The 56,677-nt window shown below is 63.1% G+C and carries 52 protein-coding genes and 1 tRNA gene (2 of these 53 running past the window's edge); 35 read left to right on the forward strand and 18 right to left on the reverse strand.

Annotation, left to right across the window (positions count from 1 at the left end; genetic code table 11):
• Positions 1–354: the end of a glycosyltransferase family 4 protein gene (locus X907_RS02425; RefSeq protein ID WP_127569262.1), read on the forward strand. It extends 723 nt beyond the left edge of the window; the window shows 354 of its 1,077 coding nt (coding positions 724–1,077); the start codon falls outside the window, past its left edge; its stop codon occupies positions 352–354.
• 121 nt (positions 355–475) lie between these two features.
• Here the strand turns inward: X907_RS02425 and ribD (X907_RS02430) are convergent, their stop codons facing one another.
• Positions 476–1,063, reverse strand: a complete 588-nt coding sequence (gene ribD / locus X907_RS02430) for a bifunctional diaminohydroxyphosphoribosylaminopyrimidine deaminase/5-amino-6-(5-phosphoribosylamino)uracil reductase RibD (RefSeq protein WP_233352491.1) — start codon at positions 1,061–1,063, stop codon at positions 476–478.
• Positions 1,048–1,773, reverse strand: coding sequence for a 2,3-diphosphoglycerate-dependent phosphoglycerate mutase (gpmA, locus tag X907_RS02435; protein ID WP_127565469.1), 726 nt, complete (start codon positions 1,771–1,773; stop codon positions 1,048–1,050). The genes ribD (X907_RS02430) and gpmA (X907_RS02435) overlap by 16 nt, the downstream gene beginning before the upstream one ends.
• A 258-nt stretch (positions 1,774–2,031) precedes the next feature.
• Between gpmA (X907_RS02435) and X907_RS02440 the strand changes: the two genes are divergently transcribed.
• The 6 genes from X907_RS02440 (at position 2,032) to X907_RS02465 (ending at position 8,262) form a co-directional block, all read left to right on the forward strand.
• Positions 2,032–2,259, forward strand: coding sequence for a hypothetical protein (locus X907_RS02440; RefSeq protein WP_127565470.1), 228 nt, complete (start codon positions 2,032–2,034; stop codon positions 2,257–2,259).
• A gap of 114 nt (positions 2,260–2,373) precedes the next feature.
• On the forward strand, positions 2,374–3,372 hold the full coding sequence (locus X907_RS02445) for a KpsF/GutQ family sugar-phosphate isomerase (protein WP_127565471.1): 999 nt from the start codon (positions 2,374–2,376) through the stop codon (positions 3,370–3,372).
• 50 nt (positions 3,373–3,422) lie between these two features.
• A complete protein-coding gene (locus tag X907_RS02450; protein ID WP_127565472.1) occupies positions 3,423–4,949 on the forward strand; it encodes a phosphomannomutase/phosphoglucomutase in 1,527 nt (508 codons plus the stop codon).
• 23 nt (positions 4,950–4,972) lie between these two features.
• Entirely contained in the window at positions 4,973–6,019 is a 1,047-nt protein-coding gene (rfbB, locus tag X907_RS02455) for a dTDP-glucose 4,6-dehydratase (RefSeq protein ID WP_127565473.1), read from the forward strand.
• 79 nt (positions 6,020–6,098) lie between these two features.
• Entirely contained in the window at positions 6,099–6,980 is an 882-nt protein-coding gene (gene rfbA / locus X907_RS02460; protein WP_179951438.1) for a glucose-1-phosphate thymidylyltransferase RfbA, read from the forward strand.
• Positions 6,981–7,113: 133 nt separating this feature from the next.
• Complete coding sequence (locus tag X907_RS02465) at positions 7,114–8,262, forward strand: DegT/DnrJ/EryC1/StrS family aminotransferase (protein ID WP_127565475.1); 1,149 nt, start codon at positions 7,114–7,116, stop codon at positions 8,260–8,262.
• Positions 8,263–8,295: 33 nt separating this feature from the next.
• On the opposite strand, the gene X907_RS02470 is transcribed toward X907_RS02465, so the two are convergent.
• On the reverse strand, positions 8,296–10,470 hold the full coding sequence (locus X907_RS02470) for an LPS-assembly protein LptD (RefSeq protein ID WP_127565476.1): 2,175 nt from the start codon (positions 10,468–10,470) through the stop codon (positions 8,296–8,298).
• 225 nt (positions 10,471–10,695) lie between these two features.
• Here X907_RS02470 and glmS (X907_RS02475) point away from each other — a divergent pair, with 225 nt between their 5' ends.
• Together glmS (X907_RS02475) and galU (X907_RS02480) are read left to right on the forward strand one after the other, a co-directional pair.
• The gene (gene glmS / locus X907_RS02475; protein WP_127565477.1) at positions 10,696–12,516 is read left to right on the forward strand and encodes a glutamine--fructose-6-phosphate transaminase (isomerizing); all 1,821 of its coding nucleotides are present in this window, start codon (positions 10,696–10,698) and stop codon (positions 12,514–12,516) included.
• Positions 12,517–12,538: 22 nt separating this feature from the next.
• Positions 12,539–13,417 carry a UTP--glucose-1-phosphate uridylyltransferase GalU gene (gene galU, locus X907_RS02480; protein WP_127565478.1) on the forward strand — a complete coding sequence of 293 codons (879 nt, stop codon included), beginning with the start codon at positions 12,539–12,541 and terminating at the stop codon, positions 13,415–13,417.
• A gap of 137 nt (positions 13,418–13,554) precedes the next feature.
• Here the strand turns inward: galU (X907_RS02480) and X907_RS02485 are convergent, their stop codons facing one another.
• Together X907_RS02485 and X907_RS02490 are read right to left on the reverse strand one after the other, a co-directional pair.
• Complete coding sequence (locus tag X907_RS02485; RefSeq protein WP_127565479.1) at positions 13,555–16,095, reverse strand: S8 family peptidase; 2,541 nt, start codon at positions 16,093–16,095, stop codon at positions 13,555–13,557.
• 58 nt (positions 16,096–16,153) lie between these two features.
• On the reverse strand, positions 16,154–16,996 hold the full coding sequence (locus tag X907_RS02490; protein ID WP_373870265.1) for an AAA family ATPase: 843 nt from the start codon (positions 16,994–16,996) through the stop codon (positions 16,154–16,156).
• A gap of 607 nt (positions 16,997–17,603) precedes the next feature.
• On the opposite strand from X907_RS02490, the gene X907_RS02495 reads away from it, so the two are divergent.
• The 10 genes from X907_RS02495 to X907_RS02540 all read left to right on the forward strand — a co-directional run bounded on the left by X907_RS02495 (position 17,604) and on the right by X907_RS02540 (position 26,212).
• Positions 17,604–18,407 carry a helix-turn-helix domain-containing protein gene (locus X907_RS02495; protein ID WP_127565481.1) on the forward strand — a complete coding sequence of 268 codons (804 nt, stop codon included), beginning with the start codon at positions 17,604–17,606 and terminating at the stop codon, positions 18,405–18,407.
• Positions 18,407–18,742 (forward strand): HNH endonuclease signature motif containing protein, encoded by a 336-nt coding sequence (locus tag X907_RS02500; protein ID WP_127565482.1) that lies wholly within the window; start codon positions 18,407–18,409, stop codon positions 18,740–18,742. Before X907_RS02495 ends, X907_RS02500 begins: the two co-directional genes overlap by 1 nt.
• Before the next feature lie 57 nt (positions 18,743–18,799).
• A complete protein-coding gene (locus X907_RS02505) occupies positions 18,800–19,162 on the forward strand; it encodes a hypothetical protein (RefSeq protein WP_127565483.1) in 363 nt (120 codons plus the stop codon).
• A 10-nt stretch (positions 19,163–19,172) separates the two neighbouring features.
• Positions 19,173–20,846, forward strand: a complete 1,674-nt coding sequence (locus X907_RS02510) for a terminase large subunit (protein WP_127565484.1) — start codon at positions 19,173–19,175, stop codon at positions 20,844–20,846.
• A gap of 62 nt (positions 20,847–20,908) precedes the next feature.
• Positions 20,909–21,550 carry a hypothetical protein gene (locus X907_RS02515; protein ID WP_127565485.1) on the forward strand — a complete coding sequence of 214 codons (642 nt, stop codon included), beginning with the start codon at positions 20,909–20,911 and terminating at the stop codon, positions 21,548–21,550.
• Between the two features lie 175 nt (positions 21,551–21,725).
• Positions 21,726–23,018 carry a phage major capsid protein gene (locus X907_RS02520; protein WP_127565486.1) on the forward strand — a complete coding sequence of 431 codons (1,293 nt, stop codon included), beginning with the start codon at positions 21,726–21,728 and terminating at the stop codon, positions 23,016–23,018.
• A 3-nt stretch (positions 23,019–23,021) separates the two neighbouring features.
• Positions 23,022–23,642 (forward strand): HK97 family phage prohead protease, encoded by a 621-nt coding sequence (locus X907_RS02525; protein WP_233352492.1) that lies wholly within the window; start codon positions 23,022–23,024, stop codon positions 23,640–23,642.
• On the forward strand, positions 23,639–24,898 hold the full coding sequence (locus X907_RS02530; protein WP_127565487.1) for a phage portal protein: 1,260 nt from the start codon (positions 23,639–23,641) through the stop codon (positions 24,896–24,898). Before X907_RS02525 ends, X907_RS02530 begins: the two co-directional genes overlap by 4 nt.
• Positions 24,899–24,933: 35 nt before the next feature.
• Positions 24,934–25,098 carry a hypothetical protein gene (locus X907_RS02535; RefSeq protein ID WP_170175428.1) on the forward strand — a complete coding sequence of 55 codons (165 nt, stop codon included), beginning with the start codon at positions 24,934–24,936 and terminating at the stop codon, positions 25,096–25,098.
• 112 nt (positions 25,099–25,210) lie between these two features.
• Positions 25,211–26,212, forward strand: coding sequence for a tyrosine-type recombinase/integrase (locus X907_RS02540; protein WP_127565489.1), 1,002 nt, complete (start codon positions 25,211–25,213; stop codon positions 26,210–26,212).
• A 7-nt stretch (positions 26,213–26,219) separates the two neighbouring features.
• Here the strand turns inward: X907_RS02540 and X907_RS02545 are convergent.
• Positions 26,220–26,296, reverse strand: a tRNA-Ile gene (locus X907_RS02545).
• Between the two features lie 240 nt (positions 26,297–26,536).
• Here X907_RS02545 and X907_RS02550 point away from each other — a divergent pair.
• Complete coding sequence (locus tag X907_RS02550; RefSeq protein WP_127565490.1) at positions 26,537–27,313, forward strand: SIMPL domain-containing protein; 777 nt, start codon at positions 26,537–26,539, stop codon at positions 27,311–27,313.
• 9 nt (positions 27,314–27,322) lie between these two features.
• On the opposite strand, the gene X907_RS02555 is transcribed toward X907_RS02550, so the two are convergent.
• The 3 genes from X907_RS02555 to X907_RS02565 are packed head-to-tail and all read right to left on the reverse strand — an operon-like array spanning position 27,323 to position 29,533.
• Positions 27,323–28,153: a TIGR01459 family HAD-type hydrolase gene (locus tag X907_RS02555; RefSeq protein ID WP_127565491.1), complete on the reverse strand. Its 831-nt coding sequence runs from the start codon at positions 28,151–28,153 to the stop codon at positions 27,323–27,325.
• A complete protein-coding gene (locus X907_RS02560; RefSeq protein ID WP_127565492.1) occupies positions 28,153–28,773 on the reverse strand; it encodes an MlaC/ttg2D family ABC transporter substrate-binding protein in 621 nt (206 codons plus the stop codon). The genes X907_RS02555 and X907_RS02560 overlap by 1 nt, the downstream gene beginning before the upstream one ends.
• A 37-nt stretch (positions 28,774–28,810) precedes the next feature.
• Entirely contained in the window at positions 28,811–29,533 is a 723-nt protein-coding gene (locus tag X907_RS02565; protein ID WP_127565493.1) for an MlaA family lipoprotein, read from the reverse strand.
• A 174-nt stretch (positions 29,534–29,707) separates the two neighbouring features.
• Between X907_RS02565 and metF the strand changes: the two genes are divergently transcribed.
• The gene (gene metF / locus X907_RS02570; protein WP_127565494.1) at positions 29,708–30,598 is read left to right on the forward strand and encodes a methylenetetrahydrofolate reductase [NAD(P)H]; all 891 of its coding nucleotides are present in this window, start codon (positions 29,708–29,710) and stop codon (positions 30,596–30,598) included.
• A 4-nt stretch (positions 30,599–30,602) separates the two neighbouring features.
• The gene (locus X907_RS02575) at positions 30,603–31,187 is read left to right on the forward strand and encodes a homocysteine S-methyltransferase family protein (protein WP_127565495.1); all 585 of its coding nucleotides are present in this window, start codon (positions 30,603–30,605) and stop codon (positions 31,185–31,187) included.
• 32 nt (positions 31,188–31,219) lie between these two features.
• Here the strand turns inward: X907_RS02575 and X907_RS02580 are convergent, their stop codons facing one another.
• Positions 31,220–31,669, reverse strand: a complete 450-nt coding sequence (locus tag X907_RS02580; protein WP_127565496.1) for a TonB family protein — start codon at positions 31,667–31,669, stop codon at positions 31,220–31,222.
• Positions 31,670–31,947: 278 nt separating this feature from the next.
• Between X907_RS02580 and X907_RS02585 the strand changes: the two genes are divergently transcribed.
• Genes X907_RS02585 through X907_RS02595 form a run of 3 tightly spaced genes read left to right on the forward strand, consistent with a single transcriptional unit; the run spans position 31,948 to position 35,029 of the window.
• Positions 31,948–32,919: a homoserine dehydrogenase gene (locus tag X907_RS02585; RefSeq protein ID WP_127565497.1), complete on the forward strand. Its 972-nt coding sequence runs from the start codon at positions 31,948–31,950 to the stop codon at positions 32,917–32,919.
• Positions 32,919–33,875 carry a homoserine O-succinyltransferase MetX gene (gene metX / locus X907_RS02590; RefSeq protein WP_127565498.1) on the forward strand — a complete coding sequence of 319 codons (957 nt, stop codon included), beginning with the start codon at positions 32,919–32,921 and terminating at the stop codon, positions 33,873–33,875. The genes X907_RS02585 and metX overlap by 1 nt, the downstream gene beginning before the upstream one ends.
• The gene (locus tag X907_RS02595; RefSeq protein ID WP_127565499.1) at positions 33,872–35,029 is read left to right on the forward strand and encodes a trans-sulfuration enzyme family protein; all 1,158 of its coding nucleotides are present in this window, start codon (positions 33,872–33,874) and stop codon (positions 35,027–35,029) included. The genes metX and X907_RS02595 overlap by 4 nt, the downstream gene beginning before the upstream one ends.
• On the opposite strand, the gene X907_RS02600 is transcribed toward X907_RS02595, so the two are convergent.
• From X907_RS02600 to putA, 3 genes are all read right to left on the reverse strand, one after another.
• Positions 35,026–35,943 carry a lipid A-modifier LpxR family protein gene (locus X907_RS02600; protein WP_170175430.1) on the reverse strand — a complete coding sequence of 306 codons (918 nt, stop codon included), beginning with the start codon at positions 35,941–35,943 and terminating at the stop codon, positions 35,026–35,028. The two genes, X907_RS02595 and X907_RS02600, sit on opposite strands and share 4 nt — an antisense overlap.
• A 183-nt stretch (positions 35,944–36,126) precedes the next feature.
• Entirely contained in the window at positions 36,127–37,983 is a 1,857-nt protein-coding gene (locus X907_RS02605) for a ribonucleoside-diphosphate reductase subunit alpha (protein ID WP_127569268.1), read from the reverse strand.
• A gap of 311 nt (positions 37,984–38,294) precedes the next feature.
• Positions 38,295–41,441 (reverse strand): bifunctional proline dehydrogenase/L-glutamate gamma-semialdehyde dehydrogenase PutA, encoded by a 3,147-nt coding sequence (putA, locus tag X907_RS02610; protein WP_127565501.1) that lies wholly within the window; start codon positions 41,439–41,441, stop codon positions 38,295–38,297.
• Between the two features lie 192 nt (positions 41,442–41,633).
• On the opposite strand from putA, the gene X907_RS02615 reads away from it, so the two are divergent.
• Positions 41,634–42,710 carry a glycosyltransferase family 4 protein gene (locus X907_RS02615; RefSeq protein ID WP_127569270.1) on the forward strand — a complete coding sequence of 359 codons (1,077 nt, stop codon included), beginning with the start codon at positions 41,634–41,636 and terminating at the stop codon, positions 42,708–42,710.
• A gap of 6 nt (positions 42,711–42,716) precedes the next feature.
• Here X907_RS02615 and X907_RS02620 read toward each other — a convergent pair whose 3' ends face one another.
• The 4 genes from X907_RS02620 to gpmA (X907_RS02635) all read right to left on the reverse strand — a co-directional run bounded on the left by X907_RS02620 (position 42,717) and on the right by gpmA (X907_RS02635) (position 44,782).
• Positions 42,717–43,151, reverse strand: a complete 435-nt coding sequence (locus X907_RS02620) for a hypothetical protein (protein WP_127565502.1) — start codon at positions 43,149–43,151, stop codon at positions 42,717–42,719.
• Complete coding sequence (locus tag X907_RS02625; protein WP_127565503.1) at positions 43,138–43,422, reverse strand: type II toxin-antitoxin system Phd/YefM family antitoxin; 285 nt, start codon at positions 43,420–43,422, stop codon at positions 43,138–43,140. The genes X907_RS02620 and X907_RS02625 overlap by 14 nt, the downstream gene beginning before the upstream one ends.
• A gap of 62 nt (positions 43,423–43,484) precedes the next feature.
• A complete protein-coding gene (gene ribD, locus X907_RS02630) occupies positions 43,485–44,072 on the reverse strand; it encodes a bifunctional diaminohydroxyphosphoribosylaminopyrimidine deaminase/5-amino-6-(5-phosphoribosylamino)uracil reductase RibD (protein WP_233352493.1) in 588 nt (195 codons plus the stop codon).
• Entirely contained in the window at positions 44,057–44,782 is a 726-nt protein-coding gene (gene gpmA, locus X907_RS02635; protein ID WP_127565504.1) for a 2,3-diphosphoglycerate-dependent phosphoglycerate mutase, read from the reverse strand. Before gpmA (X907_RS02635) ends, ribD (X907_RS02630) begins: the two co-directional genes overlap by 16 nt.
• Before the next feature lie 262 nt (positions 44,783–45,044).
• Between gpmA (X907_RS02635) and X907_RS02640 the strand changes: the two genes are divergently transcribed.
• The 6 genes from X907_RS02640 (at position 45,045) to X907_RS02665 (ending at position 51,274) form a co-directional block, all read left to right on the forward strand.
• The gene (locus X907_RS02640) at positions 45,045–45,272 is read left to right on the forward strand and encodes a hypothetical protein (protein WP_127565505.1); all 228 of its coding nucleotides are present in this window, start codon (positions 45,045–45,047) and stop codon (positions 45,270–45,272) included.
• 113 nt (positions 45,273–45,385) lie between these two features.
• Positions 45,386–46,384: a KpsF/GutQ family sugar-phosphate isomerase gene (locus X907_RS02645; protein WP_127565506.1), complete on the forward strand. Its 999-nt coding sequence runs from the start codon at positions 45,386–45,388 to the stop codon at positions 46,382–46,384.
• A 49-nt stretch (positions 46,385–46,433) separates the two neighbouring features.
• Complete coding sequence (locus tag X907_RS02650; protein WP_127565507.1) at positions 46,434–47,960, forward strand: phosphomannomutase/phosphoglucomutase; 1,527 nt, start codon at positions 46,434–46,436, stop codon at positions 47,958–47,960.
• Positions 47,961–47,989: 29 nt separating this feature from the next.
• Positions 47,990–49,036: a dTDP-glucose 4,6-dehydratase gene (gene rfbB / locus X907_RS02655; protein ID WP_127565508.1), complete on the forward strand. Its 1,047-nt coding sequence runs from the start codon at positions 47,990–47,992 to the stop codon at positions 49,034–49,036.
• A gap of 79 nt (positions 49,037–49,115) precedes the next feature.
• Positions 49,116–49,997 carry a glucose-1-phosphate thymidylyltransferase RfbA gene (gene rfbA / locus X907_RS02660; RefSeq protein WP_127565509.1) on the forward strand — a complete coding sequence of 294 codons (882 nt, stop codon included), beginning with the start codon at positions 49,116–49,118 and terminating at the stop codon, positions 49,995–49,997.
• Positions 49,998–50,125: 128 nt separating this feature from the next.
• Entirely contained in the window at positions 50,126–51,274 is a 1,149-nt protein-coding gene (locus X907_RS02665; protein WP_127565510.1) for a DegT/DnrJ/EryC1/StrS family aminotransferase, read from the forward strand.
• Between the two features lie 90 nt (positions 51,275–51,364).
• Here the strand turns inward: X907_RS02665 and X907_RS02670 are convergent, their stop codons facing one another.
• Positions 51,365–53,536: an LPS-assembly protein LptD gene (locus tag X907_RS02670; protein ID WP_127565511.1), complete on the reverse strand. Its 2,172-nt coding sequence runs from the start codon at positions 53,534–53,536 to the stop codon at positions 51,365–51,367.
• Between the two features lie 218 nt (positions 53,537–53,754).
• Here X907_RS02670 and glmS (X907_RS02675) point away from each other — a divergent pair, with 218 nt between their 5' ends.
• The 3 genes from glmS (X907_RS02675) to X907_RS02685 form a co-directional block, all read left to right on the forward strand.
• Positions 53,755–55,575 carry a glutamine--fructose-6-phosphate transaminase (isomerizing) gene (glmS, locus tag X907_RS02675; RefSeq protein ID WP_127565512.1) on the forward strand — a complete coding sequence of 607 codons (1,821 nt, stop codon included), beginning with the start codon at positions 53,755–53,757 and terminating at the stop codon, positions 55,573–55,575.
• Positions 55,576–55,596: 21 nt separating this feature from the next.
• Complete coding sequence (galU, locus tag X907_RS02680; RefSeq protein ID WP_127565513.1) at positions 55,597–56,475, forward strand: UTP--glucose-1-phosphate uridylyltransferase GalU; 879 nt, start codon at positions 55,597–55,599, stop codon at positions 56,473–56,475.
• Positions 56,476–56,607: 132 nt separating this feature from the next.
• A protein-coding gene (locus X907_RS02685) for a nucleotide sugar dehydrogenase (RefSeq protein WP_127565514.1) crosses the window boundary here: on the forward strand, positions 56,608–56,677 show its 5' end (the start). The gene runs 1,097 nt beyond the window's last position; the window shows 70 of its 1,167 coding nt (coding positions 1–70); its start codon is at positions 56,608–56,610; its stop codon lies beyond the right edge, outside the window.

The raw sequence follows: 56,677 nt of genomic DNA on the forward strand, positions 1-56,677 counted from the left end.
GAGCTGGCCCGCCATTTTGCGGACGCCGATGTGTTCGTCTTCCCCAGCTTCACCGACACGTTCGGGCTGGTAATCCTCGAAGCGATGGCTTGCGGCACGCCGGTGGCGGCGTTTGTTGCGCCGGGTCCGCGCGACATCATCCCCGGCTCCAATGCCGGTGTGGTGTCAGACGATCTGCGCGAAGCCTGCCTGCAGGCGCTGGAGCTGAACCGCGAGGATGCGCGCGCCTTCGCCGAGCAGAACTCCTGGCGCGCCTGTACCGAGCAGTTCGTCGCCAATCTCAAACCCCAGCCCCGCCCGGAGCGCAAACGCTTCTGGAAGCGGTTGCGGCGCCTGCGGCGGAACAAGGGTTAGCGTTACCGCGCTGAACCCCCGGACGCGAAGCGATCCGGGGCCTCTCTCAGGACTATCCGGCAGCAGGTCCCGGCTCTCGCAAGCTCGGCCGGGATTTCAGATTTTGCCGGACGCAATATCGCTAACGCGCCACCCTCACCCGCGTCATCCCTTCGCGGCCAAGGCGCTGGATCGCCTGATCCACGCTTTCATCCGGCCCCGGCACCAGATCGGCATCGAAGATATTGGCCCGGCGGTCCTGCAATACTAGCGGCAGGCCGGTGCGCACGCGGGTGAAAAAGCCGGCATTGAGCGTATCGCCTGCCTCCTGCCGGACGCCTTCGATCACTTGAATGCCTGCCTCGCGCAGCATGGCCACGCCGCGTCCCGATACGCGCGGATCAGGATCACCCGACGCGATGAGCACGCGCGCCACGCCTGCCCGGATGAGCGCGTCTGCGCAGGGCGGCGTCTGGCCATAGTGGGAGCAGGGCTCCAGCGTGACATAGACATCGGCGCCGCGCGCGGCCTCTCCCGCACTCTCCAGCGCCTGCGCCTCGGCATGCGGGCGTCCGCCCGGCGCGGTGACGGCAATGGCGATCACCTGGCCATTTTTTGCGATGACGCAGCCGACAGAAGGGTTGGGCGCGGTGCTTCCCAGCCCGGAAAAGGCCAGCGCCAGCGCCGCGTCCATGAAGCGCAGATCGGAAGGGGTCAGCCCTTCGGGCATGGGGGCAGGGCCTCGGCGCGGTCTTCATCGAGATAGTGCGCCTCGACGGGGCGCAGCCCATCCAGCTCGATCAGCAGCGGATTGCCGGTTGGCACCTCCACTTTCAGGATGTCGTCATTGCTGACCTGGAAGAGGATTTTGACCAGCGCGCGCAGCGAATTGCCATGGGCTGAAATGAGCACGCTCTCGCCGCCATTGAGGCGCGGCGCCACCAGCGCACGGAAACACTCATCAACGCGGGAAAGCGTATCTTTCAGGCTTTCGGTGCCGGGCAGGGCAGCCGGGTCGAGATGGGCATAGCGCTCATCGTGCGAGGGATGGCGCGGATCGGACGGATCCAGCGGCGGCGGCGGAATGTCGAAGGAGCGCCGCCAGACCAGCACCTGGTCCTCGCCATGGGCGGCCACGGTCTCGGCCTTGTTCAGCCCGGTCAGCGCCCCGTAATGGCGCTCATTGAGCCGCCAGTCCGGCATCATCGGGATCCACAGCCGGTCCAGCGTATCAAGCCCCAGCTGGGCGGTACGGATGGCGCGGCGCATATAGCTGGTAAAGGCGATGTCGGGGGCGAAGCCCGCCTCTTTCATCAGCGTGCCGCCCCGGCGGGCCTCGGCTTCGCCGCGTTCCGTCAGGTCCACATCCACCCAGCCGGTAAAGCGGTTTTCCAGATTCCACTGGCTCTGGCCGTGGCGGGTGAGGACTAGGCGGGGCATCGCGAACTCCAGCATGCAGACGGTTCCGTATCGGAACCGGGCAATAGCGCGCGCAGCCCCGTTTTACCACTCCCGTAGCGCCGCATCGGCAAAAAAGACACACATCGCGCCCAAACCGGGCGGGTCTTTCCGGCGCGCTCTTTGCATCACCGGGGGGCAGGGGCAGAGTGTCCGGCTAGAAGGAGGCCATCATCGTAAGATGGCGGTTTGTAGGAGGCGCTGGCGAACGGCGTCCGGCAGAGTGCAAGGGGTGTTGGGATGATCCGGCAGGTTGTTACCCCCGCAAACGGGGATGAGGCCGCGCTGCTCGACCGGCTGGTGGCCATCTTCACCGAGGAGCTGGCGGCGCGAACCTCCGAATGCATGTTCTACATGACAGAACCGGGCGGCCAGGCCAGCGCACGCATCATCGAGACAGAGACCCAGGAAACGCTGGACCGTTTCCTCTCCTTCGTCGCCACCCAGATCGGCAATCACGCCTTCTGAACTGGCCAGCACGAAACAGCGCTGCTAAAGCCTCAAGCCAAGTGAAACCCCTCGGCCCGGCGTCTTTGCACCCGGTGCAGGCCGTGGGCTGTGATTGAGGTCGACCCCTTTTCCATGTCTGAACCTGAAAGCCTGAACCGCCCCTCTGCCCGGATAGACACGGCGCGTATCCTTGATGCCATGCGCCGGACCGCGCGTATCGAGCGCGAGGGGCTGGCCGCCCTGGAAGATGCCTTCGATGAGCGCGCTGTTGGCGTGGTCAGCCTGCTGGCCACGCTGAAAGGCCGGCTCATCTGTGCAGGTGTCGGCAAGTCGGGCCATGTCGCGCGCAAGATCGCTGCAACCCTCGCCTCTACCGGCACGCCGGCCCAATATGTCCACCCGGCCGAGGCCAGCCATGGTGATCTGGGCATGATCACGTCCAGCGATGCGGTGCTGGCCCTGTCCAAATCCGGCGAGACACGCGAGCTGGGCGATCTGAGCGCCTATTGCCGCCGCTTCGGCGTGCCGCTGATTGCACTCACGGCGGGCAAGGACAGCACGCTGGCCAAGGCGAGCGATCATCTCCTGCTCATTCCTGATGCGCCCGAAGCCGCCGCGGAGACGCGCGCGCCGACCACCTCCACCACGCTGATGATGGCCTATGGCGATGCGCTCGCCGTGGCGCTGATCGAGGCGCGTGGCTTTACGGCGGCTGATTTTGCCACCTTCCATCCCGGCGGCACGCTGGGCGCAGCCTTCCTCAAGGCAGGTGATCTGATGCATGATGACATGCCGCTGGCCGAAGAAGGCACGCTGATGGCCGACGCGCTGATCGTGATGAGCGCCAAGGGGTTTGGCTGTGTCGGCATTACGCGCGGCGGCAAGCTGACCGGCATCATTACCGACGGTGACTTACGCCGCCATATGAGCCCGGACCTCACTGCTTCGCCGGTCGAGACGATCATGACGGCCAATCCCAAAAGCGTCCGGCCCGGCGATCTTGCTGCCGATGCGCTGCGCCTGATGACGGCGGGAACGCACAAAATCCTGTCCGTGTTTGTCTGTGATGAAACCGGCAAGCCGCTCGGCCTGTTGCACATTCATGATCTATTGCGTGCCGGTCTCAGCTAGGTTGATACGCGCTCACTCCGGACCGGACCTGACCCCCCAAAGAGGCACACATGACCGATAGCCAGCGCCCCGCCGCCGACATCCCGCCCAATAGCTGGGAGTTTGAAACCCGCCCGCTCATCAAGCCGACCGGGTTTCGCGAATACGATGCGCGCTGGTGGTTCGGTCATCCGGGGTCTGACAAGGCACCGGAGCTCAATCTTTACGGTGTGCAGGCGCTGGGACTGGGACTTGGCACGCTGATGCACGAGCTGGGCGTCGCGCCGCATATCGTGACGGGCCATGATTTCCGCAGCTATTCGCTTTCGGTGAAACAGGCGCTGGAAGTGGGCCTGATGCAGGCCGGTGTGACGGTGCATGATATTGGCCTGGCGCTGTCGCCCATGGCCTATTTTGCGCAGTTCGATCTGGATATTCCCGCCGTTGCCATGGTCACGGCCAGCCACAACTCCAATGGCTGGACCGGCGTGAAGATGGGCGTGGAACGTCCGCTGACCTTCGGGCCGGACGAGATGAGCCGGCTGAAAACCATCGTTCTTGAGGGGCTAGGCAAGGCGCGCGCTGGCGGCGGTTATGTGCGCGCCGATGGCGTACGCGAGCGCTATATCGCCGATCTGGTGGGCGGGTTCAAAGCAAAGCGAAAGCTGAAAGTGGTCGCCGCCTGCGGCAATGGCACGGCTGGCGCGTTTGCCCCGCAGGCGCTCGAAGCCATGGGCGTGGAGGTGGTCGCGCTGAACTGCGATCTCGATCACACCTTCCCGAACTACAACCCGAACCCTGAAGACATGAAGATGCTGCACGCGCTGGCCGAGGCGGTGCGCGAGCACAAGGCCGATGTCGGCCTTGCCTTCGATGGTGACGGGGACCGGTGCGGCGTGGTCGATAATGAGGGCGAGGAGATTTTCGCCGACAAGGTTGGCCTGATGCTGGCGCGTGATCTCTCCGCTGAGCACAAGGGCGCCACTTTCGTGGTCGATGTGAAATCGACCGGGCTTTACGCCACCGATCCGGTGCTGAAAGCCAATGGCGCGAAGACCGATTACTTCAAGACCGGCCATTCCTATATCAAGCGCCGCTCCCACAAGCTGGGCGCGCTGGCGGGCTTTGAGAAGTCCGGCCATTTCTTCCTGCAGCCGCCCGTCGGCAAGGGCTATGATTGCGGGCTGACGGCGGCGCGCTGCGTCATCGCCATGCTGGACAATAATCCGGATAGCTCGATGGCCGATCTCAAGCGCGCTCTTCCCGTCAGCTATGGCTCGCCCACCATGTCGCCCGCCTGCGCGGACGAGGTGAAATACGACGTGGTGGAACGGATCATCGCCAGCTTTGAAGACAAGAAGGCGAAGCGTGAAAAGGTCGCGGGCCGCGCAATCGTGGACGTGAACACGGTCAATGGCGTGCGCTTCACCTTTGCCGATGGGGCCTGGGGGCTGATCCGGGCCTCCTCCAACACGCCCAACCTGGTCGTGGTGGTGGAAAGCCTCGCCTCCAAAGAAGATGTCAGCGCGATCTTCGCCGCGATCAAGCAGGAGCTGGCGAAATATCCTGAAGTCGGCGCGTTCGATCAGGAAATCTGAACGCGGGGGAGCCGGGCAGGGCGATGACAATACTGGTCACAGGCGGGGCGGGATTTATCGGCTCGGCGGTTGTCCGCCTGGCGGTGTCGCGCGGCCTGTCCGTGGTCAATCTCGATGCGCTGACCTATGCGGCCTCGCTGGAGAATGTGGCGTCTGTGGCCACCTCCCCGCTCTACGCCTTCGAGCACGCAGACATACGCGACCGGGCTGCATTGGAGCGGATTTTTAACGCCCACCAGCCCGATGCCGTCATGCATCTGGCGGCTGAAAGCCATGTCGACCGCTCCATTGATGGCCCGGCTGACTTCATCGAGACCAATATCAACGGCACGTTCAACCTGCTCGAAGCGGCGCGCAAATACTGGGCGGGCAAGGGCAGGCCGGAAGCTTTCCGCGTCCACCACATCTCCACTGACGAGGTGTATGGCTCCCTGCCCGCCGATCCGTCAGTGAAGTTTACCGAAGAGACGCGCTACGATCCGCGCTCGCCCTATTCAGCCTCCAAGGCGGCGGCCGACCATCTGGTGCGCGCCTGGCATGAGACCTATGGCCTGCCGGTTGTGCTGACCAACTGCTCGAACAATTACGGGCCCTATCATTTTCCCGAAAAACTGATCCCGCTGATGATCATCAAGGCGCTCGCGGGCGAGACCTTGCCGGTCTATGGCGATGGCTCCAATGTGCGCGACTGGCTCTATGTCGAAGACCATGCCGACGCGCTGCTGACCGTGCTGCAGGCGGGCGCTGTGGGCCGCGCCTACAATATCGGGGGCAATAGCGAGCGCACCAATCTGGAGCTGGTGACGGCCCTGTGCGCGGTGCTGGATGAGCTGCGTCCTTCAACGCAGCCCTATGCCAGCCTTATCCGCTTTGTCGAGGACCGGCCCGGCCATGATGCCCGCTACGCGATTGATGCCAGCCGCATAGCCGGCGAGCTGGGCTGGCGCCCCTCTGTGACGCTTGAAGAGGGTCTGCGCCGCACGGTGCAATGGTATCTGGACAATGAGCGCTGGTGGCGGCCTCTGCTGGCGCGCAAGGGCGCAGGCGACAGGCTCGGCACGAAGGTCTGACCCGCGCGGCGCGCATTGACGTCCGGCAGCACGCGCCGGATACAGGGGGCCGGATGGATCGCACTGCGGGAAAATGGCCGTGACAGCACGCAAGGGTATCATTCTGGCAGGCGGGTCGGGCTCGCGGCTTTATCCGGTCACGGCTGTGGTCTCAAAACAGCTCCTGCCGATCTACGACAAGCCGATGATCTATTATCCGCTGTCGGTGCTGATGATGACGGGCGTGCGCGAGATCGCCATCATCACCACGCCGCACGATCAGGCTCTGTTTCAGGCGCTGCTGGGTGATGGCAGTCAGTGGGGCATATCGCTGAGCTATATCGCCCAGCCATCGCCTGACGGGCTGGCACAGGCCTATCTGCTGGCGGAGGATTTTCTGGCCGGTGCGCCATCGGTGATGGTGCTGGGCGACAATATCTTCTTTGGCCAGGGCCTGCGCGAGATGCTGCGTTCGGCGGATGCGCGTCCATCAGGCGGGACGGTGTTCGGATACGAGGTTGCCGACCCTCAACGCTATGGCGTTCTGGCTTTCGATGATGAGGGCCGTGCAACGCACATCGTCGAAAAGCCTGAAACGCCGCCTTCCGAGTTTGCCGTTACCGGGCTCTACTTCCTCGACGGAAACGCCCCGGCGCGCGCCCGCAAGGTCACGCCGTCCGGGCGCGGCGAGCTGGAGATTACCTGCCTGTTGCAGATGTATCTCGATGCAGGCGAGCTGGAGGTGGAAACCATGGGCGCAGGCTATGCGTGGCTGGATACCGGCACGCCCGACAGCTTGCTGGAAGCAGCCGATTTCGTCTCTACGCTGGAACGCCGGCAAGGCTCCAAGATTGCCTGCCCGGAAGAGATCGCATTTCGGCAGGGCTTTATCGCCCGCGAGGATTTGCGCGCGCTCGCCGATGCGATGGGTGGCGGCGCCTATGCGCTATACCTTCGACGGCTCGCTGACAGGGTGAAGTGAGCCTGGCCAGCCCGTGAGGGCTTGCCCGCAGACATCGAAACAGATTGTGATTCCCTCCTCGCGCAGGCCTGCATCATGGTCGCGCCAATCAGAACACCGCCCGATGGCGGCAATCGATCTACAGGACCCAGTCATGCAATTCATTGATCTTCAAGCCCAATACGCCCGTATCGCGGAGAGGGTGGACGCCCGGATCCTGTCGGCCGTGCGCAGCGGGCGGTTTATTCTGGGCCCGGAAGTTCAGGAGCTTGAGGCTGCGCTGGCCCGGTTCAGTGGTTCATCGCGCGCGCTGGGCTGTGCCAATGGCACCGATGCGCTGGTCCTGCCGCTGATGGCGTGGGGGCTGCGCCCCGGTGACGCGGTATTCTGTCCGTCCTTCACCTTTACCGCCACGGCGGAAGTGGTGCCCTGGCTTGGGGCCTCGCCGGTCTTCGTCGATATTGACCCGGCGACCTATAATATGGACCCGGCCCATCTTGAGGCCTCCATCGAGATGGTGAAGGCAAAAGGCGAGCTGAACCCGCGCGCCGTGATTGCAGTCGACCTGTTCGGCCAGCCCGCCAACTATCCGCAGATTGCCGAGATTGCGCAGCGCCATGGCCTGAAACTGATCGCGGACAGCGCGCAGGGCTTTGGCTGCACGCTGGACGGCAAGCATCCCTCCCACTGGAGCGATGTGACGACCACCTCCTTCTTCCCGGCCAAGCCGCTGGGCTGCTATGGCGATGGCGGGGCGGTGCTGACCGATGATGCGGATCTCGCCGAGATCATGGAATCGTTTGCCGTACATGGCAAAGCCATGCCGCGCGACATCGAGAAGCGTGCCTTCGAGCACGATCCCAAATACTTCAATGTCCGCATCGGCATGAATTCGCGCCTGGACACCATCCAGGCGGCGGTGCTGCTGGAAAAGCTGGCGGTATTCCCCGACGAGATCGAGGCGCGTAACCGCATTGCCGGGCGCTACAACACGCATCTGGAAAAGCATGTCGATGCCGTGCCGCAGGTCATCGCAAATGGGGTGTCTGTCTGGGCGCAGTACACGATCGAGCACAGCCGCCGTGACGCGCTGGCGGCCCATCTCAAATCACGCGGCATTCCGACCGCCGTGTACTATCCCATCCCGATCCACCAGCAGGAGCCGTATGCGAAATACCCTGCCGGGCCGGGCGGACTGCCTGTCACGGAAGAGAAGGCAGAAAAGGTGATCTCCCTGCCCATGCATCCCTATCTGGACGAAGCCGCGCAGGACGCGGTCATCACCGCAATCCGCGAGTTCTAGCTGGACACCGGCCCAGTGCGGGCTGGTGGCGGCCTAGCGGTTTCCGATCGAGAACAGCGTCACCTGCAGCATGATTGACCGGCTGGGGCCAAGATTGCCGATGTCGTAATTGGTCTGGTCGTAAATGATCCGCAGATCGGTGCATTCATCGCGATAGATCAGGCTGACATCCTGTTTGCGCGTGACCCCGCGCTCCAGATCGCGCACGGCAGAATAGGCCAGAAACCAGTTATCGGTGACGCGGAAATTACCGCCGAGATTGATCGATTCACGCACCCGCGTGGTGACGGCAGCATCGTCGACAAGCGAGTAGGTGATGTCGCCCCGGACGCGCCAGATCGACACACGCGAGAAGGCATCGATCCGGTTGGCCTGGGTGGTGTCGCCGTCAAAGCGCCCCCTCACACCCAGCTCGAACTGATTGCCGAAATTGACATCGAGCTGGGCCACCCAGTCCGACTGTTCTTCATCAAGGCCAGACCCGGGACCGAAGCTGGCATCGCCATCCAGACGGAAACTGCGGCCGACAAACAGCTCGGTGTCGGGCAGGTAGCGCGTCTTCGACTGGAAGCTGGCTGTCAGGCCGGCATTGAGGTGCGTACCCTCTTCCCAGGCGTCATAGCCATTGGCCCGGTTGCGGGCGAACAGGTTGGAGACATCAAGCTCCAGATTGAGGCTGTCCTCGCCCGGCGCGAGTTCGTCGTCGCCCAGCGCCGTCGATGAGGCCAGCTGGATGCGCGGCGCCAGAATCGTGTCGCCCAGATCGCCCGGACGCAGGAAGGGCCATGACACGTCCACACCGGCATTCGCCATGGTGCGCGTAAACTCGCGCGTTTCCAGCGTCACGCCGCTCGCATTGGTGCGTGTGAAGCGGTAGGCGTCGCCGCGTGCGCCGGCATAGGGAGAAACGCGGATGCCGCCGGGCAGGGTGAAATTGCGCGACCAGTCGATTTCGCCCGTCGCCCGCGCGTAATCATTGCCTACATCGCGCGTCAGATAGATGCCCGATGCCCTGGCATTGGCAAATCCCGCCCAGCCGGGAAGCGGCAGCCGGTATTCGGCCTCCACGATGGGGGCAATGATGGGCAGGGTTTCATCGTCGATATTGTCTGCCAGCGACTGGAAACCCATGACGGTGGCATTGGCAAAATACTGCCGTGTCCGGCCGCGAACATTGATCTCGGTCGGCAGGAGGCGGGCATTGAGCCTTGCAAAATCGGAATCCCGGTCAGCATCGCCTCTCAGCCCGTAGCGCTCCATGTAAAGCGGGTCGGATGTCAGCTGGACATTGAAGCGCCAGACCCAGCCCGGCGCGATATTGAATGCGCCAGACCCGGCAATATGGCCGCGAAGTTCGGAATCGCCGAACCCGCCATCGCGGTCGAACTCCTGCTCATAGGTGGCGCTGCCGCGCACCCGGATCGCACCTGACCAGAAACGCTGGCGGTATTCATAACGGACAACCGGATTGTATTCGGTCATCACCATCGGCGTGACGACCAGATCGCGATGTGGCGACATCACGTGATAATAGGGCTGCTGGTAGACAAAGCCGAGCCGGTTGGAGAGGTCCACCGTCGGAATGAGGAAGCCGGAACGGCGCGGCGCAGACGGGTCCGCATGGGCAAAGACGGGCGAGTAGAAAATCGGCACCCCGAACGCCTCCAGCCGGACGTCGCGGTAATAGATCATCTCTGATTCAGGGTCTTGGACCACCTCGCGGGCGCGGAAACGCCAAGTCGGCGGGCGGCGGCTGTCCTCACAGAGGTCGCAGGCGGTATAGTAAGCCCGGTGGAGGGTCACGCCGCCGTCTGACCGGCGGACGGCGTAGGCCGATGCAGCCCGGCCATTATTGTCCATCAGCATGGCAAAGCCGGTGGCCATCGCCTCCGACCATTCATTGGTCAGCTCGATCTCTTCGGCGGTCTGGGCAGGCATATCCCCGTCATGCAGGCGCACATTGCCGCGCGCGATCACGCGGTCTTCGTCGGTGCGGTATTCCACTTCGTCGGCGAACAGCATCCGGTCGCCTGACTGGACGCTGACCTCTCCGCGCGCGGTGATGACATTGCCTTCGCGGTTCTGTTCGATCTCGATGGCGTCAAGATAGATCGGGCGCTCGCCTTCCTGCGCGGTGGCAGCGTTTGCGAACATCAGTCCGGTGAGCAGGGCCGCTGCCGCACACATGGTCCTGAACGGCAGTTTCATGCCCTCAATGCTCCACAAATGTCCCCTAGCATGAATCTGAACTCCTAACCCATCGGGTCCGGGGCGTCCATGGCCCGTGACGTGCGCAAAACGCCTGGGCGCTCTTCATTTCACAAAACGTCATCAAGCGTGATTGCGCCCTGCCTTGCCTAACGCTGTGCGGCCTGCCACTAAGCAGGCTGAAATCAGGGGCGAAGTGTCTGCGGCAAATCCGGGAGTTGCTGAATGTGCGGCATTGTAGGTGTGGTCGGTCACGGCGAGGCGGAAGGCTTCATTATCGAAGGTCTTCGCAGGCTTGAATATCGTGGCTATGATTCCGCCGGGATAGGCGTGATAGACAAGGGCGGGGCGCTGCATCGCCTGCGCGCCACCGGCAAGGTGCAGGCCCTTGCCGACAAGATTCCCCCCGCACTTGGCGGCAGCACCGCCATCGGCCATACGCGCTGGGCCACCCATGGCGCGGCCAGCGATGACAATGCGCACCCCCACCAGGCCGGCCGCGTACTGGTCGTACACAATGGCATTATCGAGAACTTCAAGACACTGCGCGAGGAACTCGCCGCGCAGGGACGCAGCTTCACCAGCCAGACCGATACCGAAGTGGTGGCCCATCTGATCGATCGCGAAATGCAGGCGGGCAGCGATCCTGTTGCCGCCCTCAAAACGGTATTGCCGCGCCTTGAAGGCGCGTTCGCGCTGGGCGTGATGGTCGAGGGCGAAACCGGCTTCATCATGGGCGCACGCAAGGGCGCGCCGCTGATTGCCGGTCTTGGCGGCACGGAAGGCTATCTGGGATCGGACCCGCTGGCGCTGTCCGGCCATGCCAGCCAGATCATGTTTCTCGACGATGGCGACATGGCGGTGATCCGCCCCGGCGCAATCGAGGTGTTCGACGGACAGGGCGCTGGCGTGACCCGCAAGCTGGTGCCCGCCGAAACCAGCCATGTGCTGGCCGAAAAGGGCAATCACCGACACTTCATGGAAAAGGAAATCCATGAGCAGCCCGAAGTGATCGGCCGCACGGTGTCCCACTACGCCGACGCGTTTGAAAACAGCGTACACGAGATCGCCGGCCTCGATTTCCGCTCTGCCAGCCGCCTCATAATCGTCGGCTGCGGCACGGCGGCCTATGCCGGCGAAATCTCGCGCTACTGGTTCGGCTCGCTCGCGCGTCTGGCCGTCGAGGTCGATATCGCCTCGGAGTTCCGTTATCGCGACCCGGTCTTCCTGCCGGGCGACATCGCGCTGTTCATTTCGCAGTCGGGTGAAACCGCCGACACGCTCGAAGCCATGCGTCTGGCGGCGGCGGCGGGTGTGCAGACGCTGGCGCTGGTCAACACCCCCCATTCGACGATTGCGCGCGAGGCTTCCCTCGTCGTGCCGACGCTGGCAGGCCCCGAAATTGGCGTGGCCTCGACCAAGGCCTTTACCAGCCAGCTTTCCGCGCTGGCGTGCCTGGCCGTGCTGGCCGGGCGCCATCGCGGCCATCTGGACCGCGCGCAGGAGGCCGGCCATGTGGTGAGCCTTCTGGCCTCGCCGGGCCTGATGGTCAAAGCGCTGGAGCGCGAAGGCGAGATCGAGGCGCTGGCCCAGGAAATCGCCAGCCACCCGACCGTGCTCTATCTGGGCCGCAACCAGAATTTCCCGCTGGCCCTTGAGGCCGCGCTGAAGCTGAAGGAAATCAGCTATATCCACGCCGAGGGCTATGCCGCTGGCGAGCTTAAACACGGCCCCATCGCCCTGATCGAGGAAGGCCTGCCGGTCATCGTCATCGCGCCGCACGATGCGCTGTTCGACAAGACGCGCTCCTCCATCCAGCAGGTGGCCAGCCGCGGCGCGCACGTCATTGCGATCACGGACCCGGAAGGCGCACGCGCGCTGGAAGGCGAGGCCGCCAGCATCATCACGCTTCCCAAGGGCAGCCAGCTGACCAATCCGCTCTTGTTCGCCAGTGCGGTGCAGTTGCTCGCCTATCATGTCGCCGTCTACAAGGGGACCGATGTGGACCAGCCGCGAAACCTCGCCAAGTCCGTCACCGTCGAATAAGCCTCCCCACGGAGTATCGAGCATGTCGAAAAAGCCGGTCCGCAAGGCCGTCCTTCCCGTTGCCGGTCTTGGCACGCGCGTCCTTCCCGCCACCAAGGTGATGCCCAAGGAAATGCTGCCCGTCTTTGACCGGCCGGCCATTCACTATGTCGTCGATGAGGCGCGCGCGGCAGGCATCGAACACTTTGTTTTCGTCACCGGGCGCAACAAGGCCTCGATCGAGGATTATTTCGACACCGCCTACGAGCTGGAAATGACGCTGGAGGCCAAGGGCAAGACGAAGCTGCTTGAAGAGCTGCGCGCCGACCTGCCCGCGCCCGGCGCTTGCAGCTTTGTGCGCCAGCAGGCCCCGCTGGGGCTGGGCCATGCGGTCTGGTGCGCGCGCGATATTGTGGGTGATGAGCCCTTTGCCGTCCTTCTGCCCGACATGCTCATGCGGTCGGACGTGCCCTTCCTCGCCGCCATGACCAAGGCGTATGAGACGATTGGCGGCAATATCATCGCGGTTGAGGAAGTGCCGATGAGCAAGGTGAGCTCTTACGGCATTATCGATCCCGGTGAGCGCAAGGGCGAACTGATCGAGATGAAGGGCATGGTGGAAAAGCCTGCCGAGAAGGATGCCCCCTCCAATCTGATGATCTCGGGGCGCTACATCCTGCAGCCGGAAATCTTTGACGCGCTGGAAGAGCAAAAGCCCGGCGCGGGCGGCGAGATCCAGCTGACCGACGCCATGCTGCGGCTGATGGAATCGAGCCCCTTCCACGCCTTGCGTTTTGAGGGTGAGACGCTCGATACCGGGTCCAAGACCGGATACTTACGCGCCGCCGTCACCTACGGCCTTGGCGATCCCGAACATGGCGACGAGGTGCGCCGCATCCTGGAAGCGCTGCTGAAAGGGTAGGGGCGGGCAGAACCGCATGGTGAGCCAGCCATGCTCCGTATCGGCCCTTATTTCTGCAATGGAAACAGGCCTCTAGGAGCGTAAACAATTTACAAATCCTCGCCTAGCACGTGAAGGGTGAGCACCACAGTCAATATTTACGGCGTAACGGAAGACGCGATCTTGGCCGTCACTAAACTGGTGATCTCTGAGTGCATATCAACGGGACAGCCGGGGGCAGAGATGGAAATCACCAGCGCATATCGCCCGCTGTCGTTGAACCGCTTTTGCCCTGGGTGGGTCTTCCACCAACCGGTTACGGGATATACACCGATAGCGTCATGCAACGCGAGGTCAATCGCCCGCCCGCGCCACAGGTCGCAATGCAGAGACCCAGCCTGAACTGCATTCGAGCCGAGGAGCCAGTAGTCGCCTTCCTGTTGCGGACCCGGCGCGTCCCTCTCTTGCTGGCCGGAAACCCGGCGTTTGAACTGGTCCTTTGTGTCGGACCGCTTCTTCATTGCGAAGCGGAGGCCAAAGGAGCGGTAGGTTTCCGGTCGGGTTGCCGCGCGACCGGACAAGTTCGGCTCAACGAAATACGAAAGCGTCACTTTCATAGTGACTACTTCGTTTTCGATCGCTTCGAGCGCAGCCTTGGGCCAAGGTAAATCATAAAAGTGCATCTCGTTGAATACGGTGCCGCCATTCTCACCCTGAACAAAAGGTTGGATTGACGCCTGTGCGATCAACGTCACGTCATTGCTGGCCGAATTTATTGCACGTTGAAGATCGGGTACCCCATAGCCGACTTCTCGTAGGATTGCTTGCTTTTCAGCCTTCGAGCCGGTTTTCCAATGCTGGCCCCTACCGATCAGACGCTTGCGGATTGGCCCGGGCCAGTTTGCGGAATCAACTGCCAATGCCCTCTGTGTCTCTGGCCAAAGCTCAGGCAGTGCGGCTTGCAGCGTGCCAATGAAATGCCCCGCCATTCCCGCCGCTGCGCTTGTGGCCCAGAACGGAACCAGCGGTTCTTCCAAAACGTCAGAACCGGGCGCAAGGAGCGCAACTGAGGGCCCCCAACTACAGTACCCAGAGGGGTCAGCAAGCATATTGCCCGCCTCGAATAGCACTTCGGGCTTGATCGGGGTGAGGTCTGAAGATAGCCCCTGCGACCCTAAGCTAAATGGACTGCGGTGGTTAGCAGGCACCACAGGCTTCAAGTCGGCTGGGGTTTCAGGTGGGGTTTCTTTGCCAGTAAAACCGCCAATCGTAAGCGCGTTCCAGCTTTGCGAAGGGTCTTCGATCGGGTGCGAGAGCTGAACGTCGGCGATGTTCCCACCGCACATGTTGCCTGTTGCGACCACCATTAGGCGTTTAGGTCTTTCTGCCGCTGGAACCCCATCCGCTTGATCACCAGGCATTGCCCCCGAAGTGATCTGATCCAGTGCCCCGCTCCAACTGGATGGCCGCTCTGGCGGAAAATCACACGCGGAATTGGCAAGGCAGAACGCCCGACGCACGTTTGGCCTTTCTGTCTCCACCAGCGCGACGGCGCCCTCAGTCACGACTCCGTAGCTGGGAGGTTTAGTTCTAGGAAAGCCATTTGGCGGCAGTAGCTTCATAGACTCTACGGCATGGGTGAGTTCCACCTGCCGTGCGTCAGCCATTAGAGGTGCAAGATCGCCATAAAGCGCAATCCCGGCAAGCGGAGTGCCGTGCCCGCCGTGGGGATGGTGGTCATCTATGCCCCATGCCGCATCATAGGCCCAAGCGCCGTGCAGGGCGGGTGCAATAAGCGGATGTTGTGCAGCAACACCGGTATCTAGCGCACAAACTGCATTTGCGTCCTTCGGGGGCGGCACAACACGCCCGGCAAGCTCTGCGGCCCAGTCTTGCTGCCCCAAGCCCTTCGCGCCTCGGTCGAGAAATGGTTCAATCGTATCCGTTGCTATCCTGATTTCTGCAACGGCGCCCGGGATCCGCTCGACAAATCCGACAATTCTTTGAGCTGAGGCGTGGACATAAAGTACCGTTGTATCTGGGAAAACGAGTCGGTCTTGATGAACATCTAGCTCGGCTAGCCGTGCTGCCGCCGCGACCCCTTCTGCGATCTTGCCGTCATGGCGAACCCAAAGCTCCCACCAGAGGAGTTCTGGGGACGCGAAATCCAGTTTGCCGACAAATAGGGCATGGGCCTCGGCTGCACGGATGGTTTCCACCCGCTCGAATTTCTCCACGTCTGCCGGGGGCTGATTGCCCCGTGGCTGCCCATAGGAACGAATGCGGCCTTGCAGAAACGTCCGGGCATCGTCCGGCACAAAGAGGAGGGCGCTTTCCGTCCGGTCGTCACGCCGCTCTGATCGCAGCACAACTACATCCCGCGTGGGGAACTCCAATCCCTTAGGCAGCTTCACGGCTTGTGCGCGGCTGCCCTCTGCCGGGGGTATGGTGCCCACTTCGACGATGGCACCAGCCTTCAAGCCTTCCACCGGCAAACGACCATCCTGCCCGGCAATGGGAATGTCCCCCAAGGCTGCCGTCAGTTGGTCGAGAAGTGCCTTTGAATGCGCAGCATAGTCATCTCTGAGCGGCTTGGGTTCAATTTTTCGCCGGGGAAAAGAATAGCCGATCCCGTCCCGAAAAACGTCGAACGAAATATGTACATGTTTGCGCGCGTCGTAATCACCCTGCTCTGCCATCAAACTCCGCCCCGTGACTCAGTAGGTCGACCATTCAAGTCAAGTTATACGGGCAAAGTTAGACTTCGGAACCCCTCCGAAACTTACCTTTCAAAGTCTGCCGATCACGAAGAGCCGCGCGCAACGCGTCAGTCGAAATCTTCACAGCACCGTCGATAATCGCGTCTTTAACCACAGAATCCGCAGCCCGGACCAATTCTCCTGGGCTTAACCCTGCCAACGCGGGTGACAACGCAGTCCACGACCGGGTATTCAGCCTAAACTTGCCTAGCCGCTTCTCAACAATCGCCCGCGCTGCATCGGGTTCAGGCAACACATATTCAACAACCTCGTCGAACCGCCGGGCTAGTGCCTCGTCCAAGATTTCGACATGGTTTGTCGCGGCCAGCACAAGGCTATCCGTGGAGTTCGGCTCCTCCATAAATGAGAGCACCGAGTTTAACACCCGGCGAATTTCGCCTACGTCGTTTGGATCACCCCGGCGCGCGCCGATGGCATCAAACTCGTCGAGAAGATAAACGCCCCTGGTCTGCGCGATCTGATTAAACAGAACGCGCATCTTGGCGGCCGTTTCGCCGAAGTACCGGCTGAACAAAGATTCCAGCCGGACAGTGAACAAAGGCAGCCGTAATTCCCCGGCCAGCGCCAAGGCTGTCATGGTCTTGCCCGTTCCCGGTGGCCCGACAAGAAGCAGATGGGTAGCAGGTTTCTGCCCGAAATCCCGAAGCGTGGCACGCTCATGTTGTTGGCGCACCACGCGGGCCAAGCGATTCCGCACATCGTCCGCCAGAACCATGTTCGCCAAGGTTGTCTTGGGATAGGTGCTTTCGACAAGCCCCTGAAGCTCAGCTCGCGGCCGCGCCATCGGGATCGGGGTTTGCCCGCCTATCGGAGAACCTATGCGGCGCTGGTCACGGGCCTTCTGTACGAGGCGCTTAAGCTTCTCGGCATCATCTGATTTACCGTCACGTGCCTGTTGCGCAGCAATCTGCATCGCGACGGACAGAAATTGATCCTCATCGCCTTCGATGTGAGAATTGAGAAGGGCGAAAATGTGCCGCGTTGTCACTCGTTAGCCTCCTCTCGCTCGAAGGTCATTAAATTGTAATATGACGACATCGTAACCAGTTCCAAGTTTAAGAACGTTTACCCGAACCGGCGATTTTGCGCCATGGAAAAGAAGCCCGTAACTTCGTGCCTCTCCCGCCCGAATTTCAAATTCAAAGACTTATTCGGAGAAAGTAATTGGTGGGCCCGGAGGGGCTGGACCTTCCTATACAGAGCAAGGGGTTAGCGTGTCTAACTAGCTCAAATCCAGCGAAACAACATCAATGCGTTAGCTCTGCAATGGCTAACCATTTCCCCCAGCCTGACAGGCTGGCAAGAAAAACCCCGGCGCGGGATGGAGAGCCGCAGCGCCAGGGTCAAAACGGATGCAGCAACCAAACAGCAATCCTCAATAATCGCTACACCTTTCCGGCCTTCAAGGCAAGCGCAGGGAGGGTGTCATGACGGCCTCGCGCGCTTACAGCCCACCCAAACCTTTCTGGCGGCAAATCAGCGAGCTTCGCGAGGCTATTCGCCGCAGCGACATGAACCCTTCGCACCGCATCGTTGCATTGGAATTGCTGGAGCTGGTCAACGGCAACAAGGGCTTCTCATGGCCATCCGTCGATTGGCTGGCAGAGCAACTTCACCTCTCGCGCAGCACCGTACTGCGCGCCCTCAAGGAGGTCGAAGGCCGGTTCTTTGAGGTGATCCGTGCGCCCATGAAAGGCCGCGCCGCCGTCAACCAGTATCGCCCGATCTTTCACCCGGAACCCGCCGAAAAAACGCGCGCCGATCAGGCAAAATCCCGCGATAAATGGTGTCAAAATGACACCAATACCGGCCATTCTGGCGAGGGAAATAGTGTCACCAGTGACGCGGAAATAGTGTCACCCACGACACCGTATATAGGTAATGAGATATATACACACGCGCGCGAAGGACGTGACACCAAACCCACGCCCAGCGCTAGGCGGAAGCTCCCACCCGATGATGCGCCGCCCGTTGATCAAGCCGCATGGCGAGCCGATTTCAAGGCGAGGTTCGGTGTCGATAAGTTCCGGCAGAAGGCCGCAGGCTGCAAGGTGGCCGGGTCTCGTTTGCTGGCACCCAGCAAGCTAATCGCTATCGAGCTTAACGAGCGCTACCGCCCGTTCTGGCGAGAGCACGGCTTTACCGGCTTCCTGTCCGAGAACGAACCGGACTGGTTTTGCGAGCTGCCCCCTTCAACGTTCGCAAGAGCTACCAGCAAGGTTGCTGCGTGATGGCTGTCTGGCCGTACTCAACTGCGAACTGGCAGAGGCTTCGGCTTCGCAAGCTGTCCGAACAGCCATTGTGCGAGGTCTGCACAAAGCTTGGCAGGATCGTGCCTGCCTCTCACGTGGATCATCGCATTGCCATCGCCAAGGGCGGCGAAGCATTCCCACCACTCGAAGGGCTGGCGGCGCTATGCGCCTCCTGCCACTCGCGCAAGACCAACGCCGAAGATAATCCCCACGCCTTCGGCTTTGGCCCAGCGAAAGGCTGCGACCCAAGCGGCGCTCCGCTGGATGATACCCACCCCTGGGGGGCCTCAAATCACGAAAAGCCTTTGGTTTGAGGACCGGGGGGGAGCTTTTTCACAGAGTTAGTTTCAAAAATGGGAAGGACTGAACTGATGAAGACCGAAGAAACCGCTACCAATGAGCTGACCTTGGGCCGGGCGATGGCCGACTACCATCTCGCACACTCGCAGTTCTATGCTGCAAGCCACGCGCAACAGCCCGGACAGACTGCCGAAGATATCGAAACGGCTTATGAGGCGTTCCGTGCCTCGTTCAAGCGCGCGATCGAGCTGCCGGCGCGAAACCTTGGCGACCTGAAAGCGAAGCTAAGGCTCTATCTCAGCCACGAAATGGAGTTTCTCGACCCCGAACATACGAAATTCCTTGTTGACCTGATGGCAGACGTTGACGGGATTTCCGATCAAGCGAACGCCGTTCGCCGGGAAGCCTACGTTTCGCTGTCAGAGCTGCAATAGGGGCATTGGCATGGGACGGCGCGGCCCCGGAGCGACACCAGCCCCCAAGGATCAGGGGGAGAACGTCTTTCCCCTGTTCGAGGGTAAGCTGACAGCTCCGACGCTGCCCGCTCCGGTTCGGCGCTGGCGTGATGAGGAAGGGCTTTCGAGAGCGGAACGGGTAATTGCCTTTCTCGAAGACCTGCCCATCACGTCTGGCGCACATGCTGGGCGCAAGATGACCATACGGCCGTGGCAGCGCGACATTGTGAACGGCATCTACGCAACCGATAGCGACGGCGCGCGTCCGGTGCGAACGGCGGTTGTGTCCATGCCTCGCAAGAACGGAAAGACGGCGCTTGCTGCCGGTCTGGCACTGGCGCACCTGCTAGGCCCCGAAGCCGAGCCGCGCGGGCAGGTCTATTCTGCCGCCGTGGACCGTGATCAGGCCGCGCTGATCTACAATGAAATGGTGGCGATGATCAAAGCCGACCCTGAGTTCTCGCGCCGCGTGAACGTGCAGGCTTTCGCCAAACGGATCGAAGACTATGAAACCGGCTCGACCTACGCCGCCCTTTCATCGGATGCGCGCAAGGGCCACGGGCTGAACGCCTCTTTCGTGATCTATGACGAGCTGGCCCAGGCGCGTGACCGCAAGCTGTTCGAGAGCCTCGCAACCAGCATGGGTGCGCGAGCTGAACCGCTTATGGTTGTGATCTCCACCCAAGCCGCTGACGATACGCACTTCCTGTCCGAGCTGATCGATTACGGTCAGCAGGTACTTTCAGGCGTCACGCAAGACCCCAGCTTTCACCTGACGCTGTACAACGCGCCAGAGGATGCAGACCCTTGGGATGAAGCAACGTGGTACGCCTGCAATCCGGCGCTGGACGACTTTCGCAGCCTTGAGGAATTCAGGACGTTCGCGAAGCGCGCGGCGCGCGTTCCCAGCCTCGAAAGCACGTTCCGCAATCTGTATCTCAACCAGCGCGTTGACGCGGAAGCGCGCTTTATCAACCGCGTTGAATGGGAGAGCTGCGCCACGGTGCCGGATCGCCGGGCGCTGCGTGGCAAGGCCTGCTTTGGAGGTCTGGACCTTGGCGCTACCCGCGACCTCACAGCGCTTGTTCTGGTGTTTCCAGATGAACAGGGCGGGTTTGATGTGCTGCCCTATTTCTGGTGTCCCCGCGATCTCTTGCGCGAAAAGGAGGATGCGGAGCGCGTCCCGTACTTCACGTGGGCGAACAAGGGTTTCATTGAGGCCACGCCCGGCAAATCGACTGATTACGGGTATGTGGTCCAGCGGCTTGGCGAGCTGGCGCAGGAATTCGATATCAAGAGCATTGCCTATGACCGCTGGCGCATTGAGGAACTGCGCAGGCAGCTCGACGCGGAAGGCGTGAACTTGCGCCTGACCGAATGGGGGCAGGGCTTCAAGGATATGAGCCCCGCCGTCGATGCGCTGGAAACTTCGATAATCGACAGCAAGCTTCGCCATGGCGCACACCCCATCCTGACATGGAACGCGTCTAACGCGGTTGTGGACCGGGACGCCGCAGGGAACCGGAAGCTTTCAAAGGACAAGTCGCGGGAGAAAATCGACGGGCTGGTTGCGCTGGCCATGGCCATTGGCCTGTCACGCCGGGATACCGGCGAACGCCGTTCGCCTTCCTGCCTGACGGACGGGCCGATCATCCTGATGTAGTTTCGTACGCATAGCGTACAAAACGCTTGACCGGAGTTTTTCATTCGTGCAGCGTATGAAACATGGTTCGTAAGATCACCACACCGAAGGCGGTAACCGCACTGTCTCAGGCGCTCAATGTGCCGGAAGGACGCCTTCGCGTGAGCGCGATTGAAATGCGCAAGCATAAAGATGAGCTGCTGCCGAGGGGGCCAGCGGGCCGGGGCGCGCCGGAACTTCAACCCTACCACATTGCACGTCTCCTTTTGGCGGTACTGCTCGACCCAAAAAATCCTCACGATGCACCTGAGAATGTTGCGTATTTTGGCCTTTTGCCATTGTGTGAAATCACCCGTGCCGAAGACGCCCCTGACTTTTTCGGAGAGCTTGGTTTCGGTATCGGGGCCACGCTTGAGACCGTTTTGGCTAGTGTGCTTTCTGGTATCGGGCGCGAAGAACAGGACTTCTTGTCAGCGTATCGCGCTGCTGAACGCGATCTCGAAGACAAGCTGAAAGCCCTCCGGCTCGAAGTCCGCTTTTCACACCTCGAAGCAATCTTCACCGCATTTGGTGTAGAGTATCGCTTCTCAAGATATCCAAGCGAACGTCGCGAACAGGTCGCGGATACCACCGCGATTTTTGAGCCAGTTGAACGCAGCGCTGCCATCGAAACAGGTGTTTTCTTTCATTGCGCAGAAGTGTTCGCGGAGGCCCGCGAACAATGACGATCTTCAGTACACCCCACTTTCCTTCAAGCGCGGTGCGGCGCTTCGAGCTGGCCGGGTTGGGGTGTGGCAGGGGCGGGCGACGGTTCCCCTGTCCAGAAGTGCCCGGCCAGCACGTACCAAGCCTAAGCCCGCCGAGAGGCGCGTTATCCCTTAGATGGAGTTTTTTTCTCTCATGACACTCGCAGAACTTAAAGAGCGGCGCGCCAAGAAAGTGGCAGAGGCCCGCAAGATCAGCACCGACGCGGGAGCTTCGCCAAGCGATGACGCCCGCAAGCGGTTTGATGAAGTGGAAACGGAAATCCGTTCGCTTGACGAACAGATTACCCGTGAACAGAGGCTGGCCGAATGGGAGCGCTCTGCCGAGGCCGATCCGGTTTCCGGCTCTGACGGCGATTTCCACAATGCTTGTCAGGCGTTCTCGATTACGCGCGCGGTTGCGGCTCAGGTGCCTGATCTCGCGCCGTATGTTGACGCCGGGCGCGAGCGTGAAATCTCGCAAGAGCTGGCGCGCCGCTCCAACCGGTCGGTGAACGGCATTCTGGCCCCGATGGCCGTGTTTCAGGAAAAGCGGGTGCTCACCAGCACCACACCGGCTGGCGGGCCGGGATCGAATATCATCCCGACCCAGCAAGGCGAGTTCATCGACATTCTGCGCGCGCGCCTGCTGGTACAGCAACGCGGCGCACGTGTCCTGTCTGGCCTGTCCGGCAATCTGGACCTGCCCAAGCTGAAAGCGTCCGCTACGGCGGGCTGGGTAGCGGAGAACACCGCTCTCACGCCGAGCGATCACGAATTCACCAAGGTGCAGATGACACCAAAGCATGTCGGCGCACTGACAGAATTCTCGCGCAATATGCTGCTGCAATCGTCACCCGATATCGAACAGCTCATTCGCGCCGATTTCGCGTCTGTGCTGGCCGAAGCGGTGGACGCCGCCGCCATTCAGGGCGGCGGTTCAAACGAGCCGAACGGTATCCTAGAAACGGCCGGGATCGGTACGGTTGACTTCTCTACGCCGGGCTGGGCTGCCGTTCTCGAATTCATCGAGAAAATCGCAACCGCGAACGCCGATGCCGGTGCCATGGGCTGGGCAACCAACCCGAGCGTGGTGCGCCTGCTGCGCTCTACCTTGAAGGTGCCCACCGACGCCGGTGCGGGCTTCTTGATGGACGGGCCAGGCGAACTGGCCGGTTATGCCCTTTCGTCCAGCACTATCGTTCCGAACAATCTCAGCGATGGCGGCGACCCCGAAGAGCTGGACCGTTCGGCGCTGATATTCGGCAACTGGTCTGACCTTCTGGTTGGCTACTGGTCCGCGTTCGAAATTCTGGTGAACCCGTACGAGAGCACGGCCTACAAGAAGGGCAATGTTCAGGTGCGCGGCATGATCACTTGCGACGTAGCAGTGCGCCATGCCGAGAGCTTCGTTGCCGCCACCAATATCGACACGGCGCAAGGCGGCTAGGCCATGAACAGCACGCTTCGCCCCCGCATCATCATGCCCCCAGCCTCTCTGGTTGGCGGGCTGTCACGCGAACGCCGTTCGCGCGGTATTGGCGGGGGCGATGCCGTCGCTGAGACACGCGCCGTTCCGCTGGAATATCGCGCCAAAGGACGCCGCCTTGAAGGCTATGCGGCGTTGTTCGATACGCCTGCCGAAATTGGCGACTTCACCGAAGTGGTGAAGCCGGGTGCCTTCCGGGCAGCGCTAGAAGCCAATGATATTCTGGCGCTGTCAGACCATGACCCCAACCGCCTGCTGGCCCGTACAAGGTCTAAAACCCTGCGTCTTGCCGAAGACAGCCGGGGCTTGGCCTTCGATTTCGATCTGCCTGATACCCAGCTTGGCAGAGACGTTCTCGCCCTAGCTGAACGCGGCGATCTGGGCGGCATGTCGTTCGGCTTCAATGTGAAGCACGGCGGCGACACATGGGAAGGTCGCAAGCGGTCACTCATTGCGGTTGATCTTCGCGAAATCAGCGTCGTTTCGGCTTTCCCGGCCTATGACGGCACCGTCATCAGCGCCCGTTCTCGCGGCGAAGCCAGCCCGCTTGATCTGCGCGTTCGCCTGATGGAGCTAGGCCAATGAAAAACCCGCTCTCCACCATAAAGGCCATGTTCTCGCGCCTCGAACAGCGGGCCGGACACTTCGCCGGGAGCGCCGATCCCGAACCCGCCTTGCCGCCCATATCCAGCGGGCTTTTTGACGGTCTGATTGCTGCGCACGTGGATCCGGAACGCGCTTCACGCCATGCTGTCGCGCTCCGGTGCATCGCAGTGCAGGCCGAGAACCTCGCGGCGGTGCCGCTGAACCTTTACCGGCGCACCTCCAACGGTGGACGCGAAAAAGCGTCTGATCACCCCCTGTATACGGTGCTCCATGACGCCCCCAATGGTGCCCTTACGGCCTATGAGGCGCGCGAGTTCCTTACCACTGCCCTGCTGATTTATGGCAACGCCTATGCCCGGCTTGAGCGCAATGGCCGGGGGCAGGTCACAGCGCTGTACCCGCTCGATCCGCGCGCCGTCACTGTCGAACAAATCCGGGCCACGGGACGCTTGCGATACCGGGTGAGTGAAGCGCGCGGCGGCAATTACGTGCTTACCGCCGATGAAATGCTGCACCTGAGATACCGCCTCGACCGGGCCGGTATCATGGGGCTTTCACCGCTTCGCCTCGCCAGCGAAACCATGGGGCTCGCACTGGCACAAACAGAGCTGGCGCAAGCCCAGGCGGTCAACAGCTTCCGTCCAGCCGGTTTCCTGTCCTTCCCTGAGACCCTCAATGCGGAACAACGCAATCAGGTTTCAGGTGCGTTCAAAAACCAGCTCACCGGCTCGCTGCGCACCAACTCGCTTATGGTGCTCGACGGCGGCGTGAAGTTCGAAGCGTTCTCGATACCGTCGAAGGACGCGGAATTCCTCGAAAGCCGGAAGCTCGCCAATCTGGACGTAGCCCGCATCTTTGGCGTCCCGCCGACAGTGGTTGGAATTCCAGACCATGCTACCTATTCGAACGTCGAACAGGAAAGCCGGGCACTTGTGCAGCGCTGTCTTTTCCCGCTCGCCAAGCGGATAGAACAGGCGATGACGGCAACGCTCATCAGCCCGGCCAGCCGTGGCGAGCTGTTCATTGAGCATGACCTTGCCGGGCTGATGCGCGGCGATATCAAGTCCCGCTATGACGCCTACAAAATCGGCCGGGAATGGGGATGGCTGTCACCGAACGAAATACGCGGCTGGGAGAACCTTCCCGCCGTCGACGGCGGCGAGGAATACCTTTCCCCGCTCAATATGGCTCCACTGGGCAGCCGTGCGCCCGAAGAAGCGGGGGCAGGCCAGTGAGTACCCGCCGCAAGATACCATTCACTCAGGCGGAGATGAAGCGGCTTCTCGACGCTGCCCGCTTGAGCGGTATCGAGCGGCCAGTTCCGGTGTGCCGGGTGCTGCCTGATGGCACTTGCGAGTTGACGGCGCGCTCTGAACGCACCGACGCTGTTTATTCTGACGCGAACGAATGGGATAGGGCGCTTGGCCTCGATTAGGTTGAAATACGTTTCATCCTTTACGGATCGCCACGGGAAGCGGCGCTATCGCTTTCGCCGGAAGGGCGCGCCTGCCTGTTACCTGCCCGGAGAACCGGGAAGCAAAGAGTTCATGGACGCCTATGATGCGGCCATAAAAGGCGAGCTGGGCGCGGTGGCGCCCGTTGGCGTGAACCGCGCACCGCCCGGCAGCCTGTCTAATCTCATTGCGATCTACTACGGCTCGACCGCGTTTGACGGCCTTGAGCCTTCAACCAAGCGCACTTACCGTGCCAGCCTTGAGCCACTCCGCGACAAGTATGGCCAGCTCGCCGTACGGACTATGCAGACCAGGCATGTCGAAGCCATGGTGCGCGCGCTGGGGGACCGGCCCGCATCTGCCAACAAGCTGCTAAAGAGGCTCAAGACGCTTTTCGAGCTTGCCGTTAGAATGGGCTGGCGCACCGATAACCCCGCAGCGCCGGTGCGGCCCTACAGGATCAAGAGCGACGGCTTTCACGCGTGGACCGAAGACGAAATTCACGCCTTCAAAACCGCGTATCCGAGCGGCTCGCGCGAACGTCTGGCGCTGGCGCTGTTGCTGTGCACCGGCCAGCGCAGCGGCGACGTGGCACGTATGGGGCCGCAAGCAATAGTGCGCCTACCTGACGGTGCGAGGGCGATCAAGCTCAGGCAGCAAAAGACCGGCAAGGCACTTCTATTGCCGATCCTGCCGGAGCTTGAACGGGAGCTTGCTGCCGGCAACGCCTCACATCTGGTGTTCATAGTGACTGAATACGGCCGCCCGTTCAGCGTGAAAGGCTTCCAGCAATGGTTTGCCGCGCGGGCAAAGGCGGCAACCGGCAATGACCGCTGTACCGCCCACGGCCTTAGGAAGGCCTGTGCTGTGCGGCTGGCCAATGCCGGGGCCACGTCTCACCAGATACAAGCTATCACCGGGCACACAAGCCTGTCAGAGGTTCAGCATTACACCGCCGCGCGCGATCAAGTTCAGCTCGCGCAATCTGCCTTTGGCCTTCTCTCAGGCGGCACAAGTGGCGAACACACAGTGTCTAACCTGAGCAAAAGGTTAGACAGTTCTGAGCCTAAACCCATGAAAGCAAAGGAGAAATAAATGCACATGGTGGGCCCGGAGGGACTCGAACCCCCAACCAAGCGGTTATGAGCCGCCGGCTCTGACCAGTTGAGCTACAGGCCCACCGTAGCGCCCTGATAGCGCAGGCTGGCGGGAGGGGGAAGCGCGCGCTTCACGCCAATTTCCGCGTCCGCCGGAACGCGATGGCCATGGGCACGCCACCACCCCGCCTTGCTTTTGCCTCGCGTGCATGGGGAGATGGGCAAATCGTGATGCAACCCGGACGATGCCGGATCGTTATCCGGTCCGGGGCGCGGGAGGGTTTCGCCTGCGCGCGATACGGATTGAAAGCGGAGATTGACAATGAACCATAGTTTAAACGTTACACCGGCCCGTATGGCCTTGCGGCGGCGCCTGACCGGCGCGGCCCTGGCCGCTGGCCTGCTGCTGGGCGCGGCGGCGATGATGCCGGTGCCTGCCTTCGCGCAGGCGCAGTCAGAGACGCAGGAGGGCCGCCTGTCCCTGTCGGCGCAGGGCGAGGTGCGTATCGCGCCGGACATGGCCACGGTCAGCGCCGGGGCGCGCACGCGCGCCGACACCGCAGCCGAGGCACTGGCCGCCAATGCGCGGGCCATGTCGGGCGTGTTTCAGGCGCTGGAGCGCGCAGGCATTGCCCGGCGTGACATCCAGACCTCCGGCCTGTCGCTGAATGCGGTCTATGAGCCCTATGATTCCGAGCGTGGGCGCGACCAGCGTATTGCCGGTTATGAGGCCAGCAATACGGTGCGCGTGATCGTGCGCGACATGGACCGTGTGGGCCGCACGATTGATGCGCTGGTGTCCTCCGGTGCCAACCAGCTGCAGGGCGTGAATTTCACCCATTCCGATCCGGCCGAGGCGCGCGACGAAGCCCGCCGCCGCGCGGTGAACGAGCTGAACCGCTTGCGGTCTCTTTATGCCGAGGCTGCCGGAATCTCGACGGGCCGGCTGATCTCGCTGAGCGAGAGCAGTTCCAGCCAGCCTTCGCCGATGATGTATGCCCGCGCCGAATCCGTCTCGATGGATGCCGGTACCGAAGTGGCACCGGGCGAGATCACGATCTCGGTCAATGTGGATGCGGTCTGGGCCATCCAGCCCTGATGGAAGCGCCTACCAGACGAGGTCCGGGGCCTGCCAGCGCGGGCTCCGGCCGTCCGGCCAGCTGATCTCGCCGGAATTGATCCCGCCGGTGATGAACAGGCAGTCCAGCCCTTCGCGGTTTGCACCCGCCAGATCGGTCGCCGGCCCGTCGCCGATCGCGAGGATACGCGCCTTGGGCGGGGTTTCGCCGGACAGCTTGGCCAGCGCGTCATAGGCCAGCTCATAGATCGGCGTGTGCGGCTTGCCGGCATAGAGGGCGGTGCCGCCGAGCGCTTCATAGGCCTGCGCCAGTGCGCCCGCGCAATAGAGCAGCCGCCCGCCTGGCCCCTGAACCACTATGTCGGGATTGGCGCAGACCATGGGCAGGCCCAGCGCCGCCGCCTCATTCAGAAGCCCGGCATAATCCTCCGGCGTCTCGTTCTCATAATCGACAAGGCCGGTGCAGGAGATGAGTTTTGCATCCTGCAGGCCGGAAAACCTGAGGCCCGTGCCCGCATAGATCGGATCGTCAAAGTCCGGCCCCAGCTTGTAGGCCGGACCGGCGCCAAAGCGTGACAGCAGGGCGTGTGTGGCATCGCCGGAGGTGACGGCGGCGTCCCACACGCCATCGGGCGCGCCCATGCCTTTCAGGAAGCGCTCCAGCGAAGGCGCACGGCGCGGCGAGTTGGACACCAGGCAGACCCGGCCCCCGTGTTGCCGGAAGCGGACCAGCGCATCCAGCGCAGGTCCGATCAGGCTCTCCCCGTCACGGATGACACCCCAGACATCGCACAAAATGGCGTCATACTGAGCGGCCAGCGCGCCGAGGCGCGCTGGCGCTGAAGCGTCAGATGCGGCCATCACTGCATGCGCTGGCGCAGGGCGCGCGTTGCGGCGCTGACATCACCGCGCGCATTGCCGATAATGCTGGTGATCTCCTCGCGCTGTGTCTGGGCGAGCCACACACCCATCACCTCGGCATCGACAACTTTCATGCCGTCATCAGTGCTCATCACCCGCCAGTTCACCGGCACGTCATCGCCCGCGCCATTGGCCCGCACGGTGGAGCGCACAATGAAGTCGCCCTGCGAACGCGTCACCGAGCCGGTGACTTCCAGCGTCTGCCCGGCATAATTGCCCAGCTCGCTCTCATACACATTGATGGCGAACTCCCGGAACACGGTCCGGAATTCCTCCAGCTCCGCCTCGTCCGCGCCACGGCGATAGCGTCCAAGCACGAAATTGGTAATGCGCGGCACATCGGCCAGCACGTCGATCCGGTCGCGGAAATTGCGTTTCAGGGCCTCCTCGTCCAGCTCGCCCTCGTTATAGGCCTGCAGGGCGTTGATAACCTCTTGCGCCTCGCGCTGGACAAAGGCTTCTGCCTCGCTGGCGCTCTGCGCGGACGAAGGCTGGGCGAAGACGAGCAGGGCGAAGGCCGCAACGAGGCCCGTGGCCGAAAATTTGAATAATTGGAGCATGTTTCCTGTCCTGGTAGCTGGCGTGGCTCCCATCACGTCAGTCGAAATCGGGCAGATCATTGAAGTCCTGCGCTGTTCCCAGCGCATTGGCCCGGTTCTGCCGGTAGACCGAGCGCAACTGAACGTAGGGGTCGATGGCACTACGTTCCAGACTCTGGAAGGTTTCATCGAGCTGCAGCCTGACGTCTATCGCATAGATGGCCCGGTAGACCCAGATCGCCTCCGTCTCGCGGACATCCTCGACCCAGTAGGTGGGGTGGGGATAACGGTCCACAAACCGGCCAAACGTGTCGCGCACGCTGGACGGGCCGAGGAAGGGCAGGACCATGTAGGGTCCGCTCTCCACGCCCCAGTGTCCGAGTGTCAGGCCGAAATCGGTATCGCGCCGCGCGATATTGGCTTCGCTGGCAACGTCAAACAACCCGCCCACGCCGACAATCGTGTTAAGGCCAAAGCGGCTGGCGGTCGCGAAGGCGTCACCCGGACGGCCCTGCAGCAGCAGGTTGGCGAACACGACCGGTTCATTGAGATTTCTCAGCGCATTGCGCACGCCCAGGCGTCCTGTGCGCGGTACTGCACCGCGATAGGCATAGGCGACCGGGGCGATGACAGCCTCGTCGGCGGCGGCGTTGAAGCTGAACACGGCCCGGTTCAGTGGCTCGAACGGATCATTGGCCTGAAGGGATTCCGGGCGTGTGGTGCAGGCTGCCAGAGCAAGTCCGGCAAGGACAACAGGTCCTGCAAGGCGTAATTGGCGCATCAATCGTATTTCCCTTCAAGCGCAGCTGTCTGCCCGATGCCCCCGCATCCAGCTGACTTAGATAAGGCGTCCATGCGTTTTGCCAAAGATCGATTTGTGTCTTTGGCATTGAAGCATGCTGGATAATCGCATAAACATATCCTTATGTAGTTGTTTGCGATGCGAGGCGGCACCATGCCCGATGGGCGCACCCTGCCGGTCCGGCCCGGCCCGGCCATATCCTTCGAGTTCTTCCCGCCCAAGAGCGAGGCCATGGAAGAGCGGCTGTGGGATTCCATCTCCCGGCTGGCGCCGCTCGACCCGCTCTATGTGTCGGTGACGTATGGGGCGGGCGGCTCGACGCGTGACCGGACGCACCGCACGGTGCGCCGCATCGTGGAAGAGACGGCTCTCAAACCCGCAGCCCATCTGACCTGTGTGGATGCGCGCTGCGAGGAGGTCGACGAGGTCATCCGTGATTACTGGGCGGCGGGCGTGCGCCATATCGTGGCGCTGCGCGGCGATCCGCCCAGCGGGGTTGGTGATCGTTATGAGCCGTTCGATGGCGGCTACGCCAATGCAGCGGAGCTGGCGGCTGGCATCCGCGCAGTGGGCGATTTCGAGGTGTCGGTCGGCTGCTATCCGGAAAAGCACCCTGAAAGCGCGAGCTTCGACCACGATATAGATCTCTTGAAAGCCAAGATCGACAATGGCGCAACGCGCGCCATCACCCAGTTCTTCTTCGATGCGGATGTGTATTTCCGCTATCTGGACCGGGTGCGCAAAGCGGGCATCGATATTCCCATCGTGCCGGGTATCATGATGCAGTCCAACTTTGCCGGGCTGGTGCGCATGGCGGGCCTGTGTGGCGCTTCGATCCCGGCCCGCCTGTTTGACCTTTTCGACGGGCTGGAAAGCGATCCCGGCACGCGTGAGCTTCTCACCGCCAATGTGGTCGCTGATCTGTGCCATGATCTGTGCGACCAGGGCGTTGACCAGCTCCACTTCTACACCCTGAACCGGGCCGAGCTGGCGCTGGCGACCTGCCGGCTGCTGGGCGTGCGTCCGGTGGAAATGGCGGCCTGATCCCATGAGTTTTGACCGGAAATCGCGCCTTGAGGCGCTCGAAGCGGAATCGCAAAAGCGCATCCTCGTGCTGGATGGTGCCATGGGCACGATGATCCAGCGCCTGAAACCGTCCGAGGAGGATTACCGGGGCGAGCGGTTTGCCGATTGGGGCAAGGCGCTCAAGGGCAATAACGATCTTCTGAACCTCACCAGGCCCGATGCGATACGCGATATTCACGTGGCCTATTTCGAGGCGGGCGCGGACCTGATCGAGACCAACACATTCTCGGCCACGACCATCGCCCAGGCCGACTACGAGATGGAAGAGCTTGCCGCCGAGATCGCCCGCGAAGGCGCGCGCCAGACGGTCTTCAAGCCAGGCCACGCGCTTCTGCCAGTGGGAACGGGCGCTGCGCACACCCTCGGTCAGCCGCCAGGCCCAGAGCGCAGTCGCCACGGCAAAACCCACCGCTCCGCCGGTAACGATCAACGTTGCCAGCTGTGCCGGCTCGGTGGCCATCATGGCATGCCCCCTTCACTGCGCGGCCACGGCAAACAGACACGTGGCCATTGCGTGTCGGTGCGGCCGGACGAATCAGCAGTTTAACGGAAGGTGAATCCCGGCGCGAGAACAGGATATCAGCGTATGCGCACCTGTCCGAGCACAAACTCGAACATCACCGTGCAGCCGGTCAGGTGGGCACCTTCACCCAGCGCGGCGAATCGCCAGGCCTGCACCGCACGGCGGGCCTCCCGGTCGAAGAACCGGCCGGGCACACCTTGCGCGATGCGCACATTCTCCACCGCCCCGGACTGGGCGACGTCGAACTGGACGATGGACCAGCCCTGCTCGCCGCGCGCCCAGCCCCGCGCCGGATAGTCCGGCAGCGGTGCATGCACGGCGCTGAGTGGCTCGCCCTGACACCCCTCGCTAGGGGCAATGCGCGCAATATTGGGCATGAGCGGCATTTGCGATTGCGGCATGAACGGTCCGCGCGCACGCGGATCGGCAACAGGTGCCGGCACGGACACGCAAGCCGGCAGAAGGGTTGCAAGAGCCGCAAGGGCAAGAAGCGGAGTGCTGCGCATGGCGGTCAGACTAGCCGGTCGGGGCCGTCCTGCCAGCGCCCTTGCGCAGTGCGCGACAACCCGCTTGACATCATATAAGGACATCTTTATGTCCTGATCTTGCGCCGATTTGAGCTTCAGCTTGCGGGCGCGGAACAAATGCAGCTAAAGCGAAGCAGGACAAGACATTCACCGCCCGACAGGGCGAAACCCGGTATCGTCCTGCATCCCTTTGCCATCGGCGCTGATGCATTTGCCTTTCCGCTCTCCCGCGTGACGGAAAGAAGAGTGGTACTGCCATGGCCCCCCTGGACAACGCCCCGAGCCTTTACATTCCTGCCGCCGTGCGCGGGCGGGCAATGCGCGCGGTTCTGCTGGGCTGCGGCACGGTAGGCAGCCAGCTCGCCGCCCGGCTGCCGCAGGGCGTGGCGATCGAGGCGATTGCCGTGCGCCGCTGGCGCGATCTCGGCAAGGGTGCCGTCCGGGTGCTCGACAATCTGGACGCCGCTCTGGACCTTGCGCCTGACCTGGTGATTGATGCCCTGCCGGGCTGCACGGAAGCCGAGACGGCGCTGGAGCGGGCGGTTCACGCAGGCGCGCATGTGGTATCGGCCAACAAGGCTGTCATAGCGCGCCGCCCCGATCTGGAGCGCGCGGCCAGGGAGAAGGGCCGTGCCTTTCTCTACAGCGCAGCTGTCGGCGGCGGGGTGCCGGTGCTGGAAACGGTCGGCGCGCTGACCGCCCGCGGCCGCGAGATCACGACGGTGAAGGGGGTGGTCAACGGTACCTCCAATTTCGTGCTCGACCGGCTTTCGAAGGGAGAACGCCTTGAAAGCGCGGTCAGCGCAGCGCAGGCAGCAGGCTTTGCCGAGGCCGACCCGAGCGCCGATCTCGACGGCGATGATGCGGCGGCCAAGCTCGTGCTGGTGGCGCGCGCAGCCTGGGGCATCGACATTGATCCGGATTCGATTGCCCGCCAGTCCATCCGTGATCTGGCCCCCGGTTTTGCCGCGAAGGCGGCCCGCGAGGGTCTGCGTATCCGCCAGGTCGGCCGCCTCGCCCGTGTCGGCGGGGGCGTCCATGCGGCGGTGCGGCTGGAAGCGGTCAGCGCCGACAGCGTGTTCTACCGGGTGGAGCGCGAGGGCAATGGTGTCGTCATTTCGCTGAAGGATGCGCCCGGCGTGATCCTCACCGGCAAGGGCGCAGGCGGCGTGCCGACGGCAGCCAGCATGGCCGGTGATCTGGTCCGGCTCGTTGCGGAACACGGCTGATGCGCGTGCCTGCCCTCGCCGCGGAGGAGGCGGACGGCGAACCTGCCTGTCTGTTCCCCATCCATGACCACATCACCACGCTGGAGCTCAGCTCGGGCGCGTTTGTCACAGCGAGGGGGCGTGTGTATGGCCCTGCCGGAGCCCCGGCTGTCATCGTGCTCGGCGGGATATCCGCGCACCGTTTCCTGCTGGGCGATCATGCCGAGCGGACAAGCTGGTGGCCGGGCATTGCCGGGCCGGGCCTGGCACTCGATCCGCTGCGCCATCAGCTTCTCGCATTTGATTTTCTGGCCGACGAGGTGCGCCCCTTTCCGCGCGTCGAGGATCAGGCCGAGGCCTTGCTGGCGCTGGCAGATGCCGCCGGCTTTGATACCTTTCAGATCGTCGGCGCCTCCTATGGCGGCACGATTGCGCTGGCGCTGGCGGCGCTGGCACCGGATCGCGTGACAGGCCTGCATGTGCTGTGCGCGGCGCATCGCCCCCATACGATGACAACCGCGCTGCGCGCGATACAGCGCGATATTGTCGAGTTCGGCCTGGCGCGCGGGGATGGCGCTGGCGGGGTGGATCTGGCCCGGCGCCTGGCCATGACCACCTACCGCACGCCCGAAGAGTTCCAGTCGCGGTTCGCCGATCCGGCACCCGGATCACCCGATGCGGCCGGGGTAGAGGCCTATCTCGCCGCACGCGGGGGCGACTACGCCGCGCGGACAAGCCCGCAGCGCTTCCTGGCCCTGTCCCGTTCCATGGATGCAGCGCGGATTGACCCATCGGCCATCCGCGCTCCCTTGCGCCTGCTCGCCCTTAAGGAAGACCGGCTGGTTCCGCTTGCCGATATAGAGGCGCTGGCAGCCTGCGTGCCCGGTGCGCAGCTGGTGCGCGCGTCCAGCCTTTACGGACATGACGGATTTCTCAAGGAGCGCGAAGCCGTCAGCCGGTTTCTGGAGGGGCTATGAGCCGCAAGACCGTGAACGAGGCCTTTGCCACCCGTGCGGCACGGGCAGGGATCAACGCCGATCCCGGCCATGGCGGCATCACGGCGCCGATCAATGTGGCTGCCACCTATGTCCGCACCGATCCGGCCATTGCCGGCCCGTTCGACTATGCGCGCACCAACGCGCCCTCACGTGCGGTTCTGGCAGACGCGATCGCCGGCCTGGAAGGGGCGGCGGGGGCCTGCCTGACGGCCTCGGGCATGGCGGCCATCGATCTGATCCTGAACCTCGTCCCTGCCGGCGCGCGCATCGTTGCCGCGCATGACTGCTATGGCGGCACGCAGCGCCTGTTCAATGCGCGCGCGCCCCAGCGCGGGTTCGAGATCGTCTATGCCGACGCCACGGACCTCGGCGCGCTGGAGATGGCGCTGGCGCCCGGCGCGGCGCTGCTCTTTCTGGAAACCCCGTCCAATCCGCGCCTGCGTATTACCGATATCGAGGCTGCCAGCGCTCTCGGTCACGCGGCCGGGGCAGTGGTGGCCGTGGACAACACGGTGCTCTCGCCCGCCATCCAGCGCCCGATCGCGCTGGGCGCCGACCTCGTCGTCAGCTCGCTGACCAAGATCATCAACGGCCATTCCGACATGGTGGGCGGAGTGGTGTGCGCCAGCGATACGGACCTGGTGGAACAGCTTGCCTGGTGGCTCAATGCGTCTGGCACCGGGCTTGGACCGTTTGATGCCTTCCTGGCCACACGGGGGCTTCGCACGCTGCCGCTGAGGGCGAAGGCACAGTCGGAGGCCGCGCTGGAGCTTGCCAGGCGCCTTTCGGCCCACGGCAAGGTGGTCCGCGTCGATTATCCCGGTCTTGCCGCGCACCCCGGCCATGCGCTCGCCACGCGCCAGCAGCAGGGCCTGTTCGGCCCGCTGGTCAGCCTGGAGATCAAGGGCGATCCGCGCGCGTTTCTGGCAGGCCTCGGCCTTTTCTCTCTCGCCCAGTCGCTGGGCGGGGTGGAGAGCCTGGTTTCGGTGCCAGCGCTAATGACCCACGCCTCCATGAGCGCTGCCGCGCGCGCCCATGCCGGCATCAGCGACTCGCTGATCCGCCTGTCGGTGGGTCTGGAGGATGTCGAGGATTTGTGGCGGGACCTGGATGCCGCCCTCGAGGGCGCCTAGCGCCGCCAGGTCAGCGAGAAGGCGGCGAAGTCCTCTGACGTGTCCCAGGACTGGGCTGGCAGGGACCAGCTGGTCTCGCGGCGCACATAGGCCAGCGACAGATCAACGCCCTGGACGCGCATGGCAATGCCGGCCTGCTGGTCGCCGACCATCGCATAGGGCTGCAAGGTGAGCGTCTCGCGTATATTGCGGCGGTCGCCGGGACGGTAGACGAGCGCCTGACGGTCGGCCCCGGCAAAGAACCACCAGCCGGCACCGGTGCTGTCATCATCGCTGACGAAATGGCCGACGCGCACCGAGGCGCCGAACTCGGTAGCGGAGCCTGCATCGCCCACGCTGAGGCCCGCGCGCGGGCGCAGGCCCACATCAAGCCCATCCATGCCGCCGGGGCTGTCGAAGCGGCCCTCATAGCGCAGCGCGACAGCGCGCCCGCGGGCCCGGCCCGCAGAATATCTCCAGGCCGGCATGTCGATCGCGGTGGGCGACAGCGCCGACACCACCCAGTCCGGCTCCTCGCTGTCAAACAGCGATACACTCAGCTGGCTGCCCCGGTTGGTGCGTGCGATCACGGTTTCCGGCGCGTGGAACGCCCCGAAGCTTTCCGGAGCGATGCCGCTGGCGGAGGCCGACAGGCCCGACTGGGCAATCGCGGACGCGCCGCCATGCTCGCCGTGCGTGTCTTCCGGCCCGCCGAGAGCCAGCCGCATGGAGGGCAGCGGGCCGGAGGACATTTCCTCAAGCAGGGGTGCGATGATCAGGGTGCTGGGATTGGCCGAATCGGCAGACTGCGCCTGCACCGCGCCTTGCAGTGCCAGCGCCGAGGCCCCGGCACAGGCCGCAAGGCGCGCAATCGCTGCAGCAGAGCTGCAGGTTGCGCGTGCGCAAGGCTGTGCAATGGTCGTCGGGGCGGTCACGATGATGCACTCCAGTGCCGGTTTCGTCACCCAATTACGCATAGCTTTGTATCAGGTTCCGGGCCTGCTCCGCCAGAGGATTCGCGATAGCGTTTAATTGTACGTAAAGCCCGATGCAGCCGGGCAACGCCGGGAGGGGGTTCCGCCTCCCGGCGCGCGCATGCTGGTGGCGCCGTGTCTGCCTTATTGGCAGGCAAGACACTCTTCGTACTCGGTCTTGGCCGCGGACTTCATGGAGCTTTCCATGCCGTCCTTGTCCTCCGAGCCGGCAAAGGCGGTGCGCTGGACCGATTTCGAGCGGCAGTAATAGAGCGACTTGATGCCCCGCTCCCACGCCGTCCAGTGCAGCATGTGCAGGTCCCACTTATCGACATTGCCCGGCAGGAAGATGTTCAGTGACTGGGCCTGGCAGATAAAGGGCGTGCGGTCGGCGGCATGCTCGATCACCCAGCGCTGGTCCAGCTCGAATGCTGTCTTGAACACGTCCTTCTCGTCCTGGGTGAGGGCGTCGAGATGCTGGACCGAGCCTTCATGCTCGATGATGGAGTTCCAGGTGGCCTGGGTGTTCAGCCCCTTGTCGTCGAGCAGTTTTTCCAGATACGGGTTCTTGACCGTGAAGGAGCCCGACAGGGTCTTGTGGGTGTAGACATTGGCCGGGATCGGTTCGATGCCGGCACTGGTGCCACCGCAAATGATCGAGATCGATGCGGTCGGCGCGATCGCAAGCTTGTGGGAGAAGCGTGCCTTGACGCCGCTCTCTGCCGCATCCGGGCAGGCACCGCGCTCTTCGGCAAGCTTGACCGAGGCGCGGTCCGCGCCCTGACGCAAATGCTTGAACAGCTTGCGGTTCCAGCTCGCCGCCATCGCGGACTCAAACGGAATGTTCAGAGCCTGCAGGAAGGAGTGGAAGCCCATAAGCCCGAGACCGACAGACCGTTCGCGCCAGGCCGAATAGGTGGCGCGGTCCATCTCGTCGGGCGCGCGGTCGATGAAGTCCTGCAGCACGTTGTCGAGGAAGCGGAACAGATCCTCGATGAAGAGCGGTTCGTCCTTCCACTCGAGGAATTTCTCTGCGTTGACCGAGGACAGGCAGCACACCGCCGTGCGGTCGCGGCCCAGATGGTCGACGCCCGTCGGCAGCATGATTTCCGAGCACAGGTTGGACTGGCGCACTTTCAGGCCCAGCTTCTTCTGGAATACCGGCAGCGCGTTGTTCACCGTGTCGGAATAGATGATGTAGGGCTCGCCGGTCTGCAGGCGCAGCTCGAGGATTTTCTGCCACAGCTTGCGCGCGGAGATGGATTTCACCACTTCGCCGGATTTCGGCGAGATGAGCGGGAAGTCCGCATCTTCGCGCACGGCCACCATGAACTCGTCGGTGATGTTGAGGCCGTGATGGAGGTTGAGGCTCTTGCGGTTGAAATCGCCTGAGGGTTTGCGGATCTCGAGGAATTCCTCGATTTCCGGGTGGTGGATGTCGAGATAGACGGCGGCCGAACCACGGCGCAGCGAACCTTGGGAAATCGCAAGGGTCAGCGAATCCATCACGCGGATGAAGGGAATGATGCCGGAGGTCTGCCCGTTCTGGCCGACCTTCTCGCCGATGGAGCGCACATGGCCCCAATAGGTGCCGATGCCGCCGCCATTGGAGGCCAGCCACACATTCTCCGTCCAGGTGGCCACGATATCGTCCAGCGAATCGCCCACCGAGTTGAGGAAGCAGGAGATGGGCAGGCCGCGCTCGGCGCCGCCATTGGACAGGACCGGGGTCGCCGGCATGAACCAGAGCCGCGACATGTAGTCATAAAGGCGCTGGGCATGGGCGGTATCGTCGGCATAGGCGCTGGCGGCGCGCGCAAACATGTCCTGATAGCTTTCGCCGGGCAGGAGATAGCGGTCGACCAGCGTCTTCTTGCCGAAATCGGTGAGCAGCGCATCACGCGAAGAATCGGTTTTCACGCTCTCCACAAGGCGCAGCGTGACGGCTTTCGGCTTGCCTCGCCGCGAGCGCTCAAGCCCTTGCGTGGCGGTGCCGGACATCGGTGCTGAGTCAAACGGCGTCATGGTGCAAACCGCTCCTTCGTGCAGGGCGCAAAAATCCGTGGCGCAGGGCCGGGACGCGCGCGCTGCCTTAACAAAACCTATACATGCTGTGTGGCTTCCCCCGGAAACCGCAACATATAGTGCTAAGGGTCTCGGCTAGCGTCAACGGCCCAAAGGCGCCTCAGACCAATTTTTTGGTAAACAAACTCCTAACACACCGCCGTCCGTATCCGGACTCTTTAACGCTTTCGGGGCGATAGGCCTGCTGCGATTAAATGTGGAAAGCTGGCGGTCTCCCGCCAGCCGCCTCACCCCAGATTCAGCAGTTCAGGGTCGCCGCCCTGGGCTGCGATATTGACCGTGACCGTGCGCTCGGCGGCGAAACGGTAGAGATAGTGCGGTCCCCCGGCCTTCGGGCCGGTGCCGGACAGGCCCTCGCCGCCGAAGGGCTGCACGCCGACGACCGCGCCGATCATGTTCCGGTTCACATAGGTGTTGCCCGCCGGAACGGCCTCGCGCACCGAATCAAGGAAGCGCTGGAGGCGCGAATGCACGCCGAGCGTCAGCCCGTAGCCCTTGCCTGCGAGCTGGGCGGCGAGCTTTGGCAGGTCGGAGCGCTTGTAGCGGATGACATGCAGGATCGGGCCGAACACTTCGCGGTCCATCCCGTCGAGCGAGGCGAGTTCCACCATCAGCGGAGCAAAGTAATGCCCCTTCGCCTTGAGCTCATCGCCGAGCGGCGCACGGTGCAGGATGGTGGCTTCGCGTGCCATGCGCTCCGCGTGGGCGTTCAGCATGTCCAGCGCCTCGGTATCAATCACCGGCCCGACATCGGTGGCAGGGTCGGCAGGCTCGCCAAGGGTCAGCGCATCCATTGCGCCCTTGAGGGCCTCGATCGTCTGGTCGGCGGTCTCGCGCGGCAGGAAGATCAGGCGCAGGGCCGAGCAGCGCTGGCCGGCGGAGCCGAAGGCGGAGATCACCGCATCGTCCACCACCTGCTCCTTCAGGGCGGAGGTGTCGACGAACATGGCGTTGAGCCCGCCCGTCTCCGCGATGAGCGGCAGGATCGCTCCGTCCCGCTGTGCCAGCGTGCGGTTGATGATGCGGGCCACTTCGGTTGAGCCGGTGAAGGCCACACCGGCCAGCAGCGGGTGGCCGGTCATCAGCGCGCCCACCTTGCCGTCGCCCGGCACCAGCTGGACGACATCCTTTGGCAGGCCCGCCTTCTGGAACAGGCGGACCGCCTCGAACGCCACCAGCGGCGTCTGCTCGGCCGGTTTGGCGACCACGGTATTTCCGGCTGCCAGGGCGGCAGCGACCTGGCCCACAAAAATCGCCAGCGGGAAGTTCCACGGGCTGATGCAGGCAAACACGCCGCGTCCGCGCAGTTCGAGATGGTTGGTTTCCCCTGCCGGGCCGGGCAGGCGGTCGGCATGGCCGAACTTGGTTTCGGCCTCGGCGGCGTAATAGCGCAGGAAATCGACTGCCTCGCGCACTTCGGCGACGCCATCATTCAAGGTCTTGCCGGCTTCGCGCGACAGAATCGCCATGAAGCGTTCCGTGTCGGTCTCCAGAGCGTCGGCCAGCTTGCGCAGGATCGCGGCGCGGGCCGGCCCGCCCTCCCGGTCCCACGCGTCGAACGCCTTGTGGGCGGCGGTGAAGGCCGCGTCCACCATGCCGGCATCGGCTTCGGTCACCGTGCTGACGATCCGGGCAGTGTCGGCAGGGCTCGCCTGCTCGCGTGCCTCTCCTGCTTTCACCTTGCCGGACAGGATCGGGCCGCAGGCGTAGGGCATGGCCTTGTCAAACCGCATCTGTGCATCTGCCAGCATGTCGCGAACGCCTTTCTGAGAGAGGTCAACGCCCGCCGAATTGTCCCGATGGGGACCGTACAGGCGCGGCGGGGCGGGAATGAAGGGATGACGGTCCATGCTGTCGGCGCCTTCAAACGGCCCGCGCGCCACGTCGGCGGCTGGAACGTCAGGGTCCAGGAAGGAATGGACAAAGGAGGTGTTGGCCCCGTTCTCCAGCAGGCGGCGCACCAGATAGGGCAACAGGTCTTCATGGCTGCCCACCGGCGCATACACCCGCACCGGGCGCAGGGGGAAGGCGCTGGCGGCGGCATTGTAGAGTGGCTCGCCCATCCCGTGCAGGCGCTGGAACTCGTAGGCCTCATTGCCCAGCTCTGCCGCGATCTCGCGTACGGCGCACAGCGAATGCGCGTTATGGGTGGCAAACTGGGGATAGATGGTATCCGGCTCGGCCAGCATCACCCGCGCGCAGGCAAGATAATTGAGGTCGGTTGCCGACTTGGTGGTCCAGACCGGAAAGTCGGGCCAGCCATTCATCTGCGAAAACTTCACTTCGGTGTCCCAGTAGGCACCCTTGACGAGGCGCACCATCAGCCGGCGGCCGCTGGCACGGCCCAGCGCGGCGAGCTTCTCGATGACGGCGCGCGCACGCTTCTGGTAGCCCTGTACGGCGAGGCCCAGCCCGTTCCAGCCTGCAAGCGAGGGCTCATGGGCAAGCCGCTCGAGGATCATCAGCTGCAGGACGAGCCGGTCGGACTCCTCGGCATCCAGGCAGAAGCCGATATTGGCGGCCCTGGCGGCCTCGGCCTGCTCCAGCACTTTGGGATAAAGCTCACGCCAGATCGCATCGATCTTGAAGATGGTATAGCGCGGGTGCAGCGCCGACAGCTTCACCGACACGCCGTCCACGGTTTCCACCGGCCCGTCCTGACGGGCTTTGGCCACCGCTGCAATCGCGTCCATGTAACGGGTGTGGTAGCGCGCCGCATCCGCGTGCGTGCGCGCGCCTTCGCCCAGCATGTCGAACGAGAAGAGCGGGAAATGCCCCTCGGGCACTTTCCAGGCATGGCCGCGCCTGATGGCGGCATTGATCGTGCGGCCCAGCACGAACTGCTCGCCCAGAATGCGCATGGCCTGCCGGGTGGCGGTGCGGATGACCGGCTCGCCCAGCCGCCCTGCAATCGCGCGGAAATACCCGCCGGGATCCTTGCGCGCTTCCGGGTCCACATCCATCAGGGAGCCCGACATCATCAGGCCCAGGGTGGAGGCGTTGACCAGCCAGTTCTCCGACTTCCAGGCATGCTCGCCCCAGGAACCCGAACCGATCTTCTCGGCAATCAGCGCGTCCGCGGTTTTCGCGTCCGGCACGCGCAAAAGGGCTTCTGCCAGACACATCAGGGCGAGGCCTTCCTTGTTCGACAGGCCAAACTCCTGAAGGAAGGATTCCATGAGGCCGGTGCGCGTCTTCGCCGCGCGGGCGCGCTCCACCAGGTCGATTGCGGCGGCAGAGACCCGGGCGCGCGCCGCGCCATCAAGTCCGGCCTGCGCGTTCAGCGCCCGTACGGCCTCGCTTTCGGAGGCGAACTTCAGGGCGTCGATCGCGTTCCAGTCGATGCCGGTGGATTTCGAATTCGCGTGGGTCATCCAGGTTCCCGTCCTCGTGGCCAGACAGGCGCGACATTGGCCACAACGCGAACGGGCAGGCAAGACCACAGCACCGTTACCCTTCGCTTGGCGGGAAAAACGCGTTATGAGCACCGGCTCTGAACCCTTGAACGGGCTGCCCGCGTGCAGGCCGGGCCGATCTGAAGAGGCGTGTACATGGATATTTCGCCGCTGCGCATCCTGCTGGTGACGGACGCCTGGGAGCCGCAGGTCAATGGCGTGGTGCGCACCCTTTCGCGCACGGTGGAGGAGTGCCGGGCCATGGGCCACGAGGTGGAGGTCATCCATCCCGGCCTCGGCTTCAAGACCATTCCCCTGCCGACCTATCCCGACATCAAGCTGGCGCTGGGTGCGCGCGATGATCTCGAAGCGCGTTTCCGCGCCTTCGAGCCGGAAGCGATCCACATCTCCACCGAAGGCACGCTCGGCCATGTGGCGCGGCGCATCTGCCTGTCGTGGAAGCTGCCTTTCACGACGAGCTATCACACCCAGTTTCCCGAGTATGTGCACGCGCGCTTTCCCTTCGTGCCGCTGGCAGCGGGCTATGCCTTCATGCGCCGTTTCCACAATGCGGGCAACGGCATCATGGTCGCCACCGAGACGATGCGGGCCGGCCTCGTCAAGCGCGGCTTCAACAATCTCGTGCCATGGTCGCGCGGGGTCGACACCGACCAGTTCCGCCCCGATCTGCGCGGGATTGATGGCGGAGTATACAAGGACCTGCCAAAGCCCGTCTTCGCCTATGTCGGCCGCGTGGCGGTGGAGAAGAATATCGAGGCCTTCCTCAAGCTCGACCTGCCGGGCTCCAAGGTCGTGGTGGGGCCGGGTCCGCAGCTGGAAGAGCTCAAACGCAAGTACAAGGACGTGCATTTCACCGGCGGCAAGGCCGGCGAGGAACTGGCGCGCCATTTTGCCGATGCCGACGTGTTCGTCTTCCCGAGCTTTACCGACACGTTCGGGCTGGTGATCCTGGAAGCGATGGCCTGCGGCACGCCGGTGGCGGCCTTCATCGCGCCTGGCCCGCGCGACATCATCCCCGGTTCGAAGGCCGGTGTGGTGTCAGACGATCTGCGCGAGGCCTGCCTGCAGGCGCTGGAGCTTAACCGCGAGGACGCCCGCGCCTTTGCCGAGCAGAACTCCTGGCGTGCCTGCACCGAGCAGTTCGTCGCCAACCTGAAGCCCCAGCCCCGCCCGGAACGCAAACGCTTCTGGCGGCGCCTGCGGCGCTTGAGGCGGAACAAGGTGTAGGATCGCTCAGCGCTGCCGCTTCCCCGTTTTCAGCTTGTGCTGCCGGAGCTGTTCCAGCATGCCGGAGCGGATATCTTCGTAGAGCCCCTTGGGAAGACGCCCATACGCCCAGTCCTTGCCGGGCCTGGCCGGAATGATGCCTGCATCATCCCACGAGACCGCGTTGGCCTCGCCTGTCACCACGTAGCTGGGTCCGTCATCCAGTCCGAGATGGATGCTGACAGCGGCGGGTATGCAGATTGCGTCTGATTGCATTGCTGGTGAGCTGTGCGTCACAGGCACCAGCAGCACCTCGGTCTTGCCGTCAGCGTTCCGGACAATCGCGGTGACCACTACACAGGGCCGGTCCTTGCTGCCTTCTCCCTGACCTTTCTCGCGCTCGTGCGACCACAGAAAGTCATATCGGATGACAAGGCCCGGTACCGGCTCAGGCTTTGTCACCGGAATCGGTCTTCAGCAGTGCTTCCAGCCGGGGATCAGCATCGCCGTATTCCGCGCCGGCGAGCGCCTCGGCCCAATCGTCCGGCAGCGCTTGCGTGGGATGGTTCTGGCGGGTGTCGCGCGCTTTCAGGCGCTCATACTCATCGATATCGATCAGTACGCGGGCCGTGCGCCGGTGCTTGGTGATGAAGACCGGGTCTTTTGCCGACTGCTCGATATAGAGCCCGGCACGGGTCTGGAACTCGGTAGCCGTCACGCAAATCTTGCTCATGTCGCCAACGCCTCCGCTCTCATGTGGAGATAATAGCTATTTTCGGTAAAATACGCAAATCGCTAACGCGCGAGCCTTACCCGCGTCATGCCTTCCCGGCCCAGGCGCTGGATCGCCTGATCCACGCTCTCATCGGGTCCCGGCACCAGGTCCGCATCGAAGATGTTGGGGCGCCGGTCCTGCTGGACGAGCGGCAGGCCGGTGCGCACGCGGGTGAAAAAGCCGGCATTGAGCGTATCACCGGCCGCCTGCCGGACGCCTTCGATCACGGTGATGCCCGCCGCGCGCAGCATCGCCACGCCCCGGCCAGATACGCGCGGATCAGGATCCCCGGACGCGATGTAAACACGCGCCACACCCGCACTGATGAGTGCCTCGGCGCAGGGCGGCGTCTGGCCATGATGGGAGCAGGGCTCCAGCGTCACATAGACGTCGGCGCCGCGTGCGGCTTCCCCGGCGCTCTCAAGCGCCTGCGCCTCGGCGTGCGGGCGTCCGCCCGGCGCGGTGACAGCCGTGGCGATCACACGGCCGTCCCTTGCGATCACGCAGCCGACCGACGGGTTCGGCGCGGTTGTGCCGAGCCCGGTGAAGGCGAGCGCCAGCGCCACATCCATGAGGCGCAGATCGGTGTGTGTTACCCCTTCGGACATGGCGGCAGCGCCTCGGCGCGCTCGGTGTCCAGGTAGCGCGCCGCCAGGGGCGTGAGGCCGTCCAGCTCGATCAGCAGCGGATTGCCGGTCGGCACCTCCACTTTCAGGATGTCGCTGTCGCTGACCTGGAAAAGGATCTTCACCAGCGCACGCAGCGAATTGCCGTGCGCGGAAATGAGAACGCTTTCGCCGCCCAGAAGGCGCGGGGCGACCAGGGCGCGGAAGCACTCATCCACGCGCGCAAGCGTGTCCTTGAGGCTTTCGGTTCCGGGCAGTACGGCCGGATCAAGATGCGAATAACGTTCTTCATGCGCGGGATGGCGCGGATCGGCCCGGTCCAGGGGCGGCGGCGGAATGTCGAACGAGCGCCGCCAGACGAGTACCTGATCCTCGCCATGCGCGGCGACGGTCTCGGCCTTGTCCAGTCCGGTCAGCGCGCCGTAATGGCGCTCGTTGAGCCGCCAGTCCGGCATCACCGGGATCCAAAGCCGGTCGAGCGTATCAAGACCCAGATGCGCGGTGCGGATGGCGCGGCGCAGATAGCTCGTGAACGCGATATCCGGCGCGAAGCCTGCCTGCTTCATGAGCGTACCGCCCCGGCGGGCCTCCGCCTCGCCGCGCTCGGTCAGGTCCACATCAACCCAGCCGGTGAACCGGTTTTCCAGATTCCACTGGCTCTGACCGTGGCGGGTAAGGACAAGACGTGTCATCGAAGGGCTCCGGGCGGATCTGCGCTGTGAGACCGGGCAATAGCGCGGCGATGCGCGTTTGGCCACTCTTCCCGGTGGCGCGCTGTCACAAAGCTCACACCCGTTCCGCGATTTTGCTGGGGGAAACTGGCTCGGGCCTTGCATATTTGCCGCAAGCGCGCACACTACAACCTTACGAGGGGGAGTGCGGGCTGCCGACCGAACCGCATGTCTAGAGAGGCGCGGCTGCACCGCGCCCGTCAATGAGTGGGGGGTTTTGGGAATGATTAGAACTATTGTGACCCCGGCAAACGGGGACGAAGCTGCGCTTCTGGACCGTCTGGTAGCCAGCTTCACCGAGGAACTGGCCGCGCGTACGACCGAATGCATGTTTTATATGAGCGAGCCGGGCAGCGCCGCCGGGACCCGCATCATCGAGACGGAGACCCAGGAAACGCTTGACCGCTTCCTGTCATCTGTCGCCAGCCATATCGGAAATCACGCTTTCTGATGCTGGCCAGCGCGTATCTGCGCTGCTAAAGCCTCAACGCAAGTGAGCGGTTGCGGCGCATCCTGATGCGCACTGTTGCCTGTCCCGAGCGCATTGAGATTGAATTTCCCCTCATGTCTGACACGCCAAGTCCTGCCCGTCCGTCCATCCGTCTCGATACGGCGCGTATTCTGGACGCCATGCGCCGGACAGCCCGTATCGAACGCGAAGGCCTTGCGGCGCTGGAGGAGGCGTTTGACGAACGCGCGGTCGGCGTGGTGAGCCTTCTGGCCACCCTCAAGGGCCGGCTTATCTGCGCAGGCGTGGGCAAGTCGGGCCATGTCGCGCGCAAGATCGCGGCGACCCTGGCTTCCACCGGCACGCCGGCCCAGTACGTCCATCCGGCCGAGGCCAGCCATGGTGATCTCGGCATGATCACCTCCAGCGACGCGGTTCTGGCCTTGTCCAAATCGGGCGAAACGCGTGAACTGGGCGACCTCACGGCGTATTGCCGCCGCTTCGCCGTGCCGCTGATCGCCTTGACCGCAGGCGCAACGAGCGCGCTGGCAAGGGCAAGCGATCATCTTCTGCTGGTGCCTGATGCACCCGAAGCTGCCGGCGAGACGCGCGCGCCCACCACTTCAACCACGCTGATGATGGCCTATGGCGACGCATTGGCCGTGGCCCTGATCGAGGCGCGAGGATTTACCGCGTCCGATTTCGCGACCTTCCATCCCGGCGGCACGCTGGGCGCGGCCTTCCTCAAGGCCGGCGATCTGATGCATGCCGACATGCCGCTGGTGGCCGAAGGCACCCCAATGTCGGATGCGCTGATCGTGATGAGTTCCAAGGGATTCGGTTGTGTGGGCATTACAAGGGGCGGTGTGCTCACGGGCATCATCACGGACGGCGATCTGCGCCGTCACATGAGCCCGGAACTGACCGGCCTGCCGGTGGAGGCCATCATGACGGCCAACCCGAAAAGCGTGGCGCCCAGTGATCTTGCCGCTGATGCGCTGCGCCTGATGACCGCCGGCGACCACAAGATATTGTCGGTCTTCGTCTGTGACGAAACCCGCAAGCCCCTCGGCCTGCTACACATCCACGATCTCCTGCGCGCCGGGCTGAGCTAGCGCGCGGCCGCACCCCGCAAGACCCCATTTCCTGCTCACGAGGCCTGCCATGACCGACACCCACCGCCCCAGTGCCGATCTGAAACCCAATAGCTGGGATTTCGAGACCCGTGCGCTGGTGAAGCCGACCGGCTTTCGCGAATACGATGCGCGCTGGTGGTTCGGACATCCCGGCTCCGACAAGGCACCGGAACTCAATCTCTATGGCGTGCAGGCGCTGGGGCTGGGGCTGGGCACGCTGATCCACGAGCTGGGCATCACGCCGCGTATCGTGACCGGCCACGATTTCCGCAGCTATTCGCTGTCGGTCAAGCAGGCGCTGGAAGTCGGCCTGATGCAGGCGGGCGTGACGGTTCACGATATCGGTCTGGCGCTGTCGCCCATGGCGTATTTTGCCCAGTTCGACCTGGATATTCCGGCCGTCGCCATGGTCACGGCCAGCCATAATTCCAACGGCTGGACGGGCGTGAAGATGGGCGTGGAGCGTCCGCTCACCTTTGGCCCCGAGGAGATGGGGCGGCTGAAGACAATCGTGCTGGAAGGGCTCGGCAAGCCCCGCGCAGGCGGCGGCTATGTCCGTGAAGAGGGCCTGCGCGAGCGCTATATCGCCGATCTGGTGGGCGGCTTCAAAGCAAGGCGGAAGCTGAAGGTCGTCGCTGCCTGCGGCAACGGGACGGCGGGCGCATTTGCCCCGCAGGCGCTCGAAGCGATGGGCGTCGAGGTGATCGCGCTGGACTGCGAGCTCGATCATACCTTCCCGCGCTATAATCCGAACCCGGAAGACATGAAGATGCTGCACGTGCTGGCCGATGCCGTGCGCGAACACAAGGCCGATGTCGGCCTTGCCTTTGATGGCGATGGCGACCGCTGTGGTGTCGTTGACAATGAGGGCGACGAGATTTTCGCGGACAAGGTCGGCCTCATGCTCGCGCGTGACCTGTCGGCGCAGTACAAGGACGCGACTTTCGTGGTCGATGTGAAATCGACCGGGCTTTACGCCACCGATCCGGTGCTCAAAGCCAATGGCGCGAAGACCGATTACTTCAAGACCGGCCATTCCTACATCAAGCGCCGCTCTCACCAGCTGGGCGCGCTGGCGGGTTTCGAGAAGTCCGGCCACTTCTTCCTGCAGCCCCCCGTGGGCAAGGGCTATGATTGCGGGCTGACGGCGGCGCGCTGCGTCATCGCCATGCTGGACAATAATCCCGCCAGCTCGATGGCCGATCTGAAACGCGCCCTGCCGGTCAGCTATGGCTCGCCGACCATGTCGCCGGCCTGTACTGACGAGGTGAAGTATGGCGTGGTGGACCGGATCATCGCCAGCTTCGAGGACAAGAAGGCGAAGGGCACGAAGGTGGCGGGCCGCGAGATTGTCGATGTGAACACCGTCAATGGCGTGCGCTTCACCTTTGCCGATGGCGCGTGGGGGCTGATCCGGGCCTCCTCCAACACGCCCAACCTGGTGGTGGTGGTGGAGAGCCTGGCCTCGAAAGAGGATGTCAGCGCCATCTTTGCCGCCATCAAGGCCGAACTGGCGAACTACAGCGAAGTCGGCGCCTTCGACCAGGAAGTCTGACGCGGCGGGCCGGCGGAGGCGCTCAGGACATGAAGATACTGGTCACGGGCGGGGCAGGGTTCATCGGATCGGCGGTCGTGCGCATGGCCGTGGCGCGCGGTCACGCGGTCATCAATCTTGATGCGCTCACCTACGCGGCGTGCCTGTACAATGTTGCGTCCGTAGCCGCATCTCCGCTCTACGCCTTCGAGCACGCCGACATCCGTGACCGGGCGGCGCTGGAGCGGATTTTCGATGCGCACCAGCCGGACGCCGTGATGCATCTGGCGGCCGAGAGCCATGTCGACCGCTCGATCGACGGCCCGGCCGATTTCATCGGGACCAACATAAACGGCACGTTCAACCTGCTCGAGGCGGCCCGCAAATACTGGAGCGGCAAGGGCAGGCCAGAGCATTTCCGGTTCCACCACATCTCCACCGACGAGGTATATGGCTCGCTGCCCGCCGACCCGGCAGTGAAGTTCACCGAAGACACGCGCTATGACCCGCGCTCGCCCTATTCGGCCTCCAAGGCGGCAGCCGACCATCTGGTGCGCGCCTGGCACGAGACCTACGGCCTGCCGGTCGTGCTGACCAATTGCTCGAACAATTACGGGCCGTATCACTTCCCCGAAAAGCTGATCCCGCTGATGATCATCAAGGCGCTGGCAGGGGAAACCCTGCCCATTTACGGCGATGGTTCGAATGTGCGTGACTGGCTTTATGTCGAAGACCACGCCGAAGCGCTGCTGACCGTACTGCAGCACGGCGCCACGGGCCGGTCCTACAATATAGGCGGCAATAGCGAGCGCACCAATCTGGAGCTGGTGCAGGCCCTGTGCGCGGTGCTGGATGACTTGCGCCCCTCAACGCAGCCCTATGCTGGCCTCATCCGCTTTGTTGAGGACCGGCCGGGTCACGACAAGCGCTATGCCATCGATGCGAGCCGGATAGGCGATGAACTTGGCTGGAGCCCGTCAGTGCCGCTGGAAGAGGGGCTGCGCCTTACTGTCAAATGGTACCTAGCCAACGAAGCCTGGTGGCGGCCTCTGATCGGCCGCAAGGGTACAGGCTCGCGTCTGGGCAGAGGCGCCTGAATGCACAGACTATGATTGACGGGCACGGGATCGAGCTGGATACAAGGCGCCCACACAGGATCCGAACGGGAACAAAACAGTGACAGAGCGCAAGGGTATCATACTGGCTGGCGGGTCAGGCGCTCGCCTTTATCCGGTCACGGCTGCGGTGTCCAAACAGCTTCTGCCGGTCTATGACAAGCCGATGATCTACTATCCGTTATCGGTCGTCATGCTGGCGGGCGTGCGAGAGATCGCGGTCATCACCACCCCGCACGATCAGCCGCAATTCCAAGCACTGCTGGGCGACGGCAGCCAGTGGGGTATCCAGCTGAGCTATATTGTCCAGCCTTCTCCGGATGGTCTGGCGCAAGCCTACCTTCTGGCCGAGGATTATCTCGCCGGCGCTTCCTCGGTCATGGTACTCGGCGACAATATCTTCTTCGGCCAGGGCATGACAGAACTCCTCCAGTCAGCAAGCAAACGCCGCGAAGGCGGAACCGTTTTCGGCTATCAGGTTGCTGATCCGGAACGTTACGGTGTGGTCGCTTTTGATGCAGAGGGACGCGCCATAGAGATTGTCGAAAAGCCTGCTGTCCCGCCGTCAAACTTTGCCGTCACGGGCCTCTATTTTCTGGACGGCCAGGCGCCAAAGCGTGCCAGGCAAGTCCGCCCGTCTGCGCGCGGCGAGCTGGAGATCACCAGCCTCTTACAGGTGTATCTTGATGCGGGGGAACTGAACGTTGAGACCATGGGAGCGGGCTATGCTTGGCTCGACACGGGTACGCCCGACAGCCTGCTGCAGGCTGCACAGTTTGTCGCTGCCCTCGAACGCCGGCAGGGGTCCAAGATTGCCTGTCTGGAGGAGGTGGCCTTCCGACAGCAATTCATCGATCACGCGTCGCTGCGCGCGCGTTCCGCACAGCTCGGCAAAAGTGATTATGCGGACTACGTTCGGCGGTTGGCGGGCAAACTTGCGTAATTTCATCAGGCAGATGCCTGAAGTGCAGACAACGAAACAGATTGTGATTCTCTCGGCGCGCGCGCCTGCTCCATGTTGCCCGGGAAATCACGCCCATTTCCGATACGCGCCGACTGATAGGACGAGAAATGCACTTCATTGATCTTCAGGCCCAATACGCCCGCATATCAGAGAGAGTAGACAGCAGGATCCTGTCGGCGGTCCGCAGCGGACGATATATTCTGGGCCCAGAAGTTCAGGAACTCGAGGCAGCGCTGGCCCGCTTCTGCGGCACATCTCACGCACTTGGCTGCGCTAACGGCACAGATGCGCTCGCTCTGGCTCTGATGGCTTGGGGGGTGCAGCCTGGTGACGCTGTGTTCTGCCCATCCTTTACCTTCACTGCAACGGCGGAAATTGTGCCCTGGCTTGGCGCCAGCCCCGTTTTCGTGGATATCGATCCGTATACTTACAACATGGATGCCGAGCATCTCGCGGCTTCGATCGAGATGGTGAAGGCTTCGGGAAAACTCAACCCTAAAGTCGTGATTGCGGTCGACCTTTTTGGTCAGCCTGCCAACTATCCGGCTATTTCAGAAATCGCACGCAATCACGATTTGAAGCTGATTGCGGACTCAGCTCAAGGCTTCGGGTGCACCCTGTACGGCCAGCATCCGTCGAGCTGGAGCGACATTACGACGACGTCCTTTTTCCCCGCCAAGCCGCTTGGCTGCTACGGCGACGGCGGTGCCATACTCACCAATGATGCGAGCCTGGCCGAACTGATGGAGTCCCTCGCGGTGCATGGAAAGGCTATGCCGCGCGACATAGCCGGGCGGCATTTCGATCATGATCCAAAATACTGGAATGTCCGTATCGGGATGAATTCCCGGCTTGACACGATTCAGGCCGCCATACTTCTTGAAAAGCTCGCCATTTTCCCGGACGAGATCGCAGCGCGCAATCGCATCGCTGCCCGGTACAGCGAGCACCTTGCGAACGTGGCCGTTAGCGTGCCAGAGGTCATATCTGGCGGTGTTTCCACCTGGGCCCAGTACACTATCGAACACACCAGGCGCGATGACTTGGCAGCGCATCTCAAGGCGAAAGGCATACCAACGGCTGTTTACTACCCGATACCCATACATCAGCAGGAGCCGTATGCGCATTTCCCTTCAGGTCCAGGGGGGCTGCCGGTCACCGAAGAGAAGGCAGGGCGCGTAATCTCGCTGCCCATGCACCCTTATCTCGAAGAAGATGCTCAGGATCTCATCATCAGGGCTATCAGGGATTTCTAGATCGCAGGGCGTGCGAGCGGTCTTTGCCGGGTCAGATCAGGTGCACGGCGTCGTATTACCGCGCTGCATCCGCGCAGATCGGTACCCCGTTTAGTTGCCAATGGAGAACAGGGTGACCTGCAACCGGATGGACCGGTTCGGTCCCAGATTGCCGATGACCAGATTTTCCTGATTATAGATGACGCGGATATCGGTGCATTCATCGCGATAGATCAGGCTCAGATCCTGCCGGCGGGTGATGCCGCGTTCCAGGTCACGATCGGCCCGGTAGCCCACATACCAGTTGTCAGTGACACGGAAATTGCCGCCAAAGCGAATTGACTCGCGCACCGGGGTGGCGACGGCCGCATCATCGACCAGCGAGTAGACGGCGTTGGCATTGATCCGCCAGAATGACAGCCGGGAAAAGGCATCGACCCGGTTCGCCTCTCCGGTAGTGCCGTCATAGCGCCCGTGCACGCCAACCTCGAACAGGCTTGCAAAGCGGACATTGAGCTGGGCAACCCAGTCGGACTCTTCCTGCACAAGTCCGGACCCCGGTGCGAAAGACGCATCGCCGTCCAGCCGGAAGCTGCGTCCAATAAAGACGTCCGTGTCGGGCAGATAGGGTGTCTTTGTACGGAAATTGGCCATAAGGCCGGTGTTGAGGTGGGTGCCTTCCTCCCATGCATCATACCCGTTGGAGCGGTTTCGCGAGAACAGGTTGGAAACATCGAGCTCAAGGTTGAGACTGTCTTCGCCCGGCGCGATCTCGTCAGCCGACAGGCCGGTTGAGGTCACCAGCTGGGCTCTTGGCGCCAGTATCACATCTCCCAGATTGCCCGGCCGGACGAAGGGCCATGAGACATCGACACCGGCATTGGCCATGGTGCGGGTGAGGCTGCGTGTCTCCAGCGTGCTGCCGTTCGCGTCGGTGATGGTGAAGTGATAGGCGTCGGCGCGCGCGCTGGCGAACGGCATGGCGCGAATGCCGCCCGCAAAGGTGAAATTGCGTGACCAATCCACCTCGCCGGTGGCCCGTCCGTAATCATTGCCTTCATCCCGGGTGAAGTAGACGGCCGATCCCCGCGCATTGGCAAATCCCGCATATTCGGGCAACGGGATACGGTAATTGGCTTCGATCATGGGTGCCACCAGAGGCAGCGCCCCATCAGGAACGTCCTCGCGCAAAGACTGGAATCTCATGGCCGACGCGTTGAAGAAATACTGGCGCGTCCGGCCGCGCAGATTCACTTCCGAGGGCAGGAGGCGGGCGTTCAGCTGGGCAAAATCGGAGCGCCTGTCCGCATCGCTGATCATGCTGTAGCGTTCAAGATAGAGAGGGTCGCTGGCGACCTGCACGTTGAAGCGCCACAACCATCCCGGGGCTATATTGAAGGCACCCGTGCCAACGATATGGCCGCGCAGGTCGCTTTCACCAAATCTCCCGTCCCGGTCGAATTCCTGCTCATAGGTCAGGCTGCCGCGCAGACGGATGGAGCCCGACCAGAACCGCTGCCGGTACTCATAGCGCAGGACAGGATTGTATCCGGTCATCACCATTGGCGTCAGGACGACGTCGCGGTGAGGGGACATCACGTAATAATAGGGCTGCTGGTAGACAAAGCCGAGCCGGTTGGAGATGTCGGCCGTCGGAAAGAGAAAGCCCGAGCGGCGCGGTGCGGAGGGATCCGCGTGCGCGAAAACCGGCGAGTAGAGGATCGGGACGCCAAACGCTTCCAGGCGCGCATCACGATAATAGATCATTTCGGATTCAGGATCCTGGGTCACCTCGCTCGCGCGCAGGCGCCAGGTCGGAGGCCGTGAGCCATCCTCGCAGATATCGCAAGCGGTATAGTAGGCGCGGCGCAGGACAATCGCGCCGTTCGATCGGCGTATGGCATAGGCCGAAGCCGCCCGCCCGTTATTCTCCAGCAGCATGGCGAACCCGCTCGCCAGTGCCTCGGACCATTCATGGGTGAGGTTTATTTCGTCGGCGGTCTGGGCCGGCATGTTGCCGTCGTGAAGACGGACATTGCCGCGGGCAATAACGCGATCTTCGTCGATGCGGTATTCAACCTCGTCGGCGAACAGGAGCCGGTTGCCCGACTGGACCCGGACGTCCCCGCGCGCGAAAATGACGTTGTTCTCCGCGGTGCGTTCCAGCTCGACGGCATCAAGATAGACAGGATCATTGCCAGTCTGGGCCTGTGCCGGTGCAAGCGAGCCCGCCCCTGCGAGCAGAGCTGCCGCCGCACACATAGTCCTGAACGGCAATATCATGCCCCTGATGCTCCGCGAATGATCCCTCAGACCAGCATGACGTCCTAGCTTATCGGCGGCAAGGCGTCCATGCCTGCGGGCCGGGCATGGCGCCCCGCCGGAGCAGCTTACAAAGGCACATCAACCGTGATTGGCGCGTGTCTTGCCTAAACCGGCACGGCCTGCCACTTAACGGCAGAAATTGGCGCATGGCGCCTGCCAGGACGGGAGCGGCCCCCATGTGCGGTATTGTCGGCGTTGTCGGTCATCAAAAAGCGGAAAGCTTCATTCTGGAGGGCCTGCGCCGGCTGGAATACCGCGGTTACGATTCTGCCGGCCTTGGCGTGATCGACCGGGCCGGAAAGCTCCACCGCCTGCGTGCGGCCGGCAAGGTGCAGGCTCTTGCCGACAAGATTCCTGCCGGTCTGGGCGGTACGACCGCTGTCGGGCACACGCGCTGGGCCACGCATGGCGCTGCCAGTGACGATAACGCCCACCCCCACATGGCTGGCCGAGTGCTGGTGGTCCACAATGGGATAATTGAGAACTTCAAGTCCCTGCGCGAGGAACTCGCCGCCAGGGGCAGGACGTTTTCCAGCCAGACCGATACCGAGGTCGTGGCCCATCTGATCGATCAGGAGATGCAGTCCGGCAAGGATCCGGTGGAGGCATTCCGGGCCGTACTGCCACGCCTGCAGGGTGCATTTGCGCTCGGCGTGTTGATTGATGGCGAGAGCAGCTTCATCATGGGCGCGCGCAAGGGCGCGCCGCTCATTGCGGGCATGGGCGAGGATGAGGGCTATCTCGGTTCAGACCCGCTGGCGCTGTCAGGTCACGCGCGCCGGATCATGTTCCTTGAAGACGGCGACATGGTGATCATCCGCAAGGGTGCAATCGAGGCGTTTGACAGGGACGGTGCGCGCGTCGAGCGGGCACTGGTGCCTGCCGAAACCAGCCATGTGCTCGCCGAAAAGGGCAATCACCGCCACTTCATGGAAAAGGAAATCCACGAACAGCCCGAAATGATCGGGCGCACCGTATCGCACTATGTCGACGCCTTTGAAAACAGGGTTCACGACATCTCCGGCCTCGATTTCAGGGGCGCCAGCAGGCTGGTCATCGTGGGGTGCGGCACAGCAGCCTATGCGGGCGAGATCGCACGTTACTGGTTCGGTTCGCTTGCACGCCTGGCGGTCGAGGTGGAGATCGCGTCCGAGTTCCGCTACCGCGACCCGGTCTTCCTGCCCGGCGATATCGCGCTCTTCATCTCGCAGTCGGGCGAGACCGCCGACACGCTGGAAGCCATGCGCCTTGCAGCCGCTGCCGGAGTGCAGACGCTGGCCCTGGTCAATACCGCTCACTCGACGATCGCCCGCGAAGCGTCGCTGGTCGTGCCGACGCTGGCCGGCCCCGAGATCGGTGTCGCGTCCACCAAGGCTTTTACCTGCCAGCTTTCCGCGCTGGCCTGCCTGGCCGTGCTGGCCGGCCGGCACCGCGGTCATCTCGACCGGGCGCAGGAGGCGGGCCACGTGGCCAGCCTGCTCGCTGCGCCTGGCCTCATGGTTCGGGCGATTGAAAGCGAGGACGAGATCGAGAAGCTGGCCCAGGGTATCGCCGGGTATCCCACCGTCCTTTATCTGGGGCGGAACCAGTACTTCCCGCTGGCTCTTGAAGCCGCGTTGAAGCTGAAGGAAATCAGCTACATACATGCCGAGGGTTACGCCGCCGGCGAACTCAAGCACGGCCCCATCGCCCTTATTGAAGAGGGGATGCCGGTCATCGTCATCGCGCCGCATGACGCGCTCTTCGACAAGACGCGGTCCTCGATCCAGCAGGTGGCAAGCCGGGGTGCACATGTGATCGCCCTGACCGACCCTGACGGGGCCAGTGCGCTGGCGGGCGAAGCTGCGCGTATCGTGACCCTGCCCTCAGGCAGCCAGCTGACCAGCGTGCTCCTGTTCGCCAGTGCGGTGCAGTTGCTTGCCTATCATGTCGCGGTCTACAAGGGGACCGATGTGGACCAGCCGCGAAATCTCGCCAAGTCCGTTACCGTTGAATAGTCCTCCCCGCGGAGTTTGAGCATGCTTACAAAGCCGGTTCGCAAGGCCGTTCTTCCTGTTGCCGGTCTGGGTACACGCGTCCTGCCGGCCACCAAGGTGATGCCGAAGGAGATGCTGCCGGTCTTTGACCGTCCGGCCATTCACTACGTGGTGGATGAAGCGCGTGCGGCCGGCATCGAACACTTCGTCTTCGTCACGGGCCGCAACAAGGCAGCGATAGAGGACTATTTCGATACCGCTTACGAACTCGAGATGACCCTGGCCGCCAAGGGCAAGACAGACCTTCTCGATCAGTTGCGCGCGGATCTGCCTGCGCCCGGCGCCTGCAGCTTCGTGCGCCAGCAGGCGCCGCTCGGTCTTGGTCATGCCGTCTGGTGCGCGCGCGATATTGTCGGCAGTGAACCGTTTGCAGTGCTGCTGCCCGACATGCTCATGCGCTCGCCGACCCCCTTCCTTGCGGCGATGAACAAGGCCTACGAGACGGTGGGCGGCAACATCATTGCGGTCGAGCAAGTGCCGATGGAAAAGGTCAGCTCCTACGGCATCATCGATCCGGGCGAACGCAGGGGCGAGCTGATCGAGATGCGCGGCATGGTCGAGAAGCCGGCCGTCAAGGATGCGCCCTCCAATCTGATGATCTCCGGGCGCTACATCCTGCAGCCCGAGATATTCGAGGCGCTGGAGGAGCAGAAACCCGGTGCCGGGGGCGAGATCCAGCTGACCGATGCCATGCTCAAACTGATGGAAACCAGCCCGTTTCACGCCATGGCGTTCGATGGCCAGACGCTCGATACCGGGTCCAAGACGGGATATCTGCGCGCCGCCGTCGCCTACGGCCTTGCCGATCCCGAACACGGGGAAGAGGTGCGTGCCATCCTCAAGGCCCTGCTGAAAGGGTGATCAGCGCCTTGCACAGGCACAAGCTGGGCGAGCGGGTCGACGCCATGCGCCGAATAAAGTCTTATGGCTCCCATTGGACAGCTGCCCGGTCCGGTGCTGCGGCCGGGGCCTGTATTCTTGAGGAATGATGGAATGAAGATTGCGGTTGCAGGCATAGGCTATGTCGGCCTCGCCAACGCGGTGCTTCTGGCCCAGAACCATG

Source organism: Glycocaulis alkaliphilus (assembly GCF_004000605.1).
In the GTDB taxonomy this organism is placed as follows: domain Bacteria; phylum Pseudomonadota; class Alphaproteobacteria; order Caulobacterales; family Maricaulaceae; genus Glycocaulis; species Glycocaulis alkaliphilus.

Excerpts from the sequence above, each read along its gene's own strand:
- ribD (WP_233352491.1), bottom strand. The coding sequence starts at position 1,063 with ATGCCCGAAGGGCTGACCCCTTCCGATCTGCGCTTCATGGACGCGGCG.
- gpmA (WP_127565469.1), bottom strand. The coding sequence starts at position 1,773 with ATGCCCCGCCTAGTCCTCACCCGCCACGGCCAGAGCCAGTGGAATCTG.
- X907_RS02440 (WP_127565470.1), top strand. The coding sequence starts at position 2,032 with ATGATCCGGCAGGTTGTTACCCCCGCAAACGGGGATGAGGCCGCGCTG.
- X907_RS02445 (WP_127565471.1), top strand. The coding sequence starts at position 2,374 with ATGTCTGAACCTGAAAGCCTGAACCGCCCCTCTGCCCGGATAGACACG.
- X907_RS02450 (WP_127565472.1), top strand. The coding sequence starts at position 3,423 with ATGACCGATAGCCAGCGCCCCGCCGCCGACATCCCGCCCAATAGCTGG.
- rfbB (WP_127565473.1), top strand. The coding sequence starts at position 4,973 with ATGACAATACTGGTCACAGGCGGGGCGGGATTTATCGGCTCGGCGGTT.
- X907_RS02465 (WP_127565475.1), top strand. The coding sequence starts at position 7,114 with ATGCAATTCATTGATCTTCAAGCCCAATACGCCCGTATCGCGGAGAGG.
- X907_RS02470 (WP_127565476.1), bottom strand. The coding sequence starts at position 10,470 with ATGAAACTGCCGTTCAGGACCATGTGTGCGGCAGCGGCCCTGCTCACC.
- glmS (WP_127565477.1), top strand. The coding sequence starts at position 10,696 with ATGTGCGGCATTGTAGGTGTGGTCGGTCACGGCGAGGCGGAAGGCTTC.
- galU (WP_127565478.1), top strand. The coding sequence starts at position 12,539 with ATGTCGAAAAAGCCGGTCCGCAAGGCCGTCCTTCCCGTTGCCGGTCTT.
- X907_RS02485 (WP_127565479.1), bottom strand. The coding sequence starts at position 16,095 with ATGGCAGAGCAGGGTGATTACGACGCGCGCAAACATGTACATATTTCG.
- X907_RS02495 (WP_127565481.1), top strand. The coding sequence starts at position 17,604 with ATGACGGCCTCGCGCGCTTACAGCCCACCCAAACCTTTCTGGCGGCAA.
- X907_RS02500 (WP_127565482.1), top strand. The coding sequence starts at position 18,407 with ATGGCTGTCTGGCCGTACTCAACTGCGAACTGGCAGAGGCTTCGGCTT.
- X907_RS02505 (WP_127565483.1), top strand. The coding sequence starts at position 18,800 with ATGAAGACCGAAGAAACCGCTACCAATGAGCTGACCTTGGGCCGGGCG.
- X907_RS02510 (WP_127565484.1), top strand. The coding sequence starts at position 19,173 with ATGGGACGGCGCGGCCCCGGAGCGACACCAGCCCCCAAGGATCAGGGG.
- X907_RS02515 (WP_127565485.1), top strand. The coding sequence starts at position 20,909 with ATGGTTCGTAAGATCACCACACCGAAGGCGGTAACCGCACTGTCTCAG.
- X907_RS02520 (WP_127565486.1), top strand. The coding sequence starts at position 21,726 with ATGACACTCGCAGAACTTAAAGAGCGGCGCGCCAAGAAAGTGGCAGAG.
- X907_RS02525 (WP_233352492.1), top strand. The coding sequence starts at position 23,022 with ATGAACAGCACGCTTCGCCCCCGCATCATCATGCCCCCAGCCTCTCTG.
- X907_RS02530 (WP_127565487.1), top strand. The coding sequence starts at position 23,639 with ATGAAAAACCCGCTCTCCACCATAAAGGCCATGTTCTCGCGCCTCGAA.
- X907_RS02535 (WP_170175428.1), top strand. The coding sequence starts at position 24,934 with ATGAAGCGGCTTCTCGACGCTGCCCGCTTGAGCGGTATCGAGCGGCCA.
- X907_RS02540 (WP_127565489.1), top strand. The coding sequence starts at position 25,211 with ATGGACGCCTATGATGCGGCCATAAAAGGCGAGCTGGGCGCGGTGGCG.
- X907_RS02550 (WP_127565490.1), top strand. The coding sequence starts at position 26,537 with ATGAACCATAGTTTAAACGTTACACCGGCCCGTATGGCCTTGCGGCGG.
- X907_RS02555 (WP_127565491.1), bottom strand. The coding sequence starts at position 28,153 with ATGGCCGCATCTGACGCTTCAGCGCCAGCGCGCCTCGGCGCGCTGGCC.
- X907_RS02560 (WP_127565492.1), bottom strand. The coding sequence starts at position 28,773 with ATGCTCCAATTATTCAAATTTTCGGCCACGGGCCTCGTTGCGGCCTTC.
- X907_RS02565 (WP_127565493.1), bottom strand. The coding sequence starts at position 29,533 with ATGCGCCAATTACGCCTTGCAGGACCTGTTGTCCTTGCCGGACTTGCT.
- metF (WP_127565494.1), top strand. The coding sequence starts at position 29,708 with ATGCCCGATGGGCGCACCCTGCCGGTCCGGCCCGGCCCGGCCATATCC.
- X907_RS02575 (WP_127565495.1), top strand. The coding sequence starts at position 30,603 with ATGAGTTTTGACCGGAAATCGCGCCTTGAGGCGCTCGAAGCGGAATCG.
- X907_RS02580 (WP_127565496.1), bottom strand. The coding sequence starts at position 31,669 with ATGCGCAGCACTCCGCTTCTTGCCCTTGCGGCTCTTGCAACCCTTCTG.
- X907_RS02585 (WP_127565497.1), top strand. The coding sequence starts at position 31,948 with ATGGCCCCCCTGGACAACGCCCCGAGCCTTTACATTCCTGCCGCCGTG.
- metX (WP_127565498.1), top strand. The coding sequence starts at position 32,919 with ATGCGCGTGCCTGCCCTCGCCGCGGAGGAGGCGGACGGCGAACCTGCC.
- X907_RS02595 (WP_127565499.1), top strand. The coding sequence starts at position 33,872 with ATGAGCCGCAAGACCGTGAACGAGGCCTTTGCCACCCGTGCGGCACGG.
- X907_RS02605 (WP_127569268.1), bottom strand. The coding sequence starts at position 37,983 with ATGTCCGGCACCGCCACGCAAGGGCTTGAGCGCTCGCGGCGAGGCAAG.
- putA (WP_127565501.1), bottom strand. The coding sequence starts at position 41,441 with ATGACCCACGCGAATTCGAAATCCACCGGCATCGACTGGAACGCGATC.
- X907_RS02625 (WP_127565503.1), bottom strand. The coding sequence starts at position 43,422 with ATGAGCAAGATTTGCGTGACGGCTACCGAGTTCCAGACCCGTGCCGGG.
- ribD (WP_233352493.1), bottom strand. The coding sequence starts at position 44,072 with ATGTCCGAAGGGGTAACACACACCGATCTGCGCCTCATGGATGTGGCG.
- gpmA (WP_127565504.1), bottom strand. The coding sequence starts at position 44,782 with ATGACACGTCTTGTCCTTACCCGCCACGGTCAGAGCCAGTGGAATCTG.
- X907_RS02640 (WP_127565505.1), top strand. The coding sequence starts at position 45,045 with ATGATTAGAACTATTGTGACCCCGGCAAACGGGGACGAAGCTGCGCTT.
- X907_RS02645 (WP_127565506.1), top strand. The coding sequence starts at position 45,386 with ATGTCTGACACGCCAAGTCCTGCCCGTCCGTCCATCCGTCTCGATACG.
- X907_RS02650 (WP_127565507.1), top strand. The coding sequence starts at position 46,434 with ATGACCGACACCCACCGCCCCAGTGCCGATCTGAAACCCAATAGCTGG.
- rfbB (WP_127565508.1), top strand. The coding sequence starts at position 47,990 with ATGAAGATACTGGTCACGGGCGGGGCAGGGTTCATCGGATCGGCGGTC.
- X907_RS02665 (WP_127565510.1), top strand. The coding sequence starts at position 50,126 with ATGCACTTCATTGATCTTCAGGCCCAATACGCCCGCATATCAGAGAGA.
- X907_RS02670 (WP_127565511.1), bottom strand. The coding sequence starts at position 53,536 with ATGATATTGCCGTTCAGGACTATGTGTGCGGCGGCAGCTCTGCTCGCA.
- glmS (WP_127565512.1), top strand. The coding sequence starts at position 53,755 with ATGTGCGGTATTGTCGGCGTTGTCGGTCATCAAAAAGCGGAAAGCTTC.
- galU (WP_127565513.1), top strand. The coding sequence starts at position 55,597 with ATGCTTACAAAGCCGGTTCGCAAGGCCGTTCTTCCTGTTGCCGGTCTG.